The sequence below is a fragment of the Corynebacterium sp. ACRQP genome (assembly GCF_022345915.1).
GTDB classification, from domain to species: domain Bacteria; phylum Actinomycetota; class Actinomycetes; order Mycobacteriales; family Mycobacteriaceae; genus Corynebacterium; species Corynebacterium lehmanniae.
This window is the reverse complement of sequence record NZ_JAKRMZ010000020.1, coordinates 1-50,478: the sequence shown is the minus strand read 5'-3', so window position 1 is coordinate 50,478 and position 50,478 is coordinate 1. Positions and strand designations below refer to the sequence as shown.

The following is a 50,478-nucleotide window of genomic DNA, read 5'->3' as shown; positions in this document are numbered from 1 at the left end:
CGTTTCATTTCACCGCCGCAGTAGCAGCGAGGTTGGTTCTTTGACATTGCGACACCACACCACGCCGCGCATAGCACACCAACGCTGCCACACCGAGGATTGAACGCTCGAGACCCAGATACATGCCCCGGAAGCATATACTTTCCTGAAACCTACAGGTCAATCCCTAAAAATCCGCGATTCTGGACACACTTTTTGACCCTTAACCCCTTAAAAACGCCTAAGAATAGCGGAATCCCCTCCGCCTACTCGCACTCTAAATGGGGGGGTGGGTGAGTGCTCAACCGGTCTCGGGGGGGATGGACCGTGGGCGGAGGGGCCCAAAAGCGAATATAGACTATTGCCCTCAGTGTGTCTACACGTAGAGCAAAAAAGTTTTTCGGTGCAGGTGGGAGGGGGTTATGGGAAGATAGCCGGCATGACCATCCAGGCCCGGGCGCTGACGTATAAGCGTGAGAAGGAGCAGTCGGCCGCGATCCGCTTGTTGCACGCGGACAACGCCCCGGTGCTGCTGGCGGTCGTGGCGGAGCACTTCCCGCGCGGCGCTGAGGCGAGGCCGGCGGAGCAGCTCTACCAGCTCATGGCGGACGACTTTGCGGTGCTGCGCGGCACCTTCGAGCTGCCGAAAACACCCCAGGCGTACTGCAACGACTGGGTGAAGGCCGGGTGGCTCGTGCGCAAGTCCGGCACCAAGGAAACGGGCGAAACGCTTGAGCCGAGCGAGCAAGCGCTCACCGCCCTGCACATGATGGACCGGGTCAGTGCGCCGAGGTCGGCGGTGACGGCGAGCCGGGTGGCGTCGATAAGCAATGCCCTGCAAGCGCTCGCGCGGGACACCGACCCGGACATTGACTCGCGCCTGAAGCACCTCGAGGCCGAACGTGAGCGCATCGAGGCCGAGATTGCGCAGGTGGAGCGCGGTGAGTTTGAGCTGCCCTCCCCAGCGACTGTGCGCGAACGGGTGGGCGACATCCTGGGCCAGGCGAGTGCGATCCCCGGCGACTTCGCGCGCGTGCGGCACGAGCTGGAAACGCTGAATTCGCAGCTGCGCCGCCAGCTGTTGGACCCGGAGGGCTCGCGAGGCGACGTGCTGGACGAGATCTTCGCCGGCGTGGACCTGATCGGCGAATCCGACGCGGGCAGAAGCTTCAACGCGTTTTATTCGCTGGTGGTGGACCCGGAGCGCGGCGCGTGGCTGGACACGTGGATTGGGCAGGTGCTCGAGCGCGCCGACAACGCGGCGATGACGGCAGAAGAGCGCGCGCAATTCCGTACCCTGTTCCGCGACATGGAGGACGCCGGCTACGAGGTCAACCGCATGATGACGCGACTGGCCCGCAACCTGCGCAACTACGTGGCCAGCGAGCAGTTCGCCGAGGACCGCCGCATGATCGAGCTGTTGCGCGACACCCGCAAGCTCGCCGCCGACGCCGCGGAGCGCGAGGAGCTTTCGGCCACGCACAAGATGGACACGCCCTTGCAGCGCATCGGCATGCAGATCGCCTCGGTGGCGCAGATCAAGCTCGCGGACCCGGGCGCGGAGGTCATCACCACCGAGGTAGAGGCCTTCGAACCCGGCGAGGGCGATGCGGAGGCCCTCTACCAGGCGGTACGCGAAAGCGAGATCGATTTGGAGGAGCTGATTGCGGCGGTTGGGGAGACGGTCGGGCGGGCCGGAGGGGCGTCGATAGGCAAGGTGCTCGAGCGCCACCCCGCCACCCAGGGCTTGGGGTCGGTGGTGGGCCTTGTGTACCTGGCCCTCAAGCACGGGGTGCGGCAGGACGGCAGCGAAGAGGTGCGCTTCGAGGAAGAGGATGGGAGCATTCGCTTAGCGACGGTCCCGCGGTGGCACTTCGACCCGGCAGCAGTAAAGGAGATGCAATGACGGAACCGCTGTGGACGGGCGACACAGGCACCCTGTCCGAGGAAACCCGGCGCGCCCTGGTGGACCTGCTCAAAGGCCCGCTGATCACCGCAGACCGGAAGAAGGAGACGTGGCACGCCATCACCACCGACACGGAGGCGCTGCGCTCGCGGCTGCACGACGTGTTCTTGGAGCTGGTGGTGGACGAGGACGCCGGCATCGCTTTCACGCGCCACGTCCGCCCGGACAACGAGGACGTGAAGGTGCCGCCGGTGCTGCGCACGGAGGCGCTGACGCACCTGCAAACCGCGATTTTGCTGCAGCTGCGCCACGAGCTGGGCATGTCCACCCCGGGCGAGCGCGTCGTGGTGGGCGAAGACGAGCTGTACGGCGCAATCAGCTACGTCCGGGCGGTGGACAACCGGGACGAGTCCGGGTTTAAGAAGCGGTTCACCGCGGCGGTGAACACCATCCGCAAGTACAGCTTGCTCACCGACACGGAGACCGAGGGCCGCTGGGAGGTCTCCCCCGTGCTGCGCCACATCTTCGACGCGGACACCGTCCACGCGCTGCGCGAGGAGTACCTGCGCCTGGCCCAGGAAGGGGATAAGCAGTGACAGCACAATTCCGTCTGGCGCGCGTGCAGCTGGTCAACTGGGGCACGTTCGACGGCTACTACGACATCCCGGTCGGCGAGCGCGGGTTTTTGATCACCGGCGCGTCCGGCTCGGGCAAGTCAACGCTTATCGACGCGTTTTCCGCCGTGCTCGTCCCTCCCGGGAAACTGCGTTTCAACGCCGCGGCGCAGCAGGAAACGGGACGCGACAAGGGGCGCAGCCGCGTGTCCTACATCCGCGGCGCGTGGCGGCGCAGCGAGGACCCGGCCACGGGCGAGATCCGCAGCCAGTATCTGCGCTCCGGGGCGACCGCCAGCATCGTTGCGTTGACCTACCGCGCCGGCAGCGAGGTGCTCACGCTCGCCGCGATCTACCGCCTCAACGCGGGCCAGCAGCAGGAAGCGCAGGTGAAAACGCTCTACGGCATCTTCCCCAGCGAGGTCGACGTGGACGGGTTCGTGCCGCTGCTGCAGAACTCCCTGGACAAACGCAAGCTGGAGGCGAAGTACAAAACTGCCGGCGTGACGTTCACGGAGCAGTACTCCGTGTTTGCCAACCGCTTCCGCTCAAAGCTTGGTATCGGCAGCGAGGAAGCGCAGATGCTGCTGCACCGCACGCAGTCCGCGAAGTCCCTGTCCAGCATGGACGAGCTGTTCCGCAACTACATGCTGGACGTACCGGGCACGTTCCAGGTCGCGGAGGACGCCGTGGCCACGCACGAGGACCTGCGCCAGGCGTACGAGCGGCTCGAGGACGTGCACCAGCAGATTGAGACGCTGGCTCCCCTGCCAGGGCTGAACACCAAGCTCAAGGATGCGCAGGCGATGCAGGAAAACACCGCCGCGCTGTCTGCCGCCCTGCCCAACGTGCGGCGCGCGATTGAGGCGAAGCAGCTGCGCGAGCGTATCGACGTCAGCTCCGCCCAACTCGCCGCCCTCGAAGTGCAGGCGCAATCCCTCGAAGCCCGCAAGGAAGTCCAGCAGGAGGCGGTGCAGCGCGCCGCGGTGCAGCGGGAGCAAGTGGCCGGCCAGAGCTTGGGCGAGATTGAGCGCAACATCGCCCGCGAGGAGCACGAGCTTGTTGCGCGGAGCGCGAAGTTGCGCGAACTGGCGGCTCTGGTGCAGCTGGACGGGGCGCTCGACACCGAGCGCTTCGCGGAGCTGAAAGCCCAAGCCTCGGCGGAGCTGGCGGCAGCGCCGGATCAGGAAGAGCGGCTGCGGGAAGAGTGGTTCAAGGCCCGAAGCGAACACGAGAGGCTTGCTGGCGCGGAGGCGGCGGTGGGGGCGGAGTTGGCGTCGTTAGGCAACCGCTCCTCCAACATTGACCAGCGCTACGTGGAGGTGCGCGCGCAGCTGTGCGCGGATACCGGGCTGACGGTGCGCGAGCTGCCGTACGTGGGCGAGCTTATCGACGTGCTGCCCGAGCAGGCCGAGTGGGAACCCGTGATCCAGCGCCTGCTGGGCGGGTTTGCGGCAACACTTCTGGTGCCGGCGGAGCGCGAGCGGGAGGTGAGTAGCTGGGTCAACGGGCGCCACCTCGGGATGCGGCTTGAGTACCGCACCGTTCCCGAGGGCGTGGAAGTCCCGCGCGGGCCGAAGAACCCGCTCAGCCTTTTTCATAAGGTGCGCGTGGTGGAGCACCCGATGCGACCGTGGCTGATGCGCATGCTGGCTAGCACCTTCGACTACGCCCTGGTACGCACCGTGGACGAGTTGGAGCGGCAAGACCAGCGCGCGGCCACCATCGACGGTTTGGAGCGAAACCCGGCGGATAAGACCGGCTCCGCCCGGTACGTGAAGAACGACCGGCTGCGTCTGGGCGAGCGGCGCAACTACCGCCTCGGCTCATCCAACCACGCAAAGGTGGAAGCACTCCGCGCGGAGCTGGCGGAGGCGAAACGTGCGACCACTGCGGCGGGCAACCGCCTGGCGGAGGTCAAGCGCAAGCAAGAGGCGCTGGCCAGCGACGTGGCAAAGGCGCGGGATATTGCCGCCATGGAGTGGGCCAGCGTGGACACCGCGAGCGTCGAGGAGCAGTTGGCTGGCCTGCGCGCGGAGCTTGAGCGGCTGACCTCCTCCCCCGAAGCCAAGGAGCTGGAGCGGGCGTGGCGTGAGGCGGCTGAAACGCTGAAGGCCACCGAGCAGGAGTTGCGCGAGGTGCGCGACGAGCTCGCCGTGGCCAAGCGGGCGCTGCAGGACGACCAGGCGCGGCTGAAGCGGATCGAGGCGGAGCACGTGGAGGTGGACCCGGCGCTGGCGGAGCAGCTCGAGGCGATGCTTGCGGCCACCACGCGCCGCCTGACCCCGGAGAATTTAAGCGACAGCGCCTTCAAGGTCACCGCGCAGCTGGACGCGCAGGCGAAGCAGGCGGCGAAGACGATCACGGAGTCCAGCAACGCCGTCGTGAACATCCTGTCTAACTACAAGTCCCAGTGGTCGGCGGAGTCCGCGGAACTGCAGGCCACGGCCGAGTTCGCCGGCGAGGCTATCGCGCGGTTGGAGATGCTGCGCTCGGACCGCCTGCCGGAGTTCCGCGGCCGCTTCCTGGACCTGCTCAACGGCCAGTCCGTGATGCACCTGAACACGATCTACAAGGAGCTGCAGCGCGCGAAGGGCGACATTGAGACCAACCTGGGCCCCATCAACGCGTCGCTGCGCCGCTCCCCCTACACCGAGGGGCGCTACCTACAGATTGAGGTCCGCGACAACCGCGACCGCGTCGTGCGTGATTTCCTGCAGGACCTGCGCGAGGCGACCGCCGGTAGCTTGAGCGAGGCGGACGAGAAGACCGCCATCGAGCGCTACCACCGCCTGGCCAAGATCATGGACCGCCTCGGCTCCTCCGAGCGCGCGGACCGCAGTTGGCGCACCGTCGTGCTGGACACCCGCAGGCACGTGAAGTTCGTGGGCAACGAGGTGGACGCCGAGGGCACGGTGCACAACACCCACGTGGATTCCGCGTCGTTGTCAGGCGGCCAGGCGCAGAAGCTGGTGTTCTTCTGCCTCGCCGCGGCACTGCGTTACCGCCTTGCGGGCGTGGACGCGGACGTGCCCCGCTACGCCACCGTGGTGCTCGACGAGGCCTTCGACCGCGCCGACCCCGTGTTCACCCGCACCGCCATGGACGTGTTTGAAAGCTTCGGTTTCCACATGGTGCTGGCCACGCCGATGAAGCTGATCAAGACCCTCTCCCCTTACGTCGACGGCACCATCGTGGTCCACTACACCGAGGACCCCGTCGCGCGTTCCACCTTCGAGCTCATTGATACCCATGCGCCTGCCTGACCAGTTGCCCGTCAAGTTCAACATGGAGCTTTTGCTTCTCGACGAACCTTCGGCCACCTCCGTTCCTTTGCAACCCCCAACACGCGCGCAGGTGCTTGCCGACGAAGCCGCCGCCCGCGCATTCGTCCGCGCCTGGCAGGCATGGGAGCCTGCCGAGGAGGTGGAGTGGGCCATCCGGTCCTGGGCGGGGCTGGGCAAACAGGACGTGCCCGTGCGCGTGACGTTGTCCGGGTGGGACCGCGTGGCCGAGGTGGCCGGCCGCGCCGGGGAGGTTGCGCTGGCCCGCGAGCGATTTGCGGTGTTGGTTGGGTTGTTCCCGGATTGGCCGGAGTTCCGGGAGCGGGCGGCGCACTCGTGGTCATCGTGGCTGGTGTTGGAGGATGACGACTTCACCCGCCTGTGCCTCGCTTTGCGATGGTTTCACGTGAAACCATCCTCCGGTTTGCGCGCCCGCGCCGTGCCCATCGAAGGCCTGGACACGAAGTGGATCGCCGCCCACCGGGGCCTGCTGCAGCGCTTGCTCGGGGTGTCTGACCTGGGCCTTGCTGAGGGCGATCGGCTGATGCGGGTGCGGTTCCTGGATAGCTCGCTTGCGCCCGCCAAGGGGCTGGTGGACGTGGCGGTACCGTTCGGGTCGTTGTCGCTGCCGGAGGGGCTGTTGGTGATCGTGGTGGAGAACAAAGAGACGTTCTTGGCCCTCCCCCAAGCTCCCGAGGGTTCGGGCGCGGTCCTGGTGTGGGGCTCCGGGTACACCGCAGGCGCGCTGCCGGAGCTGCCGTGGGTGCGCGGGGCGCGCCGGGTCCTGTACTGGGGTGACGCGGATGCGGACGGTTACGCCATCCTGAACGCTCTTCGGTCGCGTCTGGCTGCCGACGGCGCTTCCGTCCCCGTCGTCAGCGTGGCCATGGATGTGGAGACGGTGGAGCGGTTCCTGCACCTCGCCGTCGCCGACCCCGGCGACACGACCCGGGTGCTTCCCCACCTCACCGACGACGAGGAACGCGCCCGCCGGTTCCTGGTCGCCTCCGGTGCGAAGCGTCTGGAGCAGGAGCGCGTGTCGTTGGAGTGGGCGCTGGCGATGCCGGAGTTCGCGGCGGTGTGGGGTGTCGACGGCTAGGTTAAACTCCCAGCCATGAGTGCTGTCCGGGTCAATATCCAGCCCCACATGCTTGCGTGGGCTCTGGAAAGCACTGGCCTGCCGGAAGCAGAATTGGAGAAGCGATTCCCCAAGCTTCCACAGTGGCACTCGGGTGAGACTCGCCCAACGCTGAAGCAGGCGAGGGAGCTCGCGAAGCTCGCCCGCATTCCTTTCGGCCGCTTGCTGTTGGACGAGCCGTCGGGTGAGCGAGTGGGAGTGACGGACTTTCGGACCGTCGGGAACAAGGCGATGGGCACCGTGAGTGCCGATTTGCGGGAGACTATCCGCTCGAGTCAGAACAGGCTTGCTTGGTACGCTGATTTCGCTGCTGAGGAGGGTATCGTCCCGCCGACGATGTATGCCTCGGCCACGATCGAGCAGCATCCGGCTGAAACGGCAGAGCGAACCAGGGAGCTTCTTGGTATCGAGAGAGGCAAACCACTCCCGGGAAGCGACAAAGTAGCCGAGCTCGCTGCTGCCATGGAGGAAGACGGAATCCTGGTGGCGAGAAACTCGATCGTCGGGAACACAACTTCGAGGAGACTCAGCGTCGGTGAGTTCCGAGGCTTCACGATCGAAGACGGTGGCTACGTCTTGGTGTTTGTTAACACCGCGGATGCCAAAACTGCCCAGTTGTTCAGCTTGGCCCACGAATTGGGCCACGTTGTTCTTGGGCGCACCGGTATCTCTGATCACTCTGAACATGCGGACGTCGAGCGTTGGTGCAACCGGTTCGCTGCGGCGGTGATCGCTCCGGCGGAGGCGGTGGAACGTCTCTACGCTGACGCGGACTTGCTGGATGCAGTAAACCGGCTTTCGCAGCGCTTCGGTCTGAGCCGGGAAGCGATGCTCTGGCGGCTAGTTGAGCTGGGCTTCACCTCACGCGAAGAGGCTGCGAACGTGGTTGGGATGCTCAAAGGAAGCTCGTCTGAACAGCGCGAAAGCAGTGGCGCTCCTCCGTTTCACGTATTGGTGCGCTCGCGCGTCGGCGGCCGTTTCTTCGACACGGTTACCCATGCCTGGAGCCATGGGCAGATTACGGGAAGAGACGCGGCACGGTACCTCGGTGCTAGTAGTTATGCCTCGCTATCTAAGCTCGCAGCGATGCAGCACGGGAAAGCGGTGTGATCCGTGTATCTCGTCGATACAAATTTCCTAGGCCAGATGGCGTCAGTGTATCCGCAGGATGTTTTTCCATCGCTGTGGACGGAGTTGGAGACGAGCCTCTTCTCGCCTGAAATCTATTTCCACGTGGAGGTCTACCAAGAAATGAGAAGGTGGGCCCACCCAACGCTGAATTGGTACCTGAACCATCTGCAGTCATTCCAGATTCTTCACCCGGACGAAGAGGAGGTTGACGCATATACAGAGGTCACTGACTGGGCGGTAAATAAACGAGTGCCTGGTTACAGCCAAGCTGCGACGGACGAGTTCGTTGACATTGCAGATGCTTGGCTTGTGGCCTCCGCTTATCGTCATGGCGCAACGCTAGTTACGAACGAGGTTCCGGCGCCGCAAGGAACGAGAAGGGTAAAGATTCCTGATGCGGCGGCTGCGTTCAATGTGCCTTGCATCAACACGCTCGAGTTTCTTCGAGAGCTCAAGGTCAGCGTGTAGATGCAATGGCGCACCGCTGAAGTCCCTTCGTTTGTAGAAGAGAACTTCGACGGCGCAGATACTGCTACCCTCGCTTACGTAACCGCGACCCCGACAGGCTTCTTTCCCGCTGGTCAGATAGGCCTCCACGTCGCACGATTTGTCGTGCACGGAGGCTGCCATGGCGGGTTTGCGCCTGAACGCTCGGGAGTTCATGAGGGTCGCAGACGACCCCGATTCGCTGGTGGAAACAATGCTGCAGCAGTACATGAGCGACTACCAGACCGCCGTCGGGGAGTCGGAGCAGCGCGCGTGGCGCAACAGCTTACCGGCGCTCGCGGAGGATCTGGCAGCGGCTGGTTTAGACACGGTCGATGTCCTGCTGGAGTACGCACTGCCACTCACGTCGCAGCGTGCCGACGTCATCCTGGCCGGCACTCACCCGGAAACAGGGACCCCGTCCTTCGTCGTCGTGGAGCTGAAGCAGTGGACCGCGGCAGAACCCTTCGAGGGCGACGACGCGCTCGTCTCTGTAACCGGTTTTCCAGAACCGGTGCTCCACCCGGCGCGTCAGGTGGACGGCTACCGGCGCTACCTCACCAACTACCTGGTCAATCTGCACGACCACGAGGACTGGGTTAATGCGGTGGCATACCTGCACGGTGCGGAAAGCGACCAGGGGGTGGTCGGGATTCTCAGGGGTGGGGATGCGCCGGTGTTTACCGGAGGGCGTCGAGAAGCATTGCGCTCCTACTTGAAGGAACGGCTGAGCGGTGGCGGCAGTGCGGAGGTGCTGCTGGGGTCGGCTGTGCGGCCGTCGACGAAGCTCATGCAGGTCGCCGCGGACGAGGTACGCGACCGCGAACAGTTCATCCTTCTTGGCGACCAGCAGCTGGCGGTGGACATGATCCGACACGAAGTGCACCGGGCGGGGGCCACGAAGCGGGTCATTGTGGTGTCCGGCGGCCCGGGTAGTGGCAAGTCCGCAATCGCACTCTCTGCGCTGGGTGAGCTGGCCAGAGAAGGCAAAGCGGTGCTGCATGCGACCGGGTCGAGGTCGTTCACGCAGACCATGCGCAAGGTCGCGGGACACCGGAGCAGAGACACGCAGAGCCTGTTCAAGTACTTCAACTCCTTCACCAAAGCGCTGCCGGACGAGATTGACGTGCTGATCGCGGACGAGGCGCACCGCATTCGTCAGACCTCGAACAACCGCTTCACCAGGGCCGCGGACCGCAGCGACCGCCTGCAGATCGACGAACTCATCTCCGCCGCCCGCGTGCCCGTCTTTCTTCTCGACGACCACCAGGTCGTGCGCAAAGGCGAGCTCGGCTCCGTCCGCGAGATCGAAGCGTTCGCCCGCGCACAAGGCCACGAGGTCGTGCGTATTGAACTGGACGAGCAATTCCGGTGCGGCGGGTCTGCGGCGTATGTGGAGTGGGTCGAGCAGGTACTCGGGCTTAACGACGGCGTTCCGTTTGAAGCCGCACTCCCAGACGACGACCCGTTCGTGGTGGAGGTCGTCGATTCGCCGTGGGAGCTGGAGCGCCGCCTGCGTGAGCGCAACGACAGCGGCTACACAGCCCGCATCTCCGCCGGCTACTGCTGGCAATGGTCCGACGCAAAACGGGACGGGTTGGTCGACGACGTGGTGATCGGCGACTGGGCTCGGCCGTGGAACAACAAGGAAGACCGTCGCGTCGGCACTGCTCCCCCGTCGGCGCTGTGGGCGACGCAAGAGGGCGGCTTCGACCAGGTTGGCTGCGTGTACACCGCCCAGGGCTTTGAGTTCGACTGGGCGGGCGTGATCATCGGCCCGGATCTGGTGTGGCGGGACGGGCGCTTCGAAACTGTCCGCTCCGCCAATAAAGACCCGCACTTCCGCAACCCGAAGACGGTGCCGGACGAGGATTTCGATCTTCTGGTGCGCCACGTGTACAAAGTGCTGCTAACACGCGGGATGATCGGTACCATTTTGTATTCTCCGGACGCGCAGACCCGCGAGGCCCTGCGCGCCCTGTTGAACTAGTTCCCTTTCGGGCCCAACGGACTTCCCGCCGGATATGTCCTCACCCCGCGTAACGCAGATGAGGCATGCCCCGTGGACGCTTTTCCCAAGCCGTTTATCCAACGAGTCCGGTACGACGACCAATTCGCAGTCAGTTTAGAGACGGCCTACGGTGAGCGCGCCGAAGACGAGCGCGCAGACTGGATCACTCACCAACTGAACTACCCCACCGTCTACGTGGTGCGCAGCCGCCGCGAGTACGAGCACGGGTTCCGGTACAAGGTCTACGTCGGTGAAACCAACGACATCAAAAAGCGCACCCGCCAGCACCTCTATCAGGACCCCAAGACGCGTGAAGACTGGCGCGAGTTCCGCGGCGCTTCCGACGTGGAGATGTACGTGATCGGACACCCGTACTTCAACAAGTCCCTCACTCTCGACGTCGAAAACCGGTTCTTGCACTACTTGGAATCGTGCAAGTCCGTGGAACGCCGCAACAACCGGCGCACCAATGAGCAGCGGGACTACTTCACCTTCGAGCACCTGGACCGGCTTTTCGACGAGGTGTGGCAGGAACTGCACCGAGTCGAGCCCGACCTTTTCGAGTCGAAGGAGGCGATCACGTCCTCCGCGATTTTCAAGGCGTCCCCGTTCCAGAAGCTGAACGAGGAGCAGCTCGACGCGCAGAACCAGATCTTCGAGGCGGTCAACAACGCGCTTGAGGGCGGTGTCGGCGATGATCCGCTAGACCACAAGCTGATCCTCGTTTCCGGCGAAGCCGGCTCCGGAAAAACTGTGCTGATCAGCAGCATCTTCAACGGCATCATGATGGGTGTGGAAGACGAGGACGAGCGCTTCCGCGCCCTGGCTGCCGGTCTCGATCTGGACGGCACGGGCATCGACGGGTACTTGGTTTCCGGGCACAAGAACGACGGCGGTCAGCTGGCAGTGTACAAGGAGATCATCAAGAAGGCGGGTATCCCCGACTCCCGCAAACGCGGCGACCGCGAGCGGGTGTACAGCCCCACCCAGTTCATCAACCGCTTCTCTCCCGACGATCCGGCGGACGTCGTACTCATCGACGAAGCCCACCTACTGCTTACGCAGAAAGCTCTTGGGTACTTCCATGACCAGCCTCAGATCGAGGCGATCCTGGACCGCGCGAAGGTGGTCGTTGCGGTGTACGACCCGAAGCAGACGCTGGAGACGCCGCAGCATTGGGAGACGCCGGTCGAGGACTACTTCGCCGACCGCATGGCCCAGCCACCGATCCGGCTGACCAACCAGATGCGTCTGAACGCGGACCGGAAGACCGTCGACTGGATCCGCGCGTTTGTCGACGACGGCGTGATCCTGCCGGTCCACACGGACTCAAAGGGGTATGACCTGCGTATTTTCGATAACCCGCGTGCTTTGGATGCGGCGATCCGGGAGAAGGACTCCGCGGTTGAGAACAACCTCTCCCGCCTTATCGCTACCTACGACTGGCCGTACAGCGCGGCGAAGAAGAACGAGGACGACGCCGATGGTTGGTGGTACGTCAACGTGGACCACGAGACCGGTAACCTGCGCCGCCCGTGGAACCTGCAACTGCGTGAGGAACGGAAGGAACGGCGCATCGCCTACCGCAAGGCGTGGTCCGAAACCCCGGCCACGATCGGCGAGATCGGCTCGACCTACACAATTCAGGGATTCGACTTGAACTACGCAGGAGTTATCCTCGGGCCTTCCGTTAAGTACCGGGACGGGCGCGTCGTGTTCGACCCGTCTGAGTCCGCGCACAAGAAGGCGGTGCAAAACCGCGTGCTCGCGGACGGTTCACGTGAATCCTTCGGCGAGACTCTGTTGCAGAACGAGCTCAACGTGCTGATGACCCGCGGCACCAAGGGCATGTTCATTTACGCGGTGGACGAGCAGCTGCGGGAGGCGTTGCTGGAGGCGCAGAGCGGATAGATAATCACCGAGATTTGTATCGTTTGCGCTGGCGACGAGCACTGCTCCAGCCGGTTCGGCGCGCGTGGGCGCTTGGGGTGTCAGGGCGCATCATTAGGGTGAGGCCATCAAAGTCGGTGGGAACCCAGTCGTATCTGTGTGTGCGGAACTCCATCCCCTGTTCGTTGTTGCTGGAATAGACAAGCAACGCACGGCCATCCTTGACCAATTCGGTCGTTCGTTGCCAGAGCAGTACGCGGATTCTCGCGGATGGCTTGCCGACAAAAGTGCCGGGCGCGATCTCCACCAGCCATTTGGTGAGGTCTCCACGCAATCCAGCTGGGCATGCGGTGATGACGAGAACCATCATGGTGCGCCCTCGTGTTCTGACCAGTTCACACCAGCTGCGATGACCTCGAGTTCGCTCCACAGATACAGCTCGGCATCCGAGAAGGTGTCGTCGTCAGTTACGTCCATGACGTACTTGAGGTCTTTGACCATCCTCGGCATAAGCCGTTTGTCCACCACCGCGTCGCGCACGAGCCGTCGCACGGTGACGCCGGGTTTCATCGGATCGGAGACGACAGCATCAAAGGCCGCGGGGATTGCGATTTCCGCTTTGTAGAGATCTGCGATGTCGTACACAAACGCACGGTCGGTTCCGTTATGCACGACTCCAAGCGCAGGCACAAAACCCAGACCCACGATTACCGCATGCGCAATGCCGTATAAGGCTGAGTTTGCTGAGGTCAACGCTTGGTTGATGGGATCTGAAGAGTCGTAATCGTTCGGATCGTATGCGCGCCGGTTCCAACTGATATCAACGCGTGCCGCTTCGTCGGCGTATACTTTCTTCATCCGAGAGCCTTCGCGTCCACGGAGCTTTGCCATAGAAAGCCCAGTGAGGTCCTCGCCAGGGAAACGCAGACTGTACATACGCTTTGCGCACGCCAGTCGTTTTCTCTGGTTCGTTACTATCTCCGCTTGAAGCTCCGCCATTCGCGATGACTTCGCCGGTGGTCTTCCACTCGCGTAGTAGCGAACGCCCCGCTCCCCTACCCACACGGTCGAGACACCAGCGTCTCCAAGAAGTGCCATTGCCGCATAGGTAATCCTGGTCCCGGGGCCGAGGAGCAGAACTGCCAGTTGCGTCGCGGCGACATGGGCAACACCGCGCTGGTTTGTGATTGTGAGCGCGTTGCCGTCACGGTTCACGACGGCACGCTCGATGTACAAAAACGAGATCCGGCTGCCCATCTGAGACAGCGCCTGTCTCGTGATGGGCACTTCGTGCGGGGTTGGAGACACTATTTCACCGGCGCGAGGGTAAGCAGGCCACAACCGTAGGCTCGCCCGCGACCGATTCCCTGCGTCAAGGTGGTCCGCAACCGTTCGGGGTCGGTCACCTCGAGCATGCCAACGAACCGTGCCTTGGAGATACGAACCGGTGGAACATTGCGGGACTTCTTGTCGCGCCGGAACACATCGGTCCACCGTTCAAGCACCTGTGGTTGTTCTGCGACGTTCCAGCGGGCTCGTTCCTCGTCGGTGACGTTGTCGTCGATACGCGGTGCTAAAGAGAAACCAGCACGCTCGGACTGCTTGTACAACCAGTTGAGCTGGTTGTGCGCAGACACATGAGGCTTCACCTTGCCACGCTTTCCTTCACGGGGTTCCGAGTACGTGGGGTTGGCGACGAGCTCGAAACGCCAACGTTGGCCCCGGGTCAAAGCGGAAAGAAAACGCTCATAGTCGGCAGACTGGGCAGGTCGTGTGTCCCAGCCGGCCTGTTCGACAATGTGCGCCCCTGTCGGCTTCTCCGGACCGACGATGTAAAGCACATGCTCATGTGGGTGTTTATCTACCCGCCAAAGCACTCGTGCTTCCGTCTGGGAGATGTCGGGCGGAAAAGCCGAACGGACTGCAGCGTGCATTGCCTGGGGATCGGTCAAGAGTTTTACGCCTTGCCTGCGCGCCGGGTTGAGGGAGATACGAGTCAACGTTGTCATGCGCGAACCACCGCCTCGAAGAACTCGTCCGTACCGTTAGACACTTCGACGCCCTGCGGGTTGTCAAGCACAACATCGTGGCAGCGAACAACATCACGCCACCCGTAGCGCCTGTGCTTGGGGTCAAAGGAAAGTGGGACGTCCTGACGCGGAATTGCACCAGGTTCAGTACCGTCGGCGTCGCGGTACAGCGCGAGCGACACCTCTTTCGGTGCCTGCTGCTTGTGAATACCGGTGGCGTACCAGGTTGTGTGAGTCCGAAGTGCGGTTTCAGCGTCGGAGTCCTCAATACCGATGACCAACCCTGGATGCACAGGACACGAGCGACGCCCCATAAACAACGGGTACGCAGGCTTGCGGAGCGCCTCAGCCATGCTCTCCAGGAGCGCGCGGTCTTCGTGCTCCACGGCGGCCACGAACGCTGCGTCCGAAAGGAAGTAGCGGGTGACCAGCTGTGCTGCGTCTTGCGGACGCGTCTGCCAGGGCTGTGCAGTCTGGTAGTCGCGCAGCAGGCTGCCGGATTGGTCGACGCGGACCGCTAGGCGCAGTTTGGCAAGGTCCTCGATGTCATCGGTGCGGCGACGCCCTTGAGCAGCCGCGATCAGTCCGACGATTCCCGACTTCGTTGGGGTGGTCGCCGTCGCTCGCGTCTTGTACCTGCTTTCATCGCCCCAGGACTGCATCGGTCCTTTGAGGAGGAGAAGTAAGGAGTGCGTCATTACTGGTCACCTACGACGCGATCGAGAACTTCGTTGATGTTTTTCGTCAGGTCTTGCAGCGTGGTCTTCTCTGCGATTTCGGTGAACGAGTCGGCCGTCTCCCCGATTCCCATGACATACGCTGCGAGCGGTTTGAATCCGTAAACCGACTCCACATCACGTGCTTCCTGCGCGAGACGGTCCGCTGCGACCTTGCGACGAGATGCACCCTGGTCTGCCTCGACTGGAACTTCGAACGCGTTGACCAGGGAGACCGGTCGGGTATCGCGGACGGCCACGTACACGAGCTCCGGCAGGGTTTGGTTGGCGAAAGTGTTGATCTTGCCGGTTGGCATGGAGCTCACGAATGCCTCAATGAAGTGCTGGACAGCGAGGCGAGCAGCATCGACAGAATCCAGATTGTCCGTGAGGCCTTCAAAGTTGATCGTGGCGTAGCGGTACATTGTCGACGACATCATCTGGACGGTGCCGATCATGCCCGCACCGGTTTCTTCGCCTTCCTCGGCAAGATCGTCCACTGCGGTGAAGTAGTCGAAGTCCGGGGTCGAACCGTGGATGCCGATGGCGTGTGCGACCTGAACCGATGCATCAACGTTGTAGGCCGCGTCGTCGGCGACCATACGGCCGAACATTGCCATATCCACCGAGTGGTCAGTGTCGAGGATTGACTTGGCCTCGGCCTTAGACGGCTTTTCACCATCGCGTGCGAGCAGTTCCTCTACCGCACGATCGATCTGCTGCTGGCTGAGGAACAACAGGTAGCCAGTGCGTGGGTACGGGCTGGGCTGGTCTTCCGAATCGTCGTTCTTCTTCGGCTTTTCAACCGCGGTCTTGATGCCCGCTGCTTTGAAGAGGTCCTCGACGCGCTTGATTGCTTCGTCCTGCTCGAGACCTTCCTTTTCGAGGCGCAGGGCGATCTTCTCCGGAAGGCGCTTGGAGCGATCGCCAATCTGCTCAGCGTCGAAGTTGTCTTCGAAGTAGCGGCGGATAGCGCGCTTCCAGGACTGCGATGACACGCGCTGACGTGGGACACCGCCGAAGACTGCGGACTTCGGCGCACCGGTGTCATCTCGGTTGATCAGGGATGGCGGAACGGTCTGCAGTGCGTGGATATCAATGACGATGGACATGATGAACCTTTCTTTGTGTGTGTCTAGGAGGTGGCGAAGGGGGACGTGATGTCTGGTTCGGCTTCAGCAGCGCGCTGTGCCTTGGGTCGAAGCGTTCCGACTGCGTAGCCCCTACCCCAGCGGAGCAGGATGCCGTCGCGACGCGATGGGTACTGAAGCGACCGCAGGTCTCGGGCGAAACTGCCGTAGTCGAATGCGAGCTCCTTGCTTCGCAGAAGCGTCACAAGCGATCGCAAGTGCAGCACGCGTGATGCTTCGTCGCGCGCGGATTGCATTGCGTCAAACCGGGGTTTGATCGAGTTGGATTCGCTGAGCGTCTGCAGGCGGCCACATGCGCGTGCGAATGAGCATTCCGTTGTGTGCGCTGGCTTCGTTGCGCTCTGCATGTGCTGGGCGAACAAGGTGAGCGCGTTGTAGGCCGCGAGTTCCGATGGGGAGGGTTTATCGGTGTGACCGAGCTCATCATCGCTGAGGGGCGGCTCGAGCAGCATCAGCACCCTTTGCAGTGCCAGCGGATCGGTGCTGACACTTCGTGCCGCGCTTTGGCGGAGTTCCGCGAGAACGCGTCGTGCGTCTGCGCCAGCTGCGGTCTCGGCACGGTCCAGATAGTTTCGCTGGAGGTATGAAGCGGTGCTGCCAATACTGATGTGAAGTGTGGGTTTTGTCATGCTGATTCTCCTTGTGCCGCGGGAGTTTGAGTGTTTTGGTCCCGTTCCGTCGGCTTGGGTCGTTTGATCAGAGGCAGGTCCTTGCTCAGGCGGAAACGTAACTGCCGGTATAGAGAACCAGCATTGACAATTCGCCCGGAGCCGTCGTCTTGCGCATCGACGACTCGACCAACGAGTGCCCGCTGTCCTGCACCACGAATGGCTTCGTCCGCAATGTGGAGTACTTGCTGTTCAATTTCGACCTGCCAACTAGTCGCTTCCGTGCCCATTTGCGACAGATCCAGATTTCGCAGCCAGGACAGGAACTTCGGCTCGAGGACGGTGTACAGGCGGTCTGCCGCGTCGGCATCGAACACGTATTCTCCACCTGCTGCGACCTTGAGTTGGCCAGCAAACCACCCAAGTGAGATCGCGGCGTTCTTTGTTGCTTCGGCTGCGTCACGCACGTATTGGCGGTGGGCGGCGGACAGCGAGTCGTCCTGCAACAGTTGTAGCGGGAGTCCCATGTTTGCGCTGACGATCGTGCCCACGGTTGAGCTCTGTGGCCCGTACTCCATGGAAACGATGTGGAGGTCAGCGACTTCCTTGGTCCCCTGGTCGTCCGCGATATTAGAGAGGTTCACCAAGTTTGAAGGCCGTTTGGGTGCGAGATTCTTCTCGCCGAAACCGGGATCAGAACCTGTGGCGATCAGTGCGTCCAGGGAGCGCCACATGGTGCGCATCGTGTCATATGGGCGCGGATAGTAGGCCGGATTCCCCTTCTTCGATTGGTTGGGACTGTACCGGTAGGGAGTCATCGGGTCGCCGTAGACATTCTTGCCCGCATCCGGTATCTGATCGCCGTTGCTGACCAAAACGTTGACAACCGAATCGCCTTCCGTGAACAGACGGATTCGCCGCGATTGCCACGTTGCAAGGTCCGCAGGCCCACGTGGGGAGGGGGCATCCGGCTTTGCAATCTTTCCAGCGTGGTCGTTGCGTTGACTTGGAGTGTCCGGTTCCCGTTCCCACACAGGATGGTCGTCGGCGTTGCCGAGGTAGATGGCTTCCGGAGTCGAGTTCAGCAGCAGCGTTTCCAGCAACGTGGTGCCGCGAATGACGGTGCCTCCTGTCATGCCGGACCAGCCGGTGCCGATTGGGTAGCCCTTTCCGCCTTTGACGCGCGGATCTCCTTCAGCGCCGGATTTGATGCCCGAGTAGTCGTAGGCCTGGGCGTGGACAAGCCACCGCGCGGCTTCCGCGAACGAGAGTTTCGACCGTCCCTCATGGGTGCGCATGGTGAAGTAGTCATGCTCCGCATCGGGGACGATGCGGGAAACGTCGGCCATCGCGCCCTTCTTCGTGTGAAGATCTGCTACCTGCATAAATGGAGTTTCCTCATGCAGCAGGTCAAAGCGCGATTCATGCTGTGTCAGGTAGTCCAAGACGTTCTCATCGCGTCCTTGGTCAAGCAGGGCTTGCCGTTTATCGACGAACCAATCCTCCCACCGGAAATCCCGCTGCCCAGCCTTGGTGCTGAGCTGCTTTGTTACGGCTTGGTGGTGGGCTCGCCAGAAGATTGCGAGCAACAGGCGAAGGACGGCGTAGTCCTGGGTCGGTGAATCCCCAAGGACCGCGACGGGTGTCGCACTGCCGTCGAAGATTTCCCGGATGCTCAACGTTGCGGGGCCATCGTTGGTCGTACAAATGATCCACGGTTCATCCAGCAAGTCAAACGATGGCGAGGTTTGTGGATGTTCGCTCATTTCTTCAACCTCCTTCGCTTTCTTCGTGTTGGTGTGTGGTGTGGTTTGGGTTTCATTTAACTTCGTCCTCCGACATGGGGCTGCCGGCATCGAACATGATTTCTAGTCCGAGTTCGGGTGAGTATCTGACTCTAAATCTGCCCAAGACAGCCTCGCCGTTTGTGTCTAGTGAGAGAGCGAGTTGGCCTTTCAGCAGGTAGTGGTTGTTCCAATCCATGGGGGTGGAACGCTCGAGTGCATCGACAACGGCTTCAAAATCAGCATCGAATCGTGTCATCCTGAGTGGCAGGCGAACCGTGCTTGACGCGAGTTGGAATGCCTGGTTGTAGTTCAGTGGCGTTTCGCTGATGATCTGTTCTGCCCGATCAAATGGGGTGTAGAAATCGTCTGCCCGTTGTATCGGGATGACTTCCACCGTCGGCTCAGCGTCGCGGACCTGAGCAGCGCCTTTTTCCTCATCGCCAAGTTGAATCGTTGCCTTGGTGAGATCACCGAAAAGGTCGTACAGCCTATTCGTATCAAGTGGCGAATCAATCCGGAAAGACTTCGAACGCTGATGGGCACGATCGATGCGCTGTTCGCTCTGCGACGACGCTTCCGCCCACACTTCCTTCCACCCTTCAGGGACCTCGTGATCGTCGCTGTATGTCGATTGAACGAGTGTGGCGACGTCGTCAGGTCGCTTAAATTCGGTCGGTAACTGCAGAAGGGTTTTCAGCAGAATGAGCGGGTCATACACCGCGTTTGCTCCCGAGTTGATTACCGGTGCTGGCTCCAGGCTTTCGATCGCTCGGATGAAGACCTGTGGTTTACGCAGTTGTTCCGGACGATCCGATTCCGGGCGTCCGTGCCGGTGGAGACGCCCGATGCGTTGGATGATCAGGTCCATCGGGGCGAGATCGGTGATAAGGACATCGGCGTCGATGTCCAGACTCTGCTCCGCAACCTGTGTTGCAACAACAATCTTTCGCCAGGGCCGGCCTTCACCACGATGGCTGCCCGGCCCAAGTTCCTGGCGCATCCGGTCTTCCTTCTCCGAGCGCTGCCACGCCATAAAGCCTGCGTGGTGGAGTTCAACCTCGCCGGGGTAAGCCGCGTTAAGTGCGCCATATGCCTCTTGGGCGCGGGCGATGGTGTTGCAGATGATGAGGGCGACGCCGCCGTCGACAAGCAAAGGCTCGAGGAGTTCTTCCAGGGCGGTGATGGTGTCGTCAATAATTGCGATGCGCGCTTCGAGGTTCGTCGGGCTCTGCTCGGGCGTGACGTAGCGCAGGGAGTTTTCACTGGCTACAGTGATGAGCGGGTATGCGTCTGAGTGCACTTCGACGGGATTGCCGGTGTAGGCCTCGATGAGTTTCTCGCGCTCTGTGGAGGGCAGCGTTGCCGACATCATGATGACCGTCGCGCCGTAGTGCGCGAGCCACTCCAACGTGGTGGCGAGGTAGTCCGATGTATACGACCCGTAAGAGTGAATCTCATCGAAAATGATGATCTTGCCGGCGAGTGCCGCGTGTCGGAGCATCGAATACCGCTGTCGCAGCGCAAGCATAAGCACCTGGTCGACGGTGCCAACCACGATGTTTGAAAGAAGCCCGCGGCGGCGCCCACTCATCCAGGAACTGGCAACGACGTTGCCGTGGGCGGCGGGGTCGGTGGCATCCTCGTTGACATCCCTAAACCGCAGCTCACGATAGGGTTTGGAGAGCTGATTTTTGGAGTGGGCGAGGTAAAGCGACGACACTTGGCCCGTGTCGGTCGTGTTGCGGGCCCAGTTCATGGTGCGCTCCAGAAGGCCGTTTGCCGTGGCCATCGTTGGGGCGGCGAAGTAGATACCTTGGGCCCCGTTTGAGGCGGCGATGATCTGCGCGGCTGCCAGCGCGGCCTCCGTCTTGCCCACACCCGTCTCCGCCTCCAGGATGATCAAAGTCGGCTCGGTGCATGTTTTTGCCACGTCGGCCATGGCCTGTTGGATCGGCCTTGCCTGGAATGTCCCCGCCCAGCCGAATGAGTCTCGGAACAGGGCGTGGGTGTCGTCGTTAAGTTGAGCGGGGCTCCATGGCACGGTGAGGTCGATGGCGCGCATGCCGTTTTTCACCCGTTGAGTTTGGGTACCGGAGACAACCATCGGGAACGCATCGGGGTTCGACGCGATCCAATCCGCCATCACAATCAGCCCGGTGAGGATCTGCGCCTCCGCCGCGAAGAGGTTGCGCCGCGACTTCAGGGACTCCAGCACATCGTGAACGCCGACGGTTTCTGTCATTGCGTCGATGAGTTCGTTGTGAACCGCACGCCACTCTGCCGGATACTCGGAAAGCACGGTGCCAATGGCATCGCGTTCTGGGCCTGAAGGCACCCCGTGGTGAGCATCTACTGTCGACGACACCCAGTTAGCCTGACGGCGCGAAAACCCCTTCTGCTCCAACCAGCTCCGGAGAATCAGACCCGAACTAACGCTGTGCGGCATCGACTTTCTGGCTGTTTCTAGGTCGCTCATGGTGATGGGGAGCCCTGCATCGGCGACGCGTGAAAGAAGGTGCCTGAACTCCGGTTTCAGGTCGAGCTGACCCTGGAAGATGAGGGTCGCCTTACCTAAGTCGTGATTTCCAGCGAGCCATATGTAAAGGAGTCGAACTTCCTCAACGGTCAGGTTCAGGTTCTGTGCAAGATTTTCTTTTAGGGAGTCCGAAACCCAGGTGTCGTAAACCGCAGCAGCGGCGCAGGCGGAGTCGATTAGATGCTGGGCCAAGCTGAGGTGGCCAGTTTCATCTCCCGATTTTGCCCACAGTGACCGAGCTTGCGAGCTTAACTTGTGAACGAAAGAGTCGATGGTGGTTGGAATCTGGTCTTGGCGGCCAGGTTGGTTCGTCGAATGTGGCATGAGAACTCCGGTCGAATAATTGTTGAATATGAGAGTAGCAGAAAAGAGCTCTCCTCACCTCCCCCATACTAGTTTGATTCGAACAGTCTCAGGGATTTGGCGGGTGCGGTATGATCTCCGCACTGACCCTGCAAAGCAGGGATGAGCCGTAGTAAGGAGGCGGCTTTACAGTTCCCCGCAGACGCGGGGGCATCTTCAGAATGGCATGACGGAGTTGTCTCCAAATGCCCTTCGGCCTATGCAACATCGCTGGTCGTCAAGCGTCTGCCCCGCACACGCGGGGATGAGCCCATTCAGCCTGTCGTGGATGGCGAGGTACTCGTGTCTGCCCCGCACACGCGGGGATGAGCCCTCCGCGGTGGATGGAGTTGCGGCTCGGCGACGAGTCTGCCCCGCACACGCGGGGATGAGCCCCTCGCCGGCTTCCCTACGAGCGTCGGCGAGCGGTCTGCCCCGCACACGCGGGGATGAGCCGCAAGCGCGCGGAGCAAGCGTCGTGCCGCAAAAGTCTGCCCCGCACACGCGGGGATGAGCCCGTCAGCTCGATGCGCGACGGCTCCCCGCGAGAGTCTGCCCCGCACACGCGGGGATGAGCCCCGCTCATCGCGGCTAACGGGAACCCGGTGTGGGTCTGCCCCGCACACGCGGGGATGAGCCCAGGCGTGAACTAAACCCGTTCGCAATACACACGTCTGCCCCGCACACGCGGGGATGAGCCCCAGAATCACCCCACCGCATTCGCGCCGAGTGTGTCTGCCCCGCACACGCGGGGATGAGCCCTAGAGAGCGCAGCCCGTGAACTATCGGGTGATGTCTGCCCCGCACACGCGGGGATGAGCCCTCGCCCTCGACAACGGTGTCGCCTACGTCTCCGTCTGCCCCGCACACGCGGGGATGAGCCCGTCCTGGACTGGACACAGCGCTTCACCTTCGGGTCTGCCCCGCACACGCGGGGATGAGCCCGCCTCATTCCTCTGCTGGGTCATCCACGCGACGGTCTGCCCCGCACACGCGGGGATGAGCCCACCTCACCCGACACCTGCGGACGCGCCTCCAAGTCTGCCCCGCACACGCGGGGATGAGCCCGGTGGGTGAGGTGGTCGTGGCAGGCGTGGCAGGTCTGCCCCGCACACGCGGGGATGAGCCCTGTGTGTAGGAACTTCCGACGACAGCGAAGGAAGTCTGCCCCGCACACGCGGGGATGAGCCGTCGTGCGCCTGCCTTGACTCCGCCATGATGCGGTCTGCCCCGCACACGCGGGGATGAGCCCCGCCGAACCCACGTTCTTGTCGATGCCGGCGGGTCTGCCCCGCACACGCGGGGATGAGCCCTCAAGCCGACGTTTGAGGCAATCTCCGCCGGGGTCTGCCCCGCACACGCGGGGATGAGCCCCTCAAACCACGGGTTGATAAACGCGTACTCCCGTCTGCCCCGCACACGCGGGGATGAGCCCTTCAACGTCGAGCGGGACCGCGTCGAGCAGTGGTCTGCCCCGCACACGCGGGGATGAGCCGCGGCCGAGGAAGAAGCCGTAGAGCCTCGGCCAGTCTGCCCCGCACACGCGGGGATGAGCCCGCAAATCGCGCAACCGGAAAGCTCGTGACCAGGTCTGCCCCGCACACGCGGGGATGAGCCCCCCCATGACCGACAACCAGACCCGAGACACGCAGTCTGCCCCGCACACGCGGGGATGAGCCCTCAACCAATACCTCCGCGGGCTGAAGTCCCCCGTCTGCCCCGCACACGCGGGGATGAGCCCGTGGATGTATGCGGGCACTTCTTCGGTTGAGAGTCTGCCCCGCACACGCGGGGATGAGCCCGCGGCTGAGCTTAAGCAGCTGCGGGAGAAGCCGTCTGCCCCGCACACGCGGGGATGAGCCCCTCGATGGTGCCGCGCCCGCCCGCTGCGAGTGGTCTGCCCCGCACACGCGGGGATGAGCCCTTGCGAGCCCCGTCAAACGTGGGAGCGTCGCGGTCTGCCCCGCACACGCGGGGATGAGCCTACTTCGGACTCGAGATAACCACCACCGCGGCGGTCTGCCCCGCACACGCGGGGATGAGCCCCCGAAAGGTCTGGTCCACATGGCTTTTGTAATGTCTGCCCCGCACACGCGGGGATGAGCCCGAGCACAGTTGGGTTATTTCGGGACGGTATTCGTCTGCCCCGCACACGCGGGGATGAGCCCGCCAACCGTCCAACTAGTGGCGCGAAGGAATGGTCTGCCCCGCACACGCGGGGATGAGCCCCACAGGTGCGCGTCGAATGAGTTTAAGCACCGGTCTGCCCCGCACACGCGGGGATGAGCCCGGTCGTATTCAAGGCTCATGTCGCGGAAGTTCGTCTGCCCCGCACACGCGGGGATGAGCCCGGGCCCAGCACCACAGCAGACGCTTGGTGGATGTCTGCCCCGCACACGCGGGGATGAGCCCCGGATCAAGGGGATTTTGGATGAGGTGGAGCCGTCTGCCCCGCACACGCGGGGATGAGCCCCGTCCTCTCCGATCTTGTAGTAGCGCTCCTCGGTCTGCCCCGCACACGCGGGGATGAGCCCCGCCCCCGCGGCCCACCACCAGAAAGCCCCAACGTCTGCCCCGCACACGCGGGGATGAGCCTGTAAACATGTGCAATAGGGCCAGCTAAAAGCTGTCTGCCCCGCACACGCGGGGATGAGCCCACCATCACCACATTTTCCGGCGACAAGTGGGAGTCTGCCCCGCACACGCGGGGATGAGCCCGTGATGGTGATCAACGGTAAGCCGGGTGTTGAGGTCTGCCCCGCACACGCGGGGATGAGCCGGAACCGGGCACGCCGTTCTCCGGCTGGGAGGAGTCTGCCCCGCACACGCGGGGATGAGCCCGCTAAGACGCACGCGGAGGAGGAGGATAAGAAGTCTGCCCCGCACACGCGGGGATGAGCCCTGCGGGGTCTGGCGCGCCATCTGCAGCATCGCGTCTGCCCCGCACACGCGGGGATGAGCCCATGACGGCGGTGTCCGCGTTGTGGTTGTAGCGGTCTGCCCCGCACACGCGGGGATGAGCCCAGGCGGTAGGTGTGCTTGCCCTGCTTGTAGGTGTCTGCCCCGCACACGCGGGGATGAGCCCGAGTTCGTCCTGTATAGCGTCGAACACGCCGAGTCTGCCCCGCACACGCGGGGATGAGCCCATGATGTCCGCCCGGTCAAGGTTGTTCAGACGGTCTGCCCCGCACACGCGGGGATGAGCCCCGGAGCGGTCAGAGGGGGCTAGGTGATGTAGGGTCTGCCCCGCACACGCGGGGATGAGCCCTGGCCGACACCATTCAAGCTGACCATCACGCGGTCTGCCCCGCACACGCGGGGATAAGCCCAACGGCGCGTGGGGCACGGTGAAGGACAGGATGTCTGCCCCGCACACGCGGGGATGAGCCCCGAATGCAGCTGCGTGGCCCCGGCGACGCTGGGTCTGCCCCGCACACGCGGGGATGAGCCCACCGCCGGCGCATTCGCAAACACCGGCTCCAAATCTGCCCCGCACACGCGGGGATGAGCCGAGGATGAGGCTGCCGCCGTCGAACGACATCGAGTCTGCCCCGCACACGCGGGGATGAGCCCTGGATCTCCGAGGGTCGCATCTCTGCTGCGCTGTCTGCCCCGCACACGCGGGGATGAGCCGACCTCGAAGATGACCTCTACGAGAGCAAAGAAGTCTACCCCGCACACGCGGGGATGAGCCCCAGAAGCTCTCCACCGAGGAGATGAACCAGCTGTCTGCCCCGCACACGCGGGGATGAGCCTTATGTCGGCCGCAAGGAAGAAGGAATTAGATTGTCTGCCCCGCACACGTGGGGATGAGCCTTCGTCGGTGGTGGCGGTGACGTCGTCGACAAGGTCTGCCCCGCACACGCGGGGATGAGCCGCTCGGCATGTCCCGCGACCAGATCGACAAGGTGTCTGCCCCGCACACGCGGGGATGAGCCCCCGACATTTTGCAGCTCGGCTCGGAGGGCACCGTCTGCCCCGCACACGCGGGGATGAGCCGTTCGACCAGCGCAGCAGCGGGAACCCGTAGTTGGTCTGCCCCGCACACGCGGGGATGAGCCCATCTTCTCGGTGTCAGAGGTGCGGTTCGGCTGGTCTGCCCCGCACACGCGGGAATGAGCCGGCTTGCTCACCCACAAGCTGCTCGGCAAGCTGGTCTGCCCCGCACACGCGGGGATGAGCCCTTCTGCGACACGATCGGGAACAGGTTGTCCGACGTCTGCTCCGCACACGCGGGGATGAGCCCGTCAGCTTGCCGGGGCCGACGGTGTAGGACTGGTCTGTCCCGCACACGCGGGGATGGGGCCCAGCGCGTCGGGGTGATGTGCCGCACCCGCGGGCAGCTCTCCCGCGTGGTCTCCGGTCTTGCCGACCACGGCATCGACGCCGTCCAGACCAAGAATGCCGAGTTGGCCTCCCACGAACAGGTCAGTGTGATGACCATGCACGGCGCCAAAGGCATGGAGTTCACCCACGTGATCCTCATGGGCGTGGGCAAGGAGATCATGCCGCTGCGCTTCCGCCTGAAGAACCTCTCCGAGGAAGACGCTCGCGCCGCCCTGCAACGCGAGCGTTCGCTGCTCTATGTGGCGACCTCGCGCGCCCGCGACGCGCTGGTGATCACGACCGTTGGCGAGCGGTCGGAGCTGCTGCCGGAGGGGTAGGGGGTCGCATATGGCTAATCCACGCAGACAGAAGAACTTTCGGCGAACGCAATCCCAGCGCCATCTCCGACGGAATAAGGCGCAAGAAGACCGCCTCCCATCTGAAGAGTTCAGCAGGAAAGACTTCAAGAGAATGGAGGCGCAAGCTCGGCGGATGATGGAACGAAACCGGAGAATGCTCGACGAGTGACCTTGGCGGGTCTTGCAGGTCGGTCGAGGCAATCGGACCCGTTGAACTGAATGTTAAACAGCCTGAGGGGCTTCTGCGGTCTAAAGTTTTGACAGTCGTTCTTAAGCTCCCGTGGAGGTTCCCCAAATGAATAAACGTGTCTTGGCGCCCGCAATGGCGATCGCGATCGCTGCCGGCTCCGTTATTGCCGTTGGAAATGCCGATGCGAAGGAAATGACCGCCGCCGAACTGTATGAGCCGACGATCGGTGGCGCATACGACCTTGGTCCGGATGAATACACTGCCTACCTGACACGTAGCGAAGGTCCCCGGCTGGCTTCGGTCGATCTAAACCTGTTCGAGTCTCCGTACCCTGGGTTGAAGGCGGAGCTAGACAATTCTCCGTACGCTTATCCCGGTGCTATAAAGCTTCGCCTTGAGGGCGGGAAGATTTACCCGGAACGGTTCGATGTCCTGACGGGCGTGACGGTTCACTACGATGACGGCTCCAGCGAGTATGTGGAGGGTTCGTTCACAGTGCGCCCGCTCAAGGCGTTGGTTGCCGGTGAGCCCGCAGAACCAGTCGAGCCGACCACGACGCCCCGCGCCACGGTGAGCGTTACGGAAACCACCACCGCCACTGAGACTGAAACCTATACAGAAACGGTGACCCAAACTACTACGGAGCCAGAGCCATACCCGGTCTATGAGACGGAAACGGTAACTGCCACCACGACTGAAACGGCAACTCAAACGGAGACCACCACGTCGACTGAGTATTACCCGGAGCCGTACCCTGAAATTTTCTTTGAAACCGAAACGGTAACTGCCACCACGACTGAAACGGCAACTCAAACGGAGACCACCACGTCGACTGAGTATTACCCGGAGCCGTACCCCGAAGTTTCCTATGAGACGGAAACCGTCACTGTCACGGCGACAACGACCGTCGCCCCGCCAGTTGTTACGACGTCCGCCGCCCAGCCGGTGCCGACGCGTTCTTCCGACGATGAACTCACCCTGGCTGACATCTATGATCCCGAAATCTCCACCCTCGGGGGTTACGACATTGGTCCGAGCGAGAGCTATGCCTACCTGGTAAGTGGAGAGGGACCAGAGATGGCAGATGTCGAGGTCCTGCAGTTCGATTCCCCGTACCCGATCAGTTACTCGTTGGCTCCCAAGAACGCACTGATTAACCACCGCGCTTGGATTAACGTCGCAGTCGAGCCTAAGAAAATCTACCCGGCGGAATTTAAGGTTGCGGTAGCCGTTCGGGTGACCTACAACGACGGGTCATCTGAAGAGGTATCCGGCCTCCTCCCCATCCGGCCAGTGAAGTCGCTAGTTACTGGCAATCCGGTACCTTCAACGACTTCTAAGGGTTCGGCAACAACGAGCCCTAGCACGGTAACCATTACCCGCGAGGTGGAGGTACCGGGAAAGCAGGTCACGGTGACCGCCACTGCTGAGCCGCTCCCACCCAAGACTGTCACCGCTACCCTGACGGAGCGCGTGGAGGTGCCGGGTGAACCGGTCACGGTGACCGCTACCAAAGAAGCCCTCGCTCCAAAGACGGTGACAGCTACGGCAACAGCTGCCCCGGCGACGGTAACTGCCACGGTGACTCGCGTAGAGAAGAGCACGGTGGAGGCTCCGACGGTGACCGTCGATCGATTGAGCACTGTGTTGGCCACCCCTGCAGCTAAGGCGACGACTGTCACAGTGACACCAGCGCCGAATAAGGTGACTGCAACGGTGACCTCGACGTTGAAAGAAACCTCTACGGAGACGACGGTCGTGAAAGCGACCGAAACTGTGACCAAGGCGGCTGACCGCCCGGCTGACGGCAGCGGTTCTTCGCTCAGCACCGGTGGCATCATTGGGGTGGTGGTGGCGCTTCTCGCAGCGCTGGGTGTAGGCGCATTCGCTCTGGCGGGCGGCCTTCCGCCGCAGATCGCGAATGCGCTGCCTTTTTAGACTCCGTGCGGCAGGCGGGGCGGGCCCTTACCCCAGTTGCCCCGCCTCACGCAGGAAGTCGATCACCTGCTCGGCGCCGGTCTCCCAGTCCGTGATCCGGGGGCCTGCCACGTCTCGGTTGTACGGCTGGTCGTAGACGAAGGTGGGGATGTTCATCTCGCGCAGGCTGTCAACGTTGTCTGGGGCGTCGTCGATGTACACGTGCGCACCCACCGAGTCCTTCAGCCCCGTGAAACAGAGCGACATGTACGGAATGTCCATGCGGTCCAGCCAGGCTGCGGTGTCTGACACCACCTTTGCGTGAGAGCCGCCGAAGATCAGCCGGTGTGTCACTACGCGGATGTGCGCGCCGGCGGCCGCGATCTTGCGCATCGCTTCAGGCGCCCCGGGGATGGGGTCGAGATCTCGGTAAAGGCCCTGCGCCACGGCCGCCTTGTGGTGCTCCAGGAAGCCTTCGACGGTGTCGAAGCCCCATCCGGCGCGGTGCAGGGAGTACACCTCGGGTTCCGGCAGCGTCGACGGATCGACACCGCGCCGCTCGGCGACTACAGCGCGGATGCCGTCGGTGTAATCGGCGCACACTCCGTCGAGGTCCAGGCCCACAATGGCGCGGCCACGGAAGGTTCTTTGGTTATCCTGCAGCTCAATCACGGTGTTTCCTTCCGATAGGAATCCGGTTCATTCTCTGGTTTAGGCACTTTAGCTGCGACCTTCAACGCAGTCGCCTGCAAATCTCGCAAGTATTCGCGGATATCGAACTTGCCGGCGTAAAACCAGCAGTACCGGTCCGTCAGGTACTCCACATCCCAAGCGCCGGTTTCCATGACTGAGATGGCTTCGCGCTGCAGGGTGCCGTCGAGAAGCACACTGCGAATGATGTACTCCTTGTTCTCGTAATCGTGGTTGCAGAACCGTTCGTACTTGTGCACCCAGATCAGCACCAACACCGCGTGGACAACGAAGGCCACCAGCAGGAACCCGATGATGATGTCGTAGGGCGGATAAACATGTTGCGGCCGATCCGGGCGGCACTTCGGCGGCCCATTGCTCTCGTCTAGCAGCATGGCCACTAGGGGGAGTAGAAAGACCAGCATGGAGACCACGGCGCTCCAGACCACATGAAGTTTGGCCGTGGCATGGATCTCGCGGGCGAGCCGGTGCGTGCCGGTGGTGAACCACATGAAACCGAACAGCGCGAGCAGGAGCGGTAGCGCGATGGCGTTGATATCCAGAAGATTGCCCAGATCCAGTACACCGCTCCACAACACCCGGTCCGCGAACATGAGGCATGCCGCGATCGACGAAAGGAGCATGAGCCATGCCGCCGCCAACGGTGATGCCCCCAGCGTCGGCGCGAACCACACTCGCAGCCATTCCAGGGACCGCTCAGGCGACGGGTTGTACACGTGCACCCGCGACTGCGAGGGGCGCGACGTGCCGTGCGGATGCCGCTTCCCCATCCTGTGGCGAAAGCGATAGAGCATCTGCTTATCGACGGCTCCGCTCTTCCCTCCCCCAGGCATTACCAGCCGCTTACAAGATGGCGTGCCGGGCTCGAGGTAGCCACGAGCCTCGGGCACCGAGAACTCGCCTTCCAGGTCATCCTCGTGGGTGACTAGGCCATACATGGCGATCAGATTGGCGCCCTCGGGAGGCTGGATCTCCAAGTGCGTACTCGACGCGGTGAGGGTGGAGTACGCGAGGTTCATTGATCCAGCCCAGTCCTCCGGTCCGGACGTGTACGGGATGACCCTTTTCGGGCGGAGGCGAATGTTTGAGCGCTGGGTAAGACGCTCCAGTTCATCGCTGACCCGCCGGATCTTCCGGTTGTTCTTCTCCTTTTCGCTGACCTGATCGTGTTCGGTCGACTCCTTGAGGTTGGGGTTGCTCAGGAACTCTTTCTCCGCCTCCTCCGGGTCATTGAAGCTGGATTGCTCGGCATCGCAGGTGAGTTTTGCTAACGCGCGGCGGGGAACCACGTTGTTTCCCGTACCCGTCCAAACAGCATCCGCATCGACAACGACGGAGAACAGATACGAGATGCTCATGGTCGACAGCAGGCAGCACATGATCTCGAGGCAACGGAGTGCGTGTTCTTTGTCCGCGTAGCCAGAGCTCATGGACAACGCATGAAGGATGGCGAGGGCCAGGCACTGCACCGGCAACGAAGAATCGAGGACGCTCCTCTCTTCGAGGTTGGTCCCGTCCACGACCACCTTACCGCCCGGGATCAGCTGGCCCGCTTCTAGTACCCAGAACGAGAGGTCGATATCCGCCACGGTCAGATGGGGGTCGGGTTTGCTGCGTTGGTGCGACGCTGCAAGCGCGAGTGCGGCAAAGAGCTGGTGGCGGTGGCCTTCTTGCACCGGGTAGACCAGATCCTCGAACTCCGCCGATGGGTGGCAGCGCAGGTCGTAGATGATGTCCAGGATGCCCTGCCTAATCAGCAGATCCGCCTGGCGTTCGGTCCAGGGGACGTCGAGGACCTCGAGGAGGCGCTGGGAAAGCGAGAGCTCGTCGGCAAGCAATCGCAGCGCTTGGAACGGCAGGTGTCCGTTGCGGCTCATCTGCATCGACGAGGTGGATTCGCCGTTGAACTCCAAGTCGAGGTTGATCAGCATGCCCTTGCGCAGGAACGTCAGGGGGACCATGACCTGGTCGCTACCGTTGCTGTAACGGAGTGCTTCCTCATGCGGCAGCTCGAAGTCGAAGCTGAGGCGGCGGCGTGTTTGCCCGTTAGCAATGAGCTGGAGGGAGTCGACTCGGCGGCGCATCCACTGCCAGTCCGAGATCATCGGGAGCACCGCGGCCGCAAGCTGGTCGTCCGGTTCGGGGATGGGGTGAAATCCCCCGGACCGCGAATCTCTGGGCAGAGATGGAAGATTGAACAGGGCAGCATCTTCTTCGGGCCAGCCGGCGGTAACCGTGCGGTTCACCTCCAGCTCTAGAAGGGTGGTCACGGTTTTCAGGGCTTGCTCTTGAACGAGCTGACCAAGAGTGATCTGCTCTCCCATGTCTGTAGGAGCCGTGCTGTGCGACATGCGGAGAAGTTTAGGGCTTGAAAGGTTGGGCTGCCGGGGAGCAGTTGCGAACTCCGCATTGCGGACAACTGGGTGCGGGCCAACTGTTTGCGGTTGGCAACCTTTGGAACGTCGATAGGCGGAGGCCCACTGCAGCTTGGCGAGAGGTGAATGGAGCGAACGCACCGATTTGCTCGTATGTACCGCCGGCCGACGGCGCTGCACCTCAAAACCAGAGCGAACGCACCGAAATGCACTGTTTTGCGCTAAACTCACGTCCTATTGGAACAGATTCGGTGCGAACGTTCCGTAATACGATCAGCGAGGAGACGTGACACGTGGACATAGAGGCACTCGGCAGCTTTGTGCGCGCCCAGCGTAAGGAGCGGAGGCTGACCCAACTGGAGGTCGCGGAGCTTGCGGACGTGTCGGATCGGTTCCTCCGGGAGCTGGAGCATGGCAAGCCGACGGCGGAGATCGGCAAGGTGATCGAGGTGCTTGCGGTTCTCGGTTACGACCTCGAACCTGTTGTGCACAAGGGTGATCTGCTGTGACGTCCCCGGTTGTTGCAGCAGACGTGTACGTGGGAGAGGAACTGGCCGGCCACTTCACCACCCATGCCGATGGCCGCACGGAGTTCGACTACGTGGAGGGCGCCACGAAGGCTGTGGCCTCAACGCTGCCGATCAGTGGCGCGCCCTATGTCACCTCGGCAGGTGCGCTCCCGCCGTTCTTCGCCAACCTGCTGCCTGAGGGCAGGCGGCTCTCCACGCTGAAGCGTTCAGTCAAGGCATCACTCGACGATGAGCTGGCTCTCCTCGTCGCTGTCGGTTCCGACACGGTCGGTGATGTCAGCGTCGTTGCGCACGGCAAGCCGCTCGCGCCCTCCCCCGCCGTGATCGATTTGTCCGGAACGCTCGATTTCTCGGCGGCCATCACTGACGCCGGAATCGCGGATCCCATTGCCGTTCCCGGCGTGCAGGACAAGGCATCGGCACGCACCATTGCGGCCCCAGTTCGCGGCCGCAGCACCGAATACATTCTCAAGGTGTCCCCGCCCGAGTACCCGAAGCTTGTGGAGAATGAGGCCGAGTGCTTCGCCATCGCAGCCGCCGCCAAGTACCCGCTCGCTGAAACGCAATTGCTTATCGACGCCTCCGGTCGCCCCGGACTCCTCATCACCCGCTTCGACCGGTTAGACGGTACCCGACTCCACGTCGAAGACGCTGCGCAGGTCATGGGCCTGTACCCGAGCGCGAAGTACAGCCCAGCAATGGAGGAGGTGGCGGAGGCGTTGATGGGCGTGAGTGCGTCGCCAAGCTTGACTGCCCGATCAATCGCCTTCCAAGTCGCCCTTGCCTGGCTGACCGGAAACGGCGACCTCCACGCGAAGAATTTGTCGTTGATCTGGAGGGGCCGCAGGGCCGAGATGTCCCCTATCTACGACATTCCATCAACGGTGCCCTACGGGGATTCCACGATGGCGCTGTCGGTGCAGGGGCGCAAGGACAACATCAGTGGCAAGGTGTTCCGGGCATTCTGCACGGAGATCGGTTTGACGGTGAACGCAACCGAGCGCGTTATGGCCCAAGCCCTGCGGGTAACCGATGGTGTCGCGGAGCGGATCGTGTCCGCGGCCGATTTCGATCCGCGCCGGGCGCGTGACTTCAGGAGGGTGCTGGATCGACGGAGGAAGTTGTGGGGCTGACCTTTGGTGCGTCGTATGATTTTCGGCATGAGCACCTCCATCAATCTCTCCTCGAATATTCTCGAGGCAGCCAAGGTGGCGGCTGAAAAGAGCGACCTCACATTAGACGCGTATGTCGAACAAGCCGTCCGTCATGCGCTAGGGAGGGCTGGGGAGTCAAAGCAGGCTAGTGCTCCCGTTGAGCTACCAGCGTTCGATTGCGGTGGGGTGCCATTGATCGATCTCGATGACAAGAATGTTCTGTGGAAGGTTCTCGATGATCAAGAAACCTCTATCGACTGACCAGGCGATTGGAGCCATCGAGACGATCATGCGGTCTTCTAGCGCCGTCTTGATTCATGGGTCAAGCTTGAGTTGGGAGATCTTTTCCGAGCTCACGCGCAGCTACCACTTTCACGCTGCTGATATTCCCGATGCATGGATTGCTGCGAACGTCATTGCAGAGGAGGCAACTCTAGTGAGCGATGACAAAGGTTTTGCGAGGTTCGGTGACCTCGATTGGGTGACTGTCTCCAGTTAAAACTTGCGGACTCCGCATTGCGGACAACTGGGTGTGCACCAACTATTGGGCGTTGGCAACCTTTGGTGCGTCGATAGGCGGATGTCCACTGAAATGAGCACGTGAGGGGCTGTGTTCGCGCGGGGTGCGACGTAGGCTGCCGGGCATGGGGATGAAAACTTGGAAAATTGGGGCCAAGGCGGCGGGAACGCACGTTGGGGGCCGGGTAATTGTTGAGAATCCGGGGCGCGAGCTGAACGTGGCTGTGCGGGCGCTCGGACAGGAAATCGTGGATGCGGTGAACCGCACGGCGAAGCAGTGGCGGCCTGTGGACGATAGGCAGCCGGTCACTGGTGAGCGCGCCGAGGAGCTGGTCAGCTACACCGTGATGGCGGGCGTCCCGTTGATGATGCTGCGCGACGCGATGACGGCGAACAGGGCGGCGCGTGCCGCGGGGATGCTCGCGGAGATATGTAGGGATGCGATGGCGCTTGAGCCGAGGTTCGCTGCAATTTACTCCCTTGCGGTCACGGCTCGTGAACAGGCTGAACAGGGGATCATGGAATTCATGCCGGTGCTGTGCACCAGCATCTCGTGGGCTCTGCCCCAGCCGGTGCGTCTTGGCGCTGTTGCCCATGCAATGCGGGTCGAAATCAGTGAAGTGACGCTTCCGATACTTGGAGGCCCGAAGCGCCCGGGTCTTGCGGACATGCGCATGGATTTCGAGTGCGAAGAGGTCAGCGGCGTCGAGATCGTGCCCGACCCCAGCACCATCTACTTCCCGCTGCCGCTGTTCGGGCCCAACAAGGCGGAGCCGGACGTGGTGCTGGAGATGTGGGTCGGCAGCGTGCAAGTGACGGTGGATCTGAGCACGAAGCGTTCCGGGTTCGGCGCGCTGCGGGAGATCGTTTACGCCGTGGAGAAGGTTGTGCAGGCGCACCGGTTGGAGCGGGCGCGCGTGCGGCCGGCGTAGGGGCGGGCACGTACGCGCATGAAGGTCCGATACGAGGACAAGAATCTGCAGCGCCTGGCAGAAGACCCCGGTTTTCGTTCAAAGCGGTGGAGCCCTGAACTTACGCGGTCCTACCGGCGTAAAATTCAGATTCTCCAAACGGCTCACGATGAACGAGATTTGCGGAGAATGAAGTCATTGCACTTGGAGCAACTACGGGGAGACCGTTTAGGGACTTCATCAATACGGCTGAATAAGCAATATCGCCTTGTTATTCGATTTGAAACTAGCGAAGATGGACGCATCGCAGTTGTTATTGAAATGGTCGACTACCACTGACGGAGGTGAACAATGGCTACTCAACCCTTGGCAGAAGCGTTCCCAGTAGGAGATTTCCTCGCGGAGGAACTGGAAGAACGTGGTTGGAGCGAAGCAGATTTCGCCGCGATCATGGGACGGCCGACGCGCTTTGTTGAAGAGCTCATCTCGGGCGAGCGGGAGCTTACGCGGGAATCCGCCGAGCTGGTCGGAGCAGCGCTTGGTACCTCGGCAGAGCTGTGGCTCAATCTGCAGGACGCATTTCTTGCGTGGAGACGATCCCACGACGAGAAAACTCAGGCGAGCCTTGCCGCTGTGAGAGAAAGGGCTCGCCACCGCGAGCTGGCTGACCTACGCAAAGCACAGTAGCCAGGGCTGACTGCTCGGGCACTGCTTTAGCCGTCGATAAGTTTGGTGTTCGCGGGCAACCACCAAAGTTAACGGCGTAAGTTTGGTAGTCTCCCCCGTATGAACTGGCCGCGGGTGGAGACTGAGACGCTCCCGTGGTCGCCTGCGCCCGATTCGTACCCGCGGCGGGCGGCGAAGAGGATGCCGCCCGAGTATGAGGCCGCGGTGGTCCCGAAGATTGCGAGCCAGCAGCTCACGCTCACCGAGGAAACTCGTGCGCTGGTGGAACAGGCGACGGTCGCGGCGGTGCGGTTCGATACGACTGATGCGCACCGGGTTGTCCCCTTCACCCCGCTGTTGCTGCGCAGTGAGTCGGCTGCGTCTAGCCGTATTGAGCAGCTCACGTCGTCGGCTCGCAAGGTGCTGGAGGCGGAGGTCACTGGCCGCGGGCGGGGAAATGCGGCGCTGATTGCGGCGAACACGCGCCAGATGGAGGCCGCCGTGGAGCGGGCCCGCGCGAGCGTGGACGGCATCGTGGAGATGCACCGGATCCTGCTTACGGATTCCGCTCCCGAGATCGCGGGCGTGCTGCGTAGCGCCCAGGTGTGGATCGGCGGCAGCGACTACTCCCCCGCCGGGGCGATGTTCGTGCCGCCCCACCAGCGTCATCTTGGGGAGCTGATGGCTGATCTCGGCGAGTTCATGGCGCGCGATGATCTCCCGGCGCTCGCCCAGGCGGCGGTCGCGCACGCGCAGTTTGAAACGATTCACCCGTTCGCCGACGGCAACGGCCGCACGGGGCGTGCGCTTGTGCATGTGGTGTTGCGGGAGCGTAGCTTAACGACGAGCTCCGCCCTCCCCCTGTCCGCCGTCCTCCTCACCGACACAGCGGGGTACTTCGCCACGCTCGACGCCTACCGTGGCGGCGACGTGGACCGGATCGTGCAACTGTTCGCCCGCGCCGCTATCGACGCCGCAGAGCGCGGATCCTGGCTGGCGGCGGAACTAGTCGCCCTGCGTGAAGAGTGGAACGAGCAGCTCACCGCCCGCGCCGATGCGCTGGCGTGGCGCGTTCTCGACCTGCTGCTGCAGCGGCCCGTGTTGACCACGGCGGCGGTGTCCGCCGAGTTTGATGTGTCAGCGGAGACGGCCCGTAACGCCCTGGAGCGGCTGGAGGTTGACGGCATCGTCATCTCCGCGCAGCTGGACAAGCGTCAGCGCGGGTGGCGCTCCCCCGACGTGCTCGCGTTGCTTGACGAGTTCGCCGACGCCTCCGGCCGCCGCCGCTGAGCCGCTACTGCCAGGGCAGCTCGATGCCGAGGCGCGGCGCCAGCGCCACCACGCCGATGCCCACGACCGCCAGCGCGGCCAGCACACCCAGCACGACCGCCGCAGTGTTGGTTTCGGTGGTGGTGTATTGCGCCAGCGTCGGACGCTGCGCGTTGACCTGCGCCAGCTCAGCTTCGGCTTCGGCGACGTAGTCCTCGGCCTCGTCGAGGGTCATCTGCTCGGCGGCGGAAAGCTCGTACGCGTCCTCGACACCCTGCTCCGCCTCGGCGAGGCGCTCCCGGGCGGACTCCACCGCTGCCGCCAGCGCGTCCTGGTCCGCGGCCTGCGCCCGCGCGAGCTCGGCCTTTGCGGCATCCTTCGCATCCGTGGCCTCAGCCTCGGCGCGCGCGAGTTCATCCCGCTCGCCTTCCAGGCGCTGTTGCCAATCGACGGCACTCCGCAACCGCCTCTCAGCGTCCTCCAGCGCGCCCGCGGCCTGCGCCAACGCCTCCTGTGCGGCGGCGTCTTGCTCCTGGGCGGCGGCGAGATCCGTCTGCGCGGCGGAAAGTTCGGCCTCATCGGCGGAAAGCTCGGCGGCGTAGTCGTGCGAGACCGCCACGCCGAGCCTGCTGGTCGTGCGGGCCGGGATGGCGCGGATCTCGTCGCGCTTCAGGCCGTCGTAGCTCGGGTTGGCTTGCCTGCGATCGCCCAGGTCCACCGTGAGCTCGGGGGTGCGCAGCGTCTCGCGTGCTCCGGTGGAGACGTAGTACGGCACCCCACTCGCGTTAGCCTTTTGCGAGCCGCCGTCCGGGCCGAACGTGTAGGACGTGGTCGGGTAGGACAGCCGGTAGAACTGCATTGTGGCAAACGCTTGGCCGTTGGGCGCGACCCGCACACCGACGCCGATGCCGGTCTGACTCGAATCCAACATGCCTTCGTTGTGCCCCGAGGTGGAGTTGCGCCACTGGGTAAACAGCGCCTCGGGAAGCTCGGCCCACTGCGTGCGGTCCGCGGTAGCCGGGGAGACATCTGGCCAGCCGAGCCAGTTGTACGCGATGTTTTCCCCGCTGTGCCCGTAAGCCTCGAACTCGGCGTGGCGGAAGTAGTCGTTGCCGCCGCGCTGCATGTCGGCGGACATCACGCCGCTCCAGTCGCGGGCGTTGTCGTTGAACACGTCGTGGCTGACCAGCGGGTGCATGCCGTGGCGCTGGCGGTACTCGTTGGTGATCTCCACGACGGCGTCCGCGACCAGGCGCTCCCAGTCCTCCTGGGTGTAGTCGGCGCCGGCGGCCTCGCGGGCCTGGGCGTCGGCCAGTTTGGCCTGCGCGGAATCCGCGGCCTGCTGTTTGTCGGCCTTCACAGCTGCGGCGTCCTCGGCGGTCTGCCCTGCTGCGGCGGCTGTTTCCTCTGCCAAGGTGACGTCCTCGGCGAGGGCGGCGGTGTCTTCCTCCGCCGCAGTGAGCGCCTCTTGCTTTGCGACGAGCTCCCGCTCCGCCTCCTTCAGCACTTCCTCGGCGGCGTCCAGCTCTGCCTTGCGCTTTTCCACATCCGCGCGTGCGAGCTCAGCTTCAGCCGCGGTCAGCGCAGCCTCCGCCTCCTCGACTGCCACCTCCGCGTTTCGCACGGCGGCGTTCGCAGCGTCGCGCTGCGCCTTCGCTGCTTTGGCGTCGCGTTCGGCCTGTTGGAGGGAGGCGGATGCGTCGCTAAAAAGCGGCTGCCACTTTGCGGTCGCTTTGTCGAATCCTTGCTGGTCGACGGTGGTGGTAGAACTCCCTGACGACTGCGCCTCAGCGACGGGGACTTGAACAGTGCCGACAGCGAGCGCGCAGGCGAGCGTGGCAGTTGCGATGCGGGAACGGGACATGGGGGCGATCCTCTCGGGACACAGGCCAAACGGTGACGATTTAAAAATCTAGATCACCAAAACCTGGCAAACAACTGGATGTTCGGTGGGGGTACAGCGGGGGCGGGTTAGATAAGGAGTTGGTAAGAACCTGTCCGAAAGCTGGTATTCGGCTTGGGGTCGGGTGGTAATGGGCCTAGTCTTGACTTGTCACTATTACTGAGAGCGAAGGTCCGCCAATGTCCGTTCGTGTCCCGTCCCGTTCCCTCGCTGCGTTGACGGCGGTGGCCTTGGTTTCGTCGATAAGCCAAGTGCTCGCTCCCGCAGCGGAAGCAGCACCCGTCGCAACAGTGAATCAGGGCGACCTGATTTACAACGAAGCCACAGGTCAAGAGTGCGCGGTGGGTTGGCTTCACGAAGGCTACGCCTTCACCGCCGGCCAGTGCGGCGCCGACGGCGAAACCTTCAGCGACATCGATGGCAACGTGCTCGGCAGCTTCGAAACTCTCTACGACCCGGAGACGCGCCGCAACGACTTTGGCTGGATCAAGCTGGACATGGACGTCGCGGAGGGGGTGAACGAGTATGAGGAGCTCGCCGGGGATCTTCCTGCGGGCGAGTGGGTCACCACCAAAGATGCAGCATATAAGTACAGGTATAGCGGATTCGATGGCGCGTCGGGCGTCGCGGCGAATGTGCTGGGCGAAGAGGCTGTGCTGGGGCAAGTGGTGGTGACGGAAGCTGGCGAGATCGCAGGCCTCTACTCCGGTGAACTCGACGGCTACTCACTGGTCACCCGTCCAGACCGGGTTGCGGAGAGCACGTACCCGGTGGACCCGGGCCACATTGCGCAACGCGATGCGGACGATCTCTCCCAGCACGCGGAGGTGTTCACCTTTGCACCTGACACAGGTAAGGCCGAGCAGATCCACTATCCGCCGGTTCCCGTGCTCAACCAGGGAGAGAGAATCGGCACGCTTGAGCCGGACGGCATGCTCGGCCGATGCACCATCGGATGGATTAATGAGGGTGTTCTTTACACCTCCGGTCACTGCGGAGAGCCCGGTGCCGAGATGTACACCGTGAAGTATTGGGGCATCGATCCCGATACGGAGAAAGAGATTCTTTCCTTGGACACAAAGGTCGGCACGTTCGGAACGAACGAGGGAGGCCTGAAGAAGCTCCGCAACGACGCGGGCTGGATCGAGATGGATACGCCATGGGTGCGCGCGGGCGAGAATGTCCGGTCGGGCGACGCCATCATTCCGTTTGAAGAGATTACGAATGGACTGGAGGTTTGCGCCTGGGGGATGACCACCAAGAGGGTCCGGTGCGGCAAGGTTCTCGGCACTGACGGCGCGGAGATCCTCATGGATGACGGGGTTGACGGTGCGCCGGGTGATTCCGGCGGGCCGGTCTGGGCCAAGGACGGCAGCGGATTCGTCGGACTGTACTCAGGCTCTATCGGTGGTGAGGGCTACCCACACCATTTCTCCACCGCCTCTCGCCCGGATTTTGAAACCGACAATAACGAAAGCATCGATTACTTCGGCATACTCCGCGCCATCCAGATGGGTGTGCCCTACTACCAGGTCTTTCCAATTTTCCGAGCGTTGCTCGGTGAGCGCGGCGAGGAATTCCCCACCGCGATGGAAACCTTCAACCAGGGTGACCCGCTCTACGACTACAACGGCAACATCACCTGTCGCGTCGGCTACGTGCAGGGCGAGCGTCTGTTCGTGTCCTCGGACTGCGGCTACGGCAAGCTCTACACTGCGCTGGGGCGCCCGGTTGGCGTTCTGGAAAGGTCGCAAATCAGCAACGGCCCGGTAGCCACGCTGAAGGTCACGGGTGCGCGCATGGTCGCCGGCACCAACGCGCCGGGATTCAATGTCATCGCGGAGTGGCAGGACATGCAGCCTGGCGATGAACTCTGCGCCGCCGCCAACGGCACCGGCGACCCGGAGTGCACCACGCTTATCGGAGTGGACGGCGTATGGCTGATCGCGGAGACGGAGTTCAGCGACAAGATCGTCCCTGGCACGCCGCTGTGGATTACTGGCAAGGGCTTTGTAGGCGTGTACTCGCAGGAGCAAAACGGTCACGCCATCGGCACGCGCATTGACTTCACATCCGCCGCGGATGGCGGTGAATACGTCGAGTCCGTACCGAACCTGGAGTACGTGCTGAAGGCCCACGAGCTCAAGCAGCCGTACTTCCAGCGCACCAACATCTACCGCTTCGACCCGGATGTCCCGGACAACCGCCCTGAGGTGGCGCTGCCCCACCGCGTGCTGCAGGCGGGCGACTCCCTCTTCGACGAGTACGGCAACGAGGTCTGCGAACTCGGTTCGTCCGCGGCGGACATCGGATACACCTCGTCCGACTGCGCCAGCCCCGTCTTCACCAGCATTGGCGAGCGGATCGGCTGGACCAACCCCGCGTCGTACCTCGACAACGAGGTGGCCACGCTCGAATCCAGCGACGATTGGATCACCTTCGACAACTCCACCACCAACCTCATCCCCTGGACGGACCTGACCCCTGGCGACGAGGTCTGCGCCGCTGACGCCTGCACCGAGTTCGCGGGCTACGACGGCTCCAAGCTCGTCCTCGTCGACGACCTCCCTGGCGTGCTCCCCGGCGCGGGCCTGCACGTCAAGGGCAAGGGCCTGGCGGGCGTCTACCACCGCGACGGCATCGGTTCCCGCACGGACATGGTCGACGACGGCTGGACCAGCCCCAACATCGAGCAGATCCGCGCGGCGCACCGCAAGGGTGAGCAGTTCTTCGCCCACAACGACGCCAACTTCTGGTCCAGGGCCGGCGGCGCGGGTGCGGCGGTCCCCTTCCCCACCCGCAAGCTCGATGAGGGCACCACGCTTTACGACGCCTCCGGTGCCCCCACCTGCATCATCGGCCGCGTCGAAGATGAGCACCTCTACGTCTCGGCGGACTGCCAGTCCGACGGGTTCTTCGCCGCCGCCGGCGAGTACGTGGGCGACTTGGAGGTGCCGGCTGCGGCGACGGAGAGGACGTCGCCAGGCATTATTGCGGTGACCGGCCGCCGCATGGAGCCGGGCGCCAACACCCACCTCGAGCACGCCGCGTGGGACGAGATTCAGCCCGGCGACGAGCTGTGCTCCGACGCTGGTTGCGGCACGTTCTTCGGCCTCGACGGCGCCCAGATCATCCACGACGCACCCGTGCCCGCCCAGCCCGGCGCGGCGCTGTGGAACCCGCAGAAGGGCTTCGTCGGTGTTTCCGGCGCGGGCGGTGAGGCGACCCGCATCGACATGCTCACCTCCGAGGCGCCGACCGATTCCGCCGCTGCGGTCAAGCGCGCCCACGAGCTCGGCGTGCGCTTCTACCAGCGCGCATCCGCCAACTTCTGGAGCCCCAACCACTACGGCGGCGAGGTGCCCTTCGAGCGCCACCCGCGCATCAACCAGGGCGATCTGCTTTACGACGCCTCCGGTGACCCCCGCTGCAGCATCTCCCTGATCCAGGACGACGTGCTGTTCACCTCCCCGGACTGCGCCCCCGCCGGCGACACCCTGTACTCGCAGTTCGGCGAGCCCCTTGGCCAGCTGACCGTCCCCGCCGCCGACACCACGACGCGCAACAAGTTCGCTTACGTCGAGCTGGACACTCCGTTCGTGCAGCCCGGCGCCAACGGCGTTACCGGCGACGACGTCGTTGAGTGGTCCGACGCCAACCCCGGCGACGAGGTCTGCGTCTTCGCCACCTCCACCGCGCCCGGTGCTTCCGACGAGCGCTGCGGCACCTACCTCGGCCAGGACGGCTCCGCGGTCGTGCTCTCAGACGACCTCGCCGACGCCGCCGACCCGCGCACCATTGGCGCCCCGGTCTGGATCCCCGGCAAGGGCTTCCTCGCTGTGTACGCGGGTGAGGTCGACGGTTTCCACACCGGCGCCCGCATCGACATGATCACCCGCGGCAACCCGGCCAACAACTTCCGCGCGGTTGCGAATGCCCACGACCGCAACGAAACCTACTACCAGCAGGTCTCGGCCAACTTCTTCAATGTTGAGAACCCGGACGGCATGACGGTTCCCTTCCCGAAGAAGCCCGCGCCGAAGCCGACGCCGAAGCCAGCACCGCTCCCGACCGAGGTACCTTCTCCGTCGCCTGCCCCCACCACATCTCAGGCACCGTCCTCTGAGCAGCCTGAGCGTGCGACGCCGGCGACGACCGTGCCGTCCACGGCGTCCGTTGCGGAGCCGACTGCTGCAACCCCGCAGGCAGAAACGGCCTCGACTACCCGAATGACCCCGGCTAAGACCAACGTCGCTCCGGCAGAAGACAGCCACGTTGGCGAGCCGGAGGCAAGAAATGGCAACGACGGTTCGGCGAACGGCAGCTCCACCGGCGGCATCATCGCAGCGATCCTGATCCCGCTGGTGCTGGTCGGTCTCGGCTTCCTGGCCACCCAGGTGGTGGACACCACCCAGTTTGGCCTCCCGCCGGTGCCGCAGATCCTCCCGATCAACCGGTGAATTACACAGATGGTGAATGGAGGATGGTGAATCCGCGAAGATTTTCGGATTTTCACCATTAGCCTTTCACCATCTGCGCGCTCGGCGGCGCTGCTGGCGTGGCCGCGCCGGGAATCGCGCCGCGACGGGCAAGCCACCGCGCCGGGAACCGCAGCCGACATTGCGACAGCGGGCATCACCGGAGGGGCGTCGATAGGCGAATGCAAAACACCGTTCCCAACAGCACCACGCGTAACCTAGATCACCATGACTGACGCCCAGCTACCTGAGCAACACAGCGACGAGCACCTCGAGCTCTCGCGCCAAGAGTTCGACCGGGAGAACCTCTCGGACGCCGACATCGAGCAGATCAAGGAGCAGCGCGAGGGCGACGAACCGGACGGCTCGTTCATGCGCTGGGTGATCACGCTGTTCGGCACCGGCGTGGGCGCCGGCATCCTGTTCCTGCCCATCAACGCAGGCAGTTTCGGGTTTTGGCCGCTGGTGATTGCCACGCTGCTGATCGGTCCGATGGTGTTCTTCTCCCACCGCACCTACGCGCGCATCGTCTCCGCCTCCCCGGTGAAGGGACTGGACGTGTTGCAGGTGATCACGGCGCTGACGGGCCGCAAGCGCGGACTCGCCTCGGCGCTGGTGTACTGGCTGGGCATTTACCCCACGGTGCTGATCTACGCCATCTCCATCACTAACACGCTGGACAGTTTCATTGTGAACCAGCTCGACGGGCCGGAAGTGAGCCGGTGGGTGCTGGCCACGGCCTCGGCGGGTCTGATGACGGGCGCGTACGCCTTTGGCAAGAAACCCACCTTGTGGCTGGCCAACGTTTTGGTGTATCCGCTGATCATCGCGCTGGCGGCGGTGTCGTTCTACCTGATCCCGAGCTGGGACTTCGTCAGCTTCCGCGGCTACGAATCCTCCTATTCGGTGTGGCAGGGCCTGCTGCTGATCCTGCCGGTGCTGGTGTTTTCCTTCAGCCACATGGCGGCGCTGAGCCAGTTCGCGCTGGATGTGCAGAAAAAGACGGATGGTGACGTCGCCGCGACTGAGCGCGAGGTGTCCAAGGTGGAGATGATCACCGCCGCGATGCTGGTCACATTCACCATGTTCTTCGTGTGGTCGTGCGCGCTGTCCCTGGGCGCGGACGGGATGGACGCCGCGCGCGAGGCGAACGTGCCGGTGCTGTCGTACCTGGCCAACGAGACGGATGCGCCGTTCATGGCGTGGATCAGCCCGGTCATCGCCATCGCGGCGATCATCACCTCCTACTTCGGCCACTTGCTCGGCACGGAGGAGGGCACTGCGTACCTGGTGCGCAGTGTGGCGCCGAACTTTGCGGCTCGCGTATCGACGTCCACGCTTCGCCTCGCCGTGAACATCTTCGTCTTCGTCACTGCGGTGATCGTCGCCGTGTTGAACCCGTCGATCCTGGACATGATCTCCGTAGTCGGTGGCGTGTTCGTGGCGTTTTTGGTGTACATCATGCCGGTGCTGCTATTTAACAAGGCCACGGCGTTTAAGCACTACGCTCGCCGCCCCGACACCATCTTCGTGTTGGTGGTGGGGTTGGTGATCGTGGCCGTGACCGTGTGGGACATGGTTGCTGGGTAACCTTAGGTATCCGTGAGGTGAATTCTAGGTAAGCCGGTCGGCGAATGCGCAGGTAGGCACCAAGGTGACGAAATCGTTGGTTTACAAGTGGATGAACTTTATCGTTTCCCCTGTTCAGGTCTGCTAAAGCGGGCGCATAATCTTCCCCGTGAGCATCACTATTCTTTTAATACTCATCATTGTCGTTGCCCTGTTCTTCGACTTCACTAACGGTTTCCATGACACTGCAAACGCGATGGCCACCTCCATCGCCACCGGCGCGCTCAGCCCGAAAGTCGCTGTGGCACTGGCCGGTGTACTCAACCTGATCGGCGCCTTCCTCTCCGTTGCCGTGGCCAAGACGGTCGCGGGTGGCATTGTGAAGCTCGATCTTTTCGACCTTAACGACACCCTCGACTCCGAACGCCTCCTGCTCGTGGTGTTCGCCGGCCTGGCTGGCGGCATTATGTGGAACCTGTTCACCTGGCTGTTCGGCATCCCGTCCTCGTCCTCCCACGCCCTGTTCGGCGGCCTGATCGGCGCGGCCATCGCCGCTATCGGCTTCGACGGCGTGGTGTGGCAGGGCGTGCTGGACAAGATCATCGTCCCGGCACTGTTCGCCCCCTTCGTCGCTGGGCTGATCGCCGCGATTGGCACATGGCTGGTGTACAAGCTCACCGCCAACTCCGACAAGGAGCACCGCGACAACTACTTCCGCTGGGGCCAGGTCGGCACGGCCTCCCTGGTGGCGCTCGCCCACGGCACCTCCGACGCCCAGAAGACCATGGGCGTGATCTTTCTGGCCATGGTGGCCGCTGGTCAGTTCGGCTCGGACCACCCGATGCCGTTCTGGATCCAGCTGGCGTGTGCTCTCGCCATTGCCATCGGCACCTACTCCGGCGGCTTCCGCGTGATCCGCACCCTGGGCAAGGGCTTGGTGGAGATCCACCCGCCGCAGGGCATGGCCGCGGAGACCTCCTCCGCCGCTATCATCCTCACCTCGTCCCACCTGGGCATGGCGCTGTCCACCACCCACGTGGCAACTGGCTCCATCCTCGGCTCCGGTCTGACCGGCCCGAAGGGCGAGGTCCGCTGGGGTGTGGCCGGCCGCATGGCGCTGGCCTGGATCACCACCCTGCCCATTGCGGCGCTGGTGTCCTTCATCACCTGGTGGATCGGCCACTGGGCCGCTGAGCTCGGCGGCGACCTCGTGTGGGGCGGCGTCGCCCTGGCGCTGATCATCCTCATCGGCGGCGGCTACATGTTCTGGCAGGCATCGCAGAAGCCGGTGCACAAGGACAACGTCAACGACGACTGGGACGGCGACTCCAAGTCGCCGGCGCACACCACCGGCGACGCCCGCAAGAGGGCGTCCACCCAGCACGACTCCGGCGAGCCCGCAGACTTCGTGGACACCTCCCGTGGCCTCAGCGCGCCGGGATCGACCGCTATCTCCCACGACCACCACCCGCGCGGCTAGCCGGAAAGGACAACCCGCATGCTTGAACTGCTGAAATCGCTTTTTTCCGTTGTCGCCGTCGGCATCTTGCTCGGCGCCGGCCTGCCGGCCCTGTACGCCCTGAGCATCCACTTCCTCTCTCCCGCCAGCGACGGCTCCGCTCCGCAAGGCGGCCGCCGCGTTCTGGGGTGGATCTTCCTGGCCATCGTGTTCGTTGCCGTTATCGCCGCGCTCCTGCTCATCGCGCGCGAGCGCATTGAGTACCTCACTGGGTGGGACCCGTACCCCTTCCTCTAGCCTGCTCCTGATTTCTACCGGGCCCTGGCACGTGCCAGGGCCCTTTTTCGTGGACGCGCGCCAATCGTTGGTGTTGACAAACTATTTACGCAAACCTAGAGTTACCCTGAAATGAACGGAAGGTTAACAACCTTCCCCTGGTAACGAAAGGAGGTGAGCCATGAAGGGCTTCATCAACAACGTCCGCGCATGGTTCCGTGACGAGGAGCGTGGCATCGCGTCCCTGACGGATCTCTCACCGCTGGCCGTGCTCCCGCACGTCGACGCGCGTTCCTAAAGCAACGTCGCGACAACCCGGGCCCAATCCCCTTTTGTGGGGCGGGCCCGGGTTTTTCGCGCGCGGAAAGATATAGAAAAGATATCGGAACAATTCTCTGGCCAGGGAAAACGTTGAAGTTCGGGCCGTATTCACCGCGCTACATCTTTCCTATATCTTTCGGAACCGAAGAACGGTCCCGAAAAGAATCCCCTGGGGAAACGGCGGGAAACGGCGGCAGGGCGGAGCTGAACGTCGATAAGCTTAAGTTTCACCTGAATTTCACCTCAGCGAAACCTGAGGGCGCTACGTTTCTAACTGCTCAACCGCAACTGCCTGAAACGAAGGACCCCCATGCGCAAACACCTCGCCGCGATTACTGCCCTTGCCCTGCTCACCCCAGTTCCCGTCGCTAACGCGGAGGATCTCGCCTCCCGCTTCACCCTCGGCGTCATGCCGGATACCCAGTTCTACGCTCGTTACGGCACCGAGGCCGCCGGCGACATCTTCGGCGACCGCTACGGCACCAACCCGTTTGATGTGCAGACCGAGTTCCTGGCTGAAAACCACAAGAAGCTGGGCACCCAGTTTGTCACCCACCTGGGCGACGTGGTGGACCAGCCGGAAGACCGCGCCAGCTGGGACATCGCGGACAAGGCCATGAAAACGCTCGAGGACGCCGGGGTGAACTACTCCGTACTGCCGGGCAATCACGACCTGACCATGTTCGACGGCAAATCCGCCTTCACCGAGTACTTCCCGGAGGAGCGCGCGAAGAAGAACTCCACGTTCATGGGCCGCACCGCCTCCACCGAGATCCACAACGGCGGCGACGGCTACGCCTTCCCGGGTCAGAGCGTGGATTCGGAGTACCACATCTTCGAGGCCGAGGGGCAGAAGTACCTGGTGCTCGCGCTGGGGTTCCGCGCCAACGACGAGACGCTGGAGTGGGCGCAGCAGGTCATCGATAAGCACCCGGAGCTGCCCGTGATCCTCACCGCGCACGAGATTTCCGGTATCAACGGCGACGGCTCCACTTACTTCACTAAGGAGTACGGCGAGCACCTGTGGGACAAGCTGATCCGCAAGAACGACCAGATCTTCCTCACCATCGCTGGCCACCACCACGGCGCGGGCTACCACGTGGAGAAGAATGACGCTGGCCACGACGTGATCAACATCCTGCAGGACTACCAGATGGCCTACCTGGGCGGCAACGGCCTGATGGGCCAGCTGCAGTTCGACCTCACCAACAATCAGCTGGAGATGCTCGCGTACTCGCCGTGGGTGAAGTCCAAGAAGTACGAGCAGCTCACCTCCTTTGACCACCTGATCATGGAGGGCGAGGGCGATTCCTACACCATCGATCTGGACTTCGCGGAGCGTTTCAAGGCGTTCGCGCCGGGCTTCACCGCCGGCGACGCCAACGATCCGGACTACAACGAGGCGCTGAAGCAGACCATCACCGACGGCTACAAGGCCTACGAGGTCACCGAAAAGGACAAGCCGAAAGACGAGCAGGACTACGCGTACGTGGACGGCACCGTCGTGCACTGGCGCCCCGGCCAGACGAAGGTCGAGGGCACTTTGCTTAACGACGGCGACGCCGCCCCCGCTGGAGCCGTCATCCCCGACGTGGCAAACGGCGACGACATGACCCGCGCACGCCACCGCGTAGCGGCAGGCGCCGACGCGGTGACCTTCTCCGACGACAAGCACCCGCTGTCCGCGGACCGCGGCTCCCTGCGCTGGAAGGACCCGAAGTTCAAGCACTCCACCGCCTGGTTCGAAACCGCCACCGGCGCCGACATCAACTCGGAGGAGTTCAAGAACGGCTACACCATGGAGGCGTTCCTCAAACTCGACGAAGACTGGAACGCCGACAACAACAAGTGGTCCAACGCCCTTATCCGCGACGCCTCCGGCACCATCACCCACCCCGAGGACGAGGACGGCGACCCGATCCAGATGCTCGGCGTGTCCAGCCTCCGCGAGCTGCGCTGGTACTCCTACGGCGAAAACGGCGAGGGCTTTTCCAACTGGACCCACGAGGTGCCCAAGGGCAAGTGGATGCACATCGCCGTGGTCAACGATCCGGCCGATAAGTCCGTGACCATGTACGTCGACGGCTCCCCGATCCTTCGCGACGGCTACGGCCCGCTGGGCATGGGCGGCAACGGCGACAAGTGGCTGCTGGGCACCTCCGCCTGGGATAACGACAAGGTCGATGGCTGGTTCGGCAACATCGGCGAGATCCGCATGGTGGACCACCCGATCGGCCCGGACCAGTGGCTGACCGCCCGCGGCAAGGCCCCGGCGCCGACCACTACCACCGCTCCTTCTTCCGCTGCGCCGTCTGCTCCGTCTGCTCCGGTGACCACTACCGTGGCGGTCCCGACGACCGTCACCAGCACGGTGTCCGGCACGCCGACCACCGCGACCACCACCGTGGCGGTCCCGACCACTGTCACTGCGGAGCCGCAGCCTACCGACGACAGCTCCTCCAGCGACAGCTCCTCCAACGTGGGCAGCAGCGTCGGCGCCTTCGCCGGCGGCGTGCTGGTGGGCGTGCTCGGCCTGCTCGTGGCGGTGCTCGCCGGCGCGGGCGGAACGCTCCAGTGGATTGTGGACCAGCTGCGCCCGTTCCTGCCGTAAAATGAGGCTATGACCAGCGTCTTTTACACCACGTTCTACGGCTGTTTAGACCACGTGTTTAGTAACGGTGTGGTGAGTTTCGGGTAACGCCCGGGTGAGTATCGAGTAACACCCGAGCGTTTTGGGATTTCGGTGGGGTTATTGGGTCAGTCGCATGTTGGTGCCTTCGAGTGTGATGATTTCGGCGCCGGCGACGAGTCGGTTGAGTATTGACTCGGCGATGACGGCGTCGGGGATGGATTTGTACCACTCGTCGGGTGTGAACTGGGATGTCACGATGGTCGATCCGCGGGGTTCGCGTTCTGCGAGGATATTGAGCAGTTGGTGTGCGGTGGCGGCATCGATTGGGGTGGTGAGGAAGTCGTCGAGGACTAACACGTCTGTGTTGTGTAGGTCTTCGAGGAACGTGATGCGGGCTGGGTCGTCGTGTTTGAGTACGGCGAGGTGGTTGGCGAGTGTGTCGGTGCGGAAGAAGCGTGCGGAGTAGTCGTTTCTGCACGCCGCGGTGAGTAGTGCTTGGGCGAGGTAGGTTTTGCCGACGGAGGATTTGCCCAGGATGACAATGTTTTGTGCGCTTTGGCACCATTGGCAGTGAGCGAGTCGGGTGATTTGCTCTTTGTTGATGGTGCGGCCGGGCGTGTAGGTGATGTCTTCGATGCAAGCATCGGGATTTGGCGATCGGGATGCTTTGAGCAGTTTGTTGACTCGCCTCTCACGCTTGGCCGCTACCTCTTTATCGAGTGCGTAGAGCACTTTGTCGGAGAAGCTCCAGTCGTCGAATGCGGGATCGGCGGCGATGTCGATGACGCTTTGTCCGAAGGCGGTCATGCGTAGATCGGTAAAGATCGGCAGGACTGATTCGTCGAGGAAGCGGGCGGATGATGATGCTGGTTGCGGGTGGGGCATGGGTTATGCAGATCCTTTCTTGGTGAGGTTTTCGAGGCTGAACTGGGCAGCACCACCGAGGTAGGCGCCGCGTGTGTCACGGGTTGCGGGGGCAGGCGCACCGTCAGTGGGTCTGCCGGTTAATTGATCGATTGGCAGGTCAGCACCTGTAGGTCGTGTGGAGGTGTCTTTGCGCACGGCGGCCATCATGTTTTTCACCGCGGTATACGACACAGCACGCCTTCTGCCGTCGGTGGACACCAAACGTCTGCAGGCTTCTTCGAGGATTGGCTTGTTGGCGTGTTTGCCCATGTTGAGCGAGGGTGTCAGGAAGTTTGTGTGTGAGGCTCTGATCTAGAAGGAGTTTCACCGATAATGACTACGGTGTCACCGAAGAAAAACCATGACCCGGCAAAGGTCAATGAGATCAGCGAGAAGCT

General features: G+C 63.1%; 36 protein-coding genes and 1 CRISPR repeat array. Of the genes, 23 read left to right on the top strand and 13 right to left on the bottom strand.

Annotation, left to right across the window (positions count from 1 at the left end; genetic code table 11):
• Positions 1–418 precede the first annotated feature (418 nt).
• From MHY23_RS08880 to MHY23_RS08845, 8 genes are all read left to right on the top strand, one after another.
• A complete protein-coding gene (locus tag MHY23_RS08880) occupies positions 419–1,885 on the top strand; it encodes a DUF3375 domain-containing protein (RefSeq protein ID WP_239307243.1) in 1,467 nt (488 codons plus the stop codon).
• Positions 1,882–2,481, top strand: a complete 600-nt coding sequence (locus tag MHY23_RS08875) for a DUF4194 domain-containing protein (protein WP_070843844.1) — start codon at positions 1,882–1,884, stop codon at positions 2,479–2,481. The genes MHY23_RS08880 and MHY23_RS08875 overlap by 4 nt, the downstream gene beginning before the upstream one ends.
• Complete coding sequence (locus tag MHY23_RS08870) at positions 2,478–5,765, top strand: ATP-binding protein (RefSeq protein ID WP_239307242.1); 3,288 nt, start codon at positions 2,478–2,480, stop codon at positions 5,763–5,765. The genes MHY23_RS08875 and MHY23_RS08870 overlap by 4 nt, the downstream gene beginning before the upstream one ends.
• Positions 5,752–6,882, top strand: a complete 1,131-nt coding sequence (locus tag MHY23_RS08865) for a DUF3322 domain-containing protein (RefSeq protein ID WP_239307241.1) — start codon at positions 5,752–5,754, stop codon at positions 6,880–6,882. The genes MHY23_RS08870 and MHY23_RS08865 overlap by 14 nt, the downstream gene beginning before the upstream one ends.
• Positions 6,883–6,897: 15 nt before the next feature.
• Positions 6,898–8,031, top strand: coding sequence for an ImmA/IrrE family metallo-endopeptidase (locus tag MHY23_RS08860; RefSeq protein WP_239307240.1), 1,134 nt, complete (start codon positions 6,898–6,900; stop codon positions 8,029–8,031).
• 3 nt (positions 8,032–8,034) lie between these two features.
• Positions 8,035–8,520: a DUF4411 family protein gene (locus MHY23_RS08855; protein WP_239307239.1), complete on the top strand. Its 486-nt coding sequence runs from the start codon at positions 8,035–8,037 to the stop codon at positions 8,518–8,520.
• A 193-nt stretch (positions 8,521–8,713) separates the two neighbouring features.
• Positions 8,714–10,528 carry a DUF2075 domain-containing protein gene (locus tag MHY23_RS08850; RefSeq protein WP_239307238.1) on the top strand — a complete coding sequence of 605 codons (1,815 nt, stop codon included), beginning with the start codon at positions 8,714–8,716 and terminating at the stop codon, positions 10,526–10,528.
• 72 nt (positions 10,529–10,600) lie between these two features.
• Positions 10,601–12,460, top strand: coding sequence for a DNA/RNA helicase domain-containing protein (locus tag MHY23_RS08845; RefSeq protein ID WP_239307237.1), 1,860 nt, complete (start codon positions 10,601–10,603; stop codon positions 12,458–12,460).
• Between the two features lie 4 nt (positions 12,461–12,464).
• Here MHY23_RS08845 and cas2e read toward each other — a convergent pair whose 3' ends face one another.
• Genes cas2e through cas3 form a run of 8 tightly spaced genes read right to left on the bottom strand, consistent with a single transcriptional unit; the run spans position 12,465 to position 21,591 of the window.
• Positions 12,465–12,809: a type I-E CRISPR-associated endoribonuclease Cas2e gene (gene cas2e / locus MHY23_RS08840; RefSeq protein WP_239307236.1), complete on the bottom strand. Its 345-nt coding sequence runs from the start codon at positions 12,807–12,809 to the stop codon at positions 12,465–12,467.
• The gene (gene cas1e / locus MHY23_RS08835) at positions 12,806–13,696 is read right to left on the bottom strand and encodes a type I-E CRISPR-associated endonuclease Cas1e (protein ID WP_239307244.1); all 891 of its coding nucleotides are present in this window, start codon (positions 13,694–13,696) and stop codon (positions 12,806–12,808) included. Before cas1e ends, cas2e begins: the two co-directional genes overlap by 4 nt.
• 50 nt (positions 13,697–13,746) lie before the next feature.
• Complete coding sequence (gene cas6e, locus MHY23_RS08830; protein WP_239307235.1) at positions 13,747–14,448, bottom strand: type I-E CRISPR-associated protein Cas6/Cse3/CasE; 702 nt, start codon at positions 14,446–14,448, stop codon at positions 13,747–13,749.
• Positions 14,445–15,167 (bottom strand): type I-E CRISPR-associated protein Cas5/CasD, encoded by a 723-nt coding sequence (cas5e, locus tag MHY23_RS08825; RefSeq protein ID WP_239307234.1) that lies wholly within the window; start codon positions 15,165–15,167, stop codon positions 14,445–14,447. The genes cas6e and cas5e overlap by 4 nt, the downstream gene beginning before the upstream one ends.
• Entirely contained in the window at positions 15,167–16,297 is a 1,131-nt protein-coding gene (gene cas7e / locus MHY23_RS08820) for a type I-E CRISPR-associated protein Cas7/Cse4/CasC (RefSeq protein ID WP_239307233.1), read from the bottom strand. Before cas7e ends, cas5e begins: the two co-directional genes overlap by 1 nt.
• Positions 16,298–16,320: 23 nt before the next feature.
• A complete protein-coding gene (gene casB, locus MHY23_RS08815) occupies positions 16,321–16,965 on the bottom strand; it encodes a type I-E CRISPR-associated protein Cse2/CasB (protein WP_239307232.1) in 645 nt (214 codons plus the stop codon).
• Positions 16,962–18,710, bottom strand: coding sequence for a type I-E CRISPR-associated protein Cse1/CasA (gene casA / locus MHY23_RS08810; protein ID WP_239307231.1), 1,749 nt, complete (start codon positions 18,708–18,710; stop codon positions 16,962–16,964). The genes casB and casA overlap by 4 nt, the downstream gene beginning before the upstream one ends.
• A 52-nt stretch (positions 18,711–18,762) precedes the next feature.
• On the bottom strand, positions 18,763–21,591 hold the full coding sequence (gene cas3 / locus MHY23_RS08805) for a CRISPR-associated helicase Cas3' (protein WP_239307230.1): 2,829 nt from the start codon (positions 21,589–21,591) through the stop codon (positions 18,763–18,765).
• Positions 21,592–21,853: 262 nt separating this feature from the next.
• Positions 21,854–25,915: a CRISPR direct-repeat array (repeat unit 28 nt; unit sequence GTCTGCCCCGCACACGCGGGGATGAGCC).
• Between the two features lie 16 nt (positions 25,916–25,931).
• Between cas3 and MHY23_RS08800 the strand changes: the two genes are divergently transcribed.
• A complete protein-coding gene (locus MHY23_RS08800; protein WP_239307229.1) occupies positions 25,932–26,273 on the top strand; it encodes a 3'-5' exonuclease in 342 nt (113 codons plus the stop codon).
• Between the two features lie 316 nt (positions 26,274–26,589).
• A complete protein-coding gene (locus tag MHY23_RS08795) occupies positions 26,590–28,422 on the top strand; it encodes a hypothetical protein (RefSeq protein WP_239307228.1) in 1,833 nt (610 codons plus the stop codon).
• A gap of 27 nt (positions 28,423–28,449) precedes the next feature.
• Here MHY23_RS08795 and MHY23_RS08790 read toward each other — a convergent pair whose 3' ends face one another.
• Entirely contained in the window at positions 28,450–29,073 is a 624-nt protein-coding gene (locus MHY23_RS08790) for a hypothetical protein (RefSeq protein WP_239307227.1), read from the bottom strand.
• Positions 29,070–31,463, bottom strand: a complete 2,394-nt coding sequence (locus MHY23_RS08785) for a hypothetical protein (RefSeq protein ID WP_239307226.1) — start codon at positions 31,461–31,463, stop codon at positions 29,070–29,072. The genes MHY23_RS08790 and MHY23_RS08785 overlap by 4 nt, the downstream gene beginning before the upstream one ends.
• Positions 31,464–31,780: 317 nt before the next feature.
• On the opposite strand from MHY23_RS08785, the gene MHY23_RS08780 reads away from it, so the two are divergent.
• From MHY23_RS08780 to MHY23_RS08745, 8 genes are all read left to right on the top strand, one after another.
• Positions 31,781–31,996 (top strand): helix-turn-helix transcriptional regulator, encoded by a 216-nt coding sequence (locus MHY23_RS08780; protein ID WP_042407536.1) that lies wholly within the window; start codon positions 31,781–31,783, stop codon positions 31,994–31,996.
• A complete protein-coding gene (locus MHY23_RS08775) occupies positions 31,993–33,150 on the top strand; it encodes a HipA domain-containing protein (RefSeq protein WP_239307225.1) in 1,158 nt (385 codons plus the stop codon). The genes MHY23_RS08780 and MHY23_RS08775 overlap by 4 nt, the downstream gene beginning before the upstream one ends.
• Positions 33,151–33,177: 27 nt before the next feature.
• On the top strand, positions 33,178–33,432 hold the full coding sequence (locus MHY23_RS08770) for a hypothetical protein (RefSeq protein WP_239307224.1): 255 nt from the start codon (positions 33,178–33,180) through the stop codon (positions 33,430–33,432).
• On the top strand, positions 33,407–33,670 hold the full coding sequence (locus MHY23_RS08765; RefSeq protein ID WP_239307223.1) for a hypothetical protein: 264 nt from the start codon (positions 33,407–33,409) through the stop codon (positions 33,668–33,670). The genes MHY23_RS08770 and MHY23_RS08765 overlap by 26 nt, the downstream gene beginning before the upstream one ends.
• Positions 33,671–33,815: 145 nt before the next feature.
• On the top strand, positions 33,816–34,622 hold the full coding sequence (locus tag MHY23_RS08760; protein WP_239307222.1) for a hypothetical protein: 807 nt from the start codon (positions 33,816–33,818) through the stop codon (positions 34,620–34,622).
• A gap of 18 nt (positions 34,623–34,640) precedes the next feature.
• Positions 34,641–34,940: a type II toxin-antitoxin system RelE/ParE family toxin gene (locus MHY23_RS08755; protein ID WP_239307221.1), complete on the top strand. Its 300-nt coding sequence runs from the start codon at positions 34,641–34,643 to the stop codon at positions 34,938–34,940.
• A 12-nt stretch (positions 34,941–34,952) separates the two neighbouring features.
• The gene (locus tag MHY23_RS08750; protein ID WP_239307220.1) at positions 34,953–35,288 is read left to right on the top strand and encodes a hypothetical protein; all 336 of its coding nucleotides are present in this window, start codon (positions 34,953–34,955) and stop codon (positions 35,286–35,288) included.
• Positions 35,289–35,387: 99 nt separating this feature from the next.
• Complete coding sequence (locus MHY23_RS08745; RefSeq protein ID WP_239307219.1) at positions 35,388–36,557, top strand: Fic family protein; 1,170 nt, start codon at positions 35,388–35,390, stop codon at positions 36,555–36,557.
• Positions 36,558–36,561: 4 nt separating this feature from the next.
• On the opposite strand, the gene MHY23_RS08740 is transcribed toward MHY23_RS08745, so the two are convergent.
• Positions 36,562–38,400, bottom strand: a complete 1,839-nt coding sequence (locus MHY23_RS08740; protein ID WP_239307218.1) for a CAP domain-containing protein — start codon at positions 38,398–38,400, stop codon at positions 36,562–36,564.
• 218 nt (positions 38,401–38,618) lie between these two features.
• Between MHY23_RS08740 and MHY23_RS08735 the strand changes: the two genes are divergently transcribed.
• From MHY23_RS08735 to MHY23_RS08715, 5 genes are all read left to right on the top strand, one after another.
• Positions 38,619–42,899: a hypothetical protein gene (locus MHY23_RS08735; RefSeq protein WP_239307217.1), complete on the top strand. Its 4,281-nt coding sequence runs from the start codon at positions 38,619–38,621 to the stop codon at positions 42,897–42,899.
• Positions 42,900–43,145: 246 nt separating this feature from the next.
• Positions 43,146–44,507, top strand: coding sequence for an amino acid permease (locus MHY23_RS08730; RefSeq protein WP_239307216.1), 1,362 nt, complete (start codon positions 43,146–43,148; stop codon positions 44,505–44,507).
• A gap of 148 nt (positions 44,508–44,655) precedes the next feature.
• Positions 44,656–45,966 (top strand): inorganic phosphate transporter, encoded by a 1,311-nt coding sequence (locus MHY23_RS08725; RefSeq protein WP_239307215.1) that lies wholly within the window; start codon positions 44,656–44,658, stop codon positions 45,964–45,966.
• 18 nt (positions 45,967–45,984) lie between these two features.
• Complete coding sequence (locus tag MHY23_RS08720; protein WP_239307214.1) at positions 45,985–46,242, top strand: hypothetical protein; 258 nt, start codon at positions 45,985–45,987, stop codon at positions 46,240–46,242.
• A gap of 610 nt (positions 46,243–46,852) precedes the next feature.
• Entirely contained in the window at positions 46,853–49,153 is a 2,301-nt protein-coding gene (locus MHY23_RS08715) for a LamG-like jellyroll fold domain-containing protein (RefSeq protein WP_239307213.1), read from the top strand.
• 138 nt (positions 49,154–49,291) lie between these two features.
• On the opposite strand, the gene MHY23_RS08710 is transcribed toward MHY23_RS08715, so the two are convergent.
• Positions 49,292–50,059, bottom strand: a complete 768-nt coding sequence (locus tag MHY23_RS08710) for an ATP-binding protein (protein WP_070771239.1) — start codon at positions 50,057–50,059, stop codon at positions 49,292–49,294.
• Positions 50,060–50,062: 3 nt separating this feature from the next.
• On the bottom strand, positions 50,063–50,350 hold the full coding sequence (locus MHY23_RS08705; protein ID WP_239307212.1) for a hypothetical protein: 288 nt from the start codon (positions 50,348–50,350) through the stop codon (positions 50,063–50,065).
• Positions 50,351–50,478 lie beyond the last annotated feature (128 nt).

Coding starts and splice junctions, on each gene's coding strand:
- MHY23_RS08765 (WP_239307223.1), top strand. CDS start 33,407: ATGATCAAGAAACCTCTATCGACTGACCAGGCGATTGGAGCCATCGAG.
- MHY23_RS08705 (WP_239307212.1), bottom strand. CDS start 50,350: ATGGGCAAACACGCCAACAAGCCAATCCTCGAAGAAGCCTGCAGACGT.
- MHY23_RS08800 (WP_239307229.1), top strand. CDS start 25,932: ATGTGCCGCACCCGCGGGCAGCTCTCCCGCGTGGTCTCCGGTCTTGCC.
- cas6e (WP_239307235.1), bottom strand. CDS start 14,448: ATGACAACGTTGACTCGTATCTCCCTCAACCCGGCGCGCAGGCAAGGC.
- MHY23_RS08720 (WP_239307214.1), top strand. CDS start 45,985: ATGCTTGAACTGCTGAAATCGCTTTTTTCCGTTGTCGCCGTCGGCATC.
- MHY23_RS08745 (WP_239307219.1), top strand. CDS start 35,388: ATGAACTGGCCGCGGGTGGAGACTGAGACGCTCCCGTGGTCGCCTGCG.
- cas3 (WP_239307230.1), bottom strand. CDS start 21,591: ATGCCACATTCGACGAACCAACCTGGCCGCCAAGACCAGATTCCAACC.
- MHY23_RS08755 (WP_239307221.1), top strand. CDS start 34,641: ATGAAGGTCCGATACGAGGACAAGAATCTGCAGCGCCTGGCAGAAGAC.
- cas1e (WP_239307244.1), bottom strand. CDS start 13,696: ATGGGCAGCCGGATCTCGTTTTTGTACATCGAGCGTGCCGTCGTGAAC.
- MHY23_RS08880 (WP_239307243.1), top strand. CDS start 419: ATGACCATCCAGGCCCGGGCGCTGACGTATAAGCGTGAGAAGGAGCAG.
- MHY23_RS08860 (WP_239307240.1), top strand. CDS start 6,898: ATGAGTGCTGTCCGGGTCAATATCCAGCCCCACATGCTTGCGTGGGCT.
- cas2e (WP_239307236.1), bottom strand. CDS start 12,809: ATGATGGTTCTCGTCATCACCGCATGCCCAGCTGGATTGCGTGGAGAC.
- MHY23_RS08770 (WP_239307224.1), top strand. CDS start 33,178: ATGAGCACCTCCATCAATCTCTCCTCGAATATTCTCGAGGCAGCCAAG.
- MHY23_RS08710 (WP_070771239.1), bottom strand. CDS start 50,059: ATGCCCCACCCGCAACCAGCATCATCATCCGCCCGCTTCCTCGACGAA.
- MHY23_RS08865 (WP_239307241.1), top strand. CDS start 5,752: ATGCGCCTGCCTGACCAGTTGCCCGTCAAGTTCAACATGGAGCTTTTG.
- casB (WP_239307232.1), bottom strand. CDS start 16,965: ATGACAAAACCCACACTTCACATCAGTATTGGCAGCACCGCTTCATAC.
- MHY23_RS08795 (WP_239307228.1), top strand. CDS start 26,590: ATGAATAAACGTGTCTTGGCGCCCGCAATGGCGATCGCGATCGCTGCC.
- MHY23_RS08785 (WP_239307226.1), bottom strand. CDS start 31,463: ATGTCGCACAGCACGGCTCCTACAGACATGGGAGAGCAGATCACTCTT.
- MHY23_RS08850 (WP_239307238.1), top strand. CDS start 8,714: ATGAGGGTCGCAGACGACCCCGATTCGCTGGTGGAAACAATGCTGCAG.
- casA (WP_239307231.1), bottom strand. CDS start 18,710: ATGAGCGAACATCCACAAACCTCGCCATCGTTTGACTTGCTGGATGAA.
- cas7e (WP_239307233.1), bottom strand. CDS start 16,297: ATGTCCATCGTCATTGATATCCACGCACTGCAGACCGTTCCGCCATCC.
- MHY23_RS08715 (WP_239307213.1), top strand. CDS start 46,853: ATGCGCAAACACCTCGCCGCGATTACTGCCCTTGCCCTGCTCACCCCA.
- MHY23_RS08750 (WP_239307220.1), top strand. CDS start 34,953: ATGGCTACTCAACCCTTGGCAGAAGCGTTCCCAGTAGGAGATTTCCTC.
- cas5e (WP_239307234.1), bottom strand. CDS start 15,167: ATGACGCACTCCTTACTTCTCCTCCTCAAAGGACCGATGCAGTCCTGG.
- MHY23_RS08740 (WP_239307218.1), bottom strand. CDS start 38,400: ATGTCCCGTTCCCGCATCGCAACTGCCACGCTCGCCTGCGCGCTCGCT.
- MHY23_RS08760 (WP_239307222.1), top strand. CDS start 33,816: ATGGGGATGAAAACTTGGAAAATTGGGGCCAAGGCGGCGGGAACGCAC.
- MHY23_RS08875 (WP_070843844.1), top strand. CDS start 1,882: ATGACGGAACCGCTGTGGACGGGCGACACAGGCACCCTGTCCGAGGAA.
- MHY23_RS08735 (WP_239307217.1), top strand. CDS start 38,619: ATGTCCGTTCGTGTCCCGTCCCGTTCCCTCGCTGCGTTGACGGCGGTG.
- MHY23_RS08730 (WP_239307216.1), top strand. CDS start 43,146: ATGACTGACGCCCAGCTACCTGAGCAACACAGCGACGAGCACCTCGAG.